Source organism: Chryseobacterium potabilaquae (genome assembly GCF_902728265.1).
Taxonomy (GTDB): Bacteria; Bacteroidota; Bacteroidia; order Flavobacteriales; family Weeksellaceae; genus Chryseobacterium; species Chryseobacterium potabilaquae.
Genome location: NZ_CACVBR010000023.1, coordinates 1 through 57,671, shown reverse-complemented (window position 1 = coordinate 57,671; position 57,671 = coordinate 1). Strand labels below are relative to the sequence as shown.

The following is a 57,671-nucleotide window of genomic DNA, read 5'->3' as shown; positions in this document are numbered from 1 at the left end:
ATAAGACGCCCTCCGGTAATATTATAAAAATTAATATTTTTAAGTTTTAATGAAGGAATAGCTGATATTAAATACTTTTCATATCTCTCATAATCAAAGGAAACAATTGTTTTTCCATTAAAGAGAACTGTATTGGGAAAGCTTTTTTTAGTAGCGGAATAAGACCGTTGATGATTCTCCACTGAATTGTTTGAATTTCCCCAACGTACAGTCCCATCAAACAATAAATTTCCTGCACTATAACTTTCATTCGTTACACTAAATTCTTGCTTGAAAATAATATTACGATCAAACATAAGCTGAAACGGTTCCTGTAATGTAAGAATGTCATCATTATTGACACAAAAATTTCTATCCCCAGAATTAGCATTTACCGTACGGTATTTTATTTCTAATATATCAGAATTAGGATATTCTATTTTATAAAGATTCCATGCTGTAATGGTAAATCTGTTTTCAGCCTCTGCCGGATTCAGGTTATAGGATATTTCCAGGTTTTCGTAATTCCCTCCGAAATAATATTGAATCCCTTTTTCATCCGTTATTTTTATGGTAGTTGTTTGGGTAAGGCATTTAGCTCCATTTTGTAAGGTAGGATGGAGTGGTTGCTTACTGGAGAGTCCTGAAATATCAATTTTCAGATTTTTATTATCAGAGATAATAATGGGTTTCATATCATTTCCGATAAAGAAATATCCACTATTTCCCATGAAATTGAAACTAAATTTATCAGGTTCCAATTCAAAACTATGGTTTCCACACTTGATTCCTTTACCTCCGTATCCTGCAGGAAGAGAGGGATAATTTGAGTTGTAGATGTCAATATTGTTTTTATTGCATGTTTTGACTCCTTCCAAATATCCGTACAATCGATCGGAAAACTTAGGGAAATCAGAAAAAAGGTCATCAGCAACACCTCTTACCTCCCTGCTTATCGTTCCTCCTATATCCAGTGACCAATCCAGCCCTACATAATTGGATTTTTTCGCAGGAACAAATCCTGTCCCATAATAATTCAGACTTATATCATACCCATTTCCATTATAAAGATCATCGTAACTAAATAAATTAATATTATAAGAGGTACTTCCTGAATTGAGGCTGACAGGAATATTCCCAAATTTTTCAATATTGTAGGTTTGAGGAGATTTAATGGTAGGTATTATTTGTGCATAATAAGATGATATGGATAAAGTAGTAATAGCTATTATTCCTCTGCATTTATTCTTGAATATGTTCATACTTATATTTATTTCTTAATCAATTTTGCGTTTGCTGTTTTATGGGTATTAGTTTTAATGGTAATTAAGTAAGCTCCCTGAATGAGAGGTTGTGTGTTGATCTTAGTCACTTTATTCTTTGTCTTTTGACTTTGCAATTGCCTTCCACCCATATCATATAAGATAATGTCTGCTTCTTTGAAATCAAAACCTATCTCTACGTAAGCATAGTCTGATACAGGATTCGGATAAATCTTAATATCCTGCTTTTCTATTAATTGATCAATTTGTTTATCTCCTAACTTGATAATTTTCCAGTTTTCCTTTCCTAATTCCTCACCACTTGTTCCTGCTAATACAATAGAACCATCTTTGTTAAGTGTAATATCAGAGAGTTTTTCCTCCTTTTTCTTTGAATCTCCCTTTACATATTTTCTCCATTGTTCATTACCATTTGGGTCAAGGTATAGCATCCAAAATGTACCATCATTAGCTTCAATTTTACCCTCTGCCTGAGTATAGCCTCCTAATAATATTCCTTTTGAAGATTTATCATCTGAAGCATGAAGTACACTCATCCCTCTTAGCACATCTCTGTTTTTAAAATTGTAAGATTTTTGCCAGATTTCATCGCCTCTTTCATCCAGTGAGATCAGCCACACATCTGTTCCTTCTTCAAGCCCTACACTTTTATTGCCTGACTTTTCAGATCGAGACTCACCACCAATGAGATAGCCTGATGAAGTTAAAGCCAATGTTCTAAGATGGTCATCATCTCTGCCTCCAAAATTCTTTTCCCAATCTACTTTATTTTCTTTATTCAATTTGACAATCCAATAATCTCCTTCGCCATAATTATCGGTTTTCTTTGATCCACTGGCTTTACTTCTAGAATATACCCCTAATAAAGCTCCACCATCACGTGTTGGAATCATCTTTTCAACTTCATCAATTCCGTTACCCCCTAAAATAAGTTGGGATAATTCTTTCCCGTTTTTATCCAATCTTACAATAAGAACATCTTTTGATCCATATCCTTTATCAGAGTTTTGGATATTCCCAGCCACAAAAAATCCTAAATCGGTAGTTTGAATAACAGTTCTCGCTTCTTCCTCAGCAGCTGAATCTACTGTTTTCTGCCAAAGTTCATCTCCAAATTCATTGATCCTAATGACCCAAATATCGGAACCTCCTTTAGAGTCTTCTTTTTTATCCAATCCTTTGGTGGAATAAGAAGTTCCGGCAAGAAGAAACCCTCCATCTTGAGTAGCAACAGTAGCCGATAAAAAATCATGTTTATTTCCTGAAAAGTATTTCTCCCAGATTTGTTCTCCTTGCTGATTGAGCTTGATCAAATGAAAATTGTAGCCCTTGTTTTGTTTGTTGCCTACATTTTGAAGCTCTGGGGCCTGGATAGAGCTTCCTGTAATTAAGTATTGTCTGTCAAGAGTTGTAGTGATCTGACTTAAAAAATCCTGGGTTGAGGATTGAATATCTCTTTGCCAGACGACTTCCTGTGAAAAACACACAGGAATAGCGCATAGGTACAGCGCACCGAAGTAAAGTTTTTTCATTGTTTTATTTTTTTAGTTGTATTTAGAAATTTAGTTTAATGAAAATTCCTATTTCATTTAGGACATATTTTAATTGGGTTCATGGATTTGATTAGAAATAATTTTGAATTCATTTATTGAGTTCTATCTACATTTTAAAGTTTTTACGCCCTATTTAAAATTTTATAATATGAAAGGTTAGGTCATATTTTCTTATGATTTCTGCAAAGATATTTTATTTAAGCGTCAAAACTTGACGTATATTATTTTATAAAAAATAGATTGAAAGAAAAAGATAGACATTCACATACTAATCTACTATTTCAATCAACCTACTCTACAATAATAAGAAATAAAAAGAATTGCTTTTGAGATTACAAAGATGAATCTATGATATCAGATTTACAAAAAATGTATACCTAGATTTATAAATTTAGGGTTTCATATTGCACTGAATTTATAAATTTCGAGAAAATCACTCACAACAAATCTCATTCATTACCAAATAGTTTAAAGCACATATTAACCTAATGATAAAAAATAATTTTTGTATTATGGAATACCTTGAAAAAGAAAAATAGATTAAAATCCGATCATCACTATTTCCTTATATTTCGTAAATTTCAATAGTTTTATGACTAAAGTTTAATGTTTTATAATACCTCAATAAATAATCATAAATTACCATTTCGAATACGCGTTGATTTGAAACGAAAAGCCGATTGATATTCATATGAAATACACTTTGAAAAAAACTTGACAAAGACATTCCTAAAGATCTATTTTTATGGTGAAGTAATATATTTTGTAAGACCAAATTATTTTCTTCTATGTGAGAAACAATTGCATATCTTTCCTCCGAAAACTCTTCTGAATGTATAAATTCTAAAAACTTTGTTTTGAAATCTCTATATTTTTTATCTAGTTGGCTATTCAGTTTTTTATCTGCATTAAATTCCTTTTTAAAAGCAGTATTAAAAATTCTGATCCATTCCAATTTCTCACTCATGGGAAGAGCAAGCCTATTTAGAATTTCATCAATATAAAATAAAGTAATGATGATCTTTTCTTCATCGTCATAATGCAAACAATCTAGCGTAAATTCACTATTTCCATAAAACAAAGCTTCCGAATCTTCCATTGTATTTTGCCCATATCTCTCCATTTCACGGATATATGTATCAACTAGAATATTAGAAATCTCTCCACTTTTTATATACTCTTGTAATGCATCATTAATTTTAACTAAAACTTCCTCATAATGAAGACAATTATTTAATTTAAATCTGACTCTTAAATGAGGCTTTGGGTCATTATACCGAATAAAAAACCATTTTGAAATATAATTATTTTCTTGAAAGTATTCCTTTAAAGGCTGTATACACTCCTCTAGAATACTGTCTGCAGTTTTTATTCCCGTATAAATTTTAAGATATAGCCACTCACTTCCAAGAGTAAATTTTCTCTCTAACATTTCTCTTTCCATTTTTTCTCATTATACATTGAAAAAATAAACTGATGCATAAAATCACTATTTTCATTGTACAAAAATTCTTCGATAACAATTATTTTTAGTTTTTTTATAGTATCGATAAAAATTTTCACCAAATCATAATTTTCAAGATTAAGGGTCAGTTTATTATCAGATTGCACCCATTGTATCCATTGCGGGACCTGTCTTTTATTTCTCCAAATTCTTAACTCTGACAATAGCTGCTCTTTATTATCTTTTTCATAATGCATAAGAATGGAGGATTGGATAAGATCTTTTTCTGTAATTTTCCATGAAGCTTTTGATAAAATGATATTCTTATACTCAATTCTAGGTAAGAACTGATATATATTCTTGAGATCCCCCCAATTAAAATAAAGACCGGAACGTATATTTTGGGAATTCAAATCACATAAAAAATGATAGACAGGTAAAGAGTTTCCAAAATAATTATGGGCATTAGTAAGATAAGGTCTAATTTCTTTGTTTAATCTTTTTGATCGCAGAATAATTTTATCATTTTTTAAAGAAATATAAAGATCATCTATTGTTATTTGATTTTCTTCAGGTAAAATGGATTGCGCAAGATAGGGAATTTCATACTGCCTTAAAGTAGGTCTTCTGATAACATTTCCCAATCTAGCTTCAGGTAGATGAATAACTTCCGCTAAAATATATTCGGGATTGAGCTCCTCCTCTTTTCTTGCTATCATTTGGGTTAAGTTTTGTACTTCGGATTTTTCTGAGCAAAACCTTCCCAATAAACAAGCAGCACTACTTCCACCCCCTCCATCCAAAAACAATTTTTCTTGCTGAACTTCCGAAATTATTTCAGCCATGAAAGAAATGGTATCTGGAATATCATTCCAATTTTCCTCAAATTCTTCAAAATCATCAGCATGTAATTCAATCGTATACTGATTTTGCAACAAAGCCTCTTGAAGTTTTTCATTAATTATTTGCTGAATGGGATCCAGCTCCATGCTTATGCTTGATTTTTTATGAGATAATGGCAAATCTAAATCCTCCAAATAAGGATGTAATCCTTTTGTCATAATATCTTGCCTATAGCCAATCCCAATTTCTGTATCTAAAACATAGGATAGAGACACTTCCTGAGTTTCAAATCTTTCATAAAAAGCTTTTTTAAACTTTTCTAAATGAGTATCCTTCCGAGAAAGTGTAATTTTATTTAAAAAACTAATTCCCTTCTTTAATTCTTTTTTCCAATAAGATGATATCTCAAATTTATCCTCACTATACAAATCGGTTTGAAAAAGATATTTTTGATCATATTCAACACTCGATACTTTAGAAATAAACAATGCTTCAATTAGCTTTTCTATCTCCTTATAAGCAGAAGCAAAATTTCCTATATTTTGATCCAGCTCCTTCAATTGATTTTGTATAGAAATTAAAATATTTTTTTCATAGTGTATTTCCACTTTTTCTAAAACAGAAATTATAGTATTCAAAAAGTCATCTCCTGAAACATTAGGCTCTAACTCACTTACCAAAACCTGATTATCAATAAGCTCTTCAATAAACTCTATTGCTTCTTCTTTTGTTATTTCTTCATTGATAATACTATTTGTAATTTGTTCGATATTTTTACCTTGTTTCGAAAAAGTTAAGATCCGTTGTAACTCCTCAGAAAGTGGTACAGATGAAATAATATATTCTCTTTTTCCATAAGCATATTCATATTCAACATAACGGATTTTATTTCTGATGATATAAATACTGTTATTAGGATAAAATAACAAACGATTTCTTACCTCTGGAATTTTCACAAAATGATCAGATAGGCTCACCAAAAAGTGCATATCTAATTTAGTATCTCTTATAAAACTTATATCCTCCGTTTTGTTTATTTCATTTCTAAAATCCCCTACACCCACTGCTGAAAACAAACCAAATGGAGTACAACGAGTAGACATTCGACTATAATATTTCAGTAATGTATTTGCTAATTTTTGATATTCTTTTGATGAAAACTCTTTATTTAAAAGCCAATTTTCCAATTCAGAATAAAAATAGGGTGAAGCCAAGTAAATAGCTTCTTTGAAAATCGGATTTTGAAAGATTTCTTTTATTTCCACCTCCGAAATTTCATCTTTTCCTAGCCTTTCTTTAAAGCTCTTGTATGAGAGTAAAGAAGTACGGGCTACATATTCATCAAAAAAGTGATAAGGAAAATAGGACATTATGTTTCGTAAAGTTATTATTTATTAAAATTAAAATCAGTGCATTCTTATAGTGTTTTCATTATTTCTTTTCTAACACTGAACTTTGCTTTTCAACCATAGGTAGCTCAATATAACTATCGTTATACCATTTTATTTCTAAAGGCTCTTTGGCATCTGTAATAGTCTCTTCACTTACATCTTTTCCAGTACCATAATTTATTTGGTAATATGGACTTTTATTTGCCCCAATTAACAATATCAATTTACTCCCTTTCTCAATTTTCTTGCTAATAAATGTTGTATTTTTGATCGGTATAACTACCTTTTGATTAGGTATTAATAATTCTCTTTTTGTATTATCATTGGCATAGCTGGCTCTGCCAATATAACTGGACAGTAAAAAATATTTTCCGGTGGGGAGAAGTTCATATAATTGCATCGAAATGTCAAAATCCTTTTTATTAATAGAAAGACTCAAACTTCCAGAGAAATCACCACTAAGCTCAAACTCTTTATCCAAAACCTCTGTGGTATATACAAGATATTTATTGGGATTTAAAATATCGTCTATAATATTGTATTCATATTCAAAATGCTTATCTACATCTTTTCTATCAGTAAGATCAATTACACTTGAAGAAAAATCAGATTGTTTTTTCTGATTTTTTGATAGAATTAAATCTTCATCCAGATAATATTTTACTTTCGTACCATCCAATTCGTTGAGTGATTTTACGCTTTTCCAAACATTTTCTCCTATTGTTTCATAATTAATATAATCTTTTAAGAAGTCAGGCTTTTTCTTACCTTTAAGAATATAATCAAACCATTCAATCCAAATCTTATTTAGATCTATGCTCGCAATCGGGTCTATTGTATATCCACTTAATTGACTTTTTATATTACCTTGTGCTCCAAAATGATCATACGGCCCAATAATTAGATAATGATTTGCATTTTTATCATATTTATTATGTTCTTTAAAATAATATAATGCTCCTAATTGATCATCGTCAAAATACCCAGTCGTTGTCAATATAGGTATACTAATTTTAGAAAAATCCTGTCTATATGGGATCATCTTTTGCCAATATCTATCATAACCTGGATGATTAAGCCATCTTTGAAAAATTAAATTAGATTGACCATTTATAGAGTCTAATTGCCTAAAAGAACTACCATTAATATACCAGTTTTTATAGAGGGAATTCCATTTTTTTGAGTCAACAAAGCCCGTATAGTCAGTCATTTTAGAATCCATTACATAATGCAACCAACGTAAAGCATAGGATGTAAATATATTATTTTGCATCGGATAATCAATACCAATACCAACGGCCGCTTGGGGAATAATCGTTTTCAATGCAGGATGTAATTTTTTTGTTGCAGCCCATTGACTAAATCCTAAATAGCTTCCCCCAATCATACCTACTTTTCCATTACTCCATGGTTGCTTTATAATCCAATCGATAATTTCGTTAATATCCTCTTCTTCATGCTCAAACGGTTCTAAATCATCATTACTTAAATACTTTCCTCTCGTGTTTAAAATGACTCCCACATATCCATCAAATGCTAAAGCTTTAGCCCTATTTATATTCTTAATATCTGAATATATAGTATTGATAAGGATAGTATTTTGAGATTTGGAAATTTTATTATTTAATACTACACTTAATGTAAGAGTACTATTATATTTAGTCATAATTTTCACACTATCGTAAATTGTAAAAGCCTCTCTTTCAAAATCTTTAATTAGTTGTGCTCCTAATGCAAATGTTTTCTTCCCTACATCATAAAGATTGTATTTTCTACATAACAATATAGCATCATTAATGTCAATGCTATCATTCTTTATATTCTTTTTAAGAATATCGTTAATTTCTTTTTCTAGATCAACTGGATTATATGAAAAATATTGAGAGAGCAGAATTTGTGACTTTGGGGGTAATTTAGTATACTTCCTCCTAAATTCATTTTCATATATTTTATTAAATTCTTTAACATTAGATATTCGCTTAATAGTATTAATATAAATTTCAAATTGGCTTCCCATCGCACTAGACAATATGGGATTACTAATCCTATTAACATTTCGAAGGGAATCCAATTGTACAAGAGATAAATTATAATTTTCATTAATTATATTTATTCTGAAAAGGTTATCATAATAAATTGCTTTATTTTTCTCTGTATATTGATCCTTAAGCCGATTAGCTAGATACTTAACAATATTTTCGGGAGAAGTATTTCTATAATTAATTTCCTTTAAACTTAATTTTTGACAAAAAACAAACTGTAAAAAAAAGGAAAAATATATAACAAAGAGCTTTCTCATTAAAAAATTAAATTTGATTATTAATTCCCACCATATGTTTGGTCTACAACAGTCTGACCCGTTTCAAGTCTCGCCCCAGAACCTCCTCCTTTAATGGAGAGAGGTCTTTTTAAAATTTTTATCATCTGTATCTTTTTCAATGATAATTTTTTTTCCGTGTTTTTTTCTTTTTTCATTTGATTAATTTTCCCAATTATTTATGGTACAAATATAATTTTATTCAATCCAGACACACAAGATATTGTTCTCGAAATTGATATATATCTAGAATCAATCAACCCAAAGCCAGTTGATTAGAAAATATATTCTCTAATTTTCATTTTGCAATCGTTTTATATAATAAGAGGGCAATGTCCCCGTTATCTTTTTAAATGCATTTGAAAACGATTCGGAATTATTATACCCAATATCATTGGCAATAGCCGCTATTGTATGTTTTCTTATTTTTTCATTTTTATTAAGTTCTTCAACAATATAATTAATCCTTAACTCATTTAAATATTGTGAAAAATTCTTTTCCTTCAGTTCATTTACACATTTAGAAAGGTACCCACGATTGGTTTCCAAATCTTTTGCTAAACTATCTATAGTAATATTTTTTTGTAAAAACCCTTTATCAAGCTCAAATTCTTGAAGCTTAGTTTTTATATCTTGTAATTTTGCATCTGATAATCCTTTTTTATCTTTCTCCTTTTCCTTCGGTCTTATCGTATTTTCGTAAGATTTTTTCAGTAATATATCAGCTTGTTTTTCATATTTTCTTATTGTTATTTTATTTTTTCTATGTAAAAACATCAATGAGAAAATGGTGACCGAACCTATTCCTAAAAACAGATATAGTAAGATATTTCTCTTATTTAAATTTTTTATTAAAGTCTCTTTTTCTTCCAACAAAATTGGGGCATCATATTTTCTATAAATCTCCTTCGATAAATATTGTTTACTGTTATTTATTATACTATCCGCATAGAAAAGTTTATTGATGAACTTCAATTGATTTTCTTTATCCCCTTGTTTCTTATAATAATCTATTAAAATTTCGTATCCTCCTCTTTTGATCGGCTCAAAATCATTGGCAACAAATGACAAAGAATCTGATTTTATAAAATAATATATCCCTTCTTTTTCTTTTTGGACTTCATAATTAACTTTCCCTAAATAAAAGTATAGAATAGACAAATTTGCATAGTCTTTATTCATTAAAAGATACGGTTCCACTTCACTAAGATTTTTTAATGCCGCCTTATAATTTTTAAGATAATAATCTGCAATCCCTTCTGATATTATAAAGTATGGGTAATGAGTGTAATCATTATACTTTTTACACTCTGAAATACCTATCTTATTATATGATTTGCATAACTTGTAATTCTTAGTTTTATTATATGCATTAGATACCGAAAAAATAGAACCTATATAGCTCTTAATATCTTTATCTTGTTTATTGAGTTCTTGTTTTTGGTAATTGTAATATTCTAAGAATAAAAGAAGTGCTTCTTCATTTTCCTCTGTAGCCGTTTTAAGAATACCTATTAATTTTTTTATGTAAAAGAATTGATCAATATTTTTGTTTCTAGATAATTCTTGGGCTTTGATATATTCGTCAAGAGCCTTGTTATATTTAAATTCATAATTGAATAAAATTCCTTTAATAATATGAGCTTTTGCAGGATAATCTTTATGAGTAACATTTTTTGTAATGTTCAATAATGTATCTGCATAAGGATGGCAATTTTCACCTTTCAAACCTTTTATATGAGCAATTTTATAATATCCATCATATAGAAAGCTTTTATTATTTAATTTTTTTGCCTTACATAAAATAGTATTTGCATATAATTCGGATTTATTATTATCTATTCTAAATACATTATTGTAAGCTACATCTAATTTTTCAAAGCTTTTATCCTTTAGAGAATCTGGTATATGAAACCCTCTTATACTTTGTGAAAAATAGAAGTTCTGACAGAATAATAAAAGGAACAAGAAGGAAAGTTTTTGCATTTTTTTCAAAGGCAAAAATACATTTTTTTTTAATTCATTTCTAGCAACAAACCCAAACCCACAACAAAACATTGAAAAACAAAACATTAAAACAAATAAAGACTATCTAAATTTATAAATTCAGTATAGCACAAATCCTAAATTTATAAATTTAGGGATACTATTCTTGTTGATTAAGAAAAACCCTTGCATCTTTGTCCCAGACAAAACACAAATGTTTACTTTTTGTATGTGTACTGCAAAATATAAATATAGAAGTGCTGATCAGCAAAATTCATGTCAAGGATTATATGACAAAAACAAATTATTAAATTTTAAATTTTTATCACAAATGAAAAAATTAAATATTTCGCAAATGGAAAATTTGCAAGGAAATGGACTTCCTCCGAAATGTCTAGCTTCAATGGGATTATCCGGTGTTGCTTGTAGTATGATTGCGGGCCCTTGGGGATATGCTATAGGAGCTGCTGGTGCATACTTTTGGAATCCTGACTGCTAAAAAATAGATTAATGAATAATATAATTGATAAGATATTAATTGAAATAAGTGCAAAATATACTCTTAAATTCAGTAATAATAGACCTCTTTATAAATTGGAAAATATATTTTTTTGTATTAATCTAAAATTTCATGACGATACTATATCATATATCACAATCCTCAATTTTTAATATTAGATGAGCCCACCTCATCCTTAGACGAGGCAAATAGAATATTTATCCATAGATTAATTCAAAACATCAAATCTGAAAAAATGATTTTAATAATTGGTCATTATTTGGAAGATCTGAAAGAAATTTCTGACAAAATTCTAATAATAAAAGATACACAAATTTCCGAATTGATGTAGGTCTTTAATTTCTTCTATACGTAGCAGATTTCTTATAATCATTAAAAATGACGCCCAAATAATTTTCTAATATTTCCTATTATATCATGAGTTATTTTCACACAAATACACCGTAAATTGATTTTATTTAGATAAGACACAAAATAAATCAATTATTATTGATTATTATTTTTTTCACAGGTATTTTTGCGAATTATACCAAATACCATATGAAAAAAAAGGCTACTACATTATTTTTCGTTGTAATAAACAGCATCGCATGGGGGCAATGGACACCTCTTAAAAGTTCATCTAAAATTAAAAATAAAAATCCAGCTGCAACATCTGTATCCTACTACAAATTAGATCTTGTAAAAATCAGAAAAGAGTTATCAAATGCTCAAGAAACAGGCCCTAACGCTAAGGCTATAGAAATATTTTTACCCACGCTAAGTGGTACACAGGAAAAATTTGCTGTGTACAGCTTTCCCGTAATGGCAAAAGAACTGACCGATCAATATCAATTAGGTTCTTATGTCGGGATAGGGATAGATGATCCATCCAAATATGTAAGATTCTCTATCGCCCCTGATGATTTCCAATCCATGTTACTCAAGAACGGAGAAACGGAATTTATAGATATTCAGGATAAAAGCAATAATATATATGTCGTACACCATAAATCAAAAAACACTCAAGGGTTCTCTTGTCGAACGGAAGAAAGCCCATTCTCAATAAAGGAAATTCAAGAATTAAAAGATCAAGGAAAATCATTTAATCATCAGCCAGCAGACTTTTCGAAAAGTTCTGATCAGAAATTTCGAACAATGAGGCTTGCAATATCTACAACTGGAGAATACACTCAACACTTTGGAGGAACATTAGCAGGCACATTGACAGGGATCAATGCTACCATGACAAGAGTAAATGGTATTTTTGAAAAGGATTTGGCTGTACATCTAAATGTTCAAAACTATCCTAATATCATTTATACAGATCCAGCAACAGATCCTTATTCAAATATGACCGAGAATTGGAATTTGGAAGTGCAAAATGTATTAACCACAAATGTAGGAAATACAGGATACGATATAGGTCATTTATTTGCAGGGCCACCCACTGGAAATGAAGCCGGAAATGCAGGATGCATTGGATGTGTATGCAATGATCCCACGACCACTACTCCTATAGGAAAAGGTTCGGGATTTACTTCAGCATTTCCCTCTGCAGAAGGATATGATTTTGATCTACTTGCCGCACACGAACTTGCTCATCAACTAGGAGCAAATCACACATTTTCTCATAAATTAGAAAATTATGGAACGAATGTCGAACCAGGATCCGGGAGTACCATTATGGGATATCCCGGCATGACAGCTTTAGAAAATGTACAAAATCAACGCGACGAATATTTCCACAATATCAATATAAAACAAATTCAGCTAAATCTCAATAATCAAACCTGCGATATAGAAACCCCAATAATAAATAATCCCCCTATTATTGAACCTTTACCAACCTATACAATCCCTAAAGGAACAGCATTCTTATTAACAGCTTCTGCTACAGATATAGAAAATGATTCCTTAACATATACATGGGAACAAATAGATAATGCTGATATAAACATATATAAAGGGAATTTAGGAACAACAACAAATGGCCCTGCATTTAGATCCGTAATACCTAACATAAGCCCTACAAGATACTTTCCTAAACTAGCATCAGTATTAGATGGCATTTTGGATAATTCAAATAATGAATGGGAATCCGTTTCAATGATTCCTCGAACTATGAAGTTCGCTGTAACGGTAAGAGATAATCATCCTACCCCTACTCAACAACAATCCGCATATGCCGAACAAACAGTCATAGTAAGTAACGATGATCCATTTAAAATAACTACTCAATATGTTTACTATAATTCTCCATCTCCAATCGAGTGGGACACGGCTAATACTAATACAGCACCTTATAATGCAACTCATGTTAAAATTGACTACACAGCAGACAATGGAACTACATGGACGATTTTATCACCCTCTACCATAAATGATGGAACCGAAAATGTAATTCTTCCTACTCTATTAAACGGACAAAATATTAAAATAAGAGTTTCTGCTATTGGAAATATATTTTATGCGGTTAAAGAAGTACTAGTCACCACATCCGTATCTTGCGATGGAGCCGCTCCTTCTGCATTGGCCACTAATATTACTTCAGCAACCTCAGCTCATATAACCTGGGCTCCAGTATCAGGAGCTACATCATATTCTATTAGATATAAAAAATTATCTGAAGTAAACTGGCAAGAAACCAACTCAAATACCAATGAAGCCCTATTAAATAATTTGACCCCAGAATCGGATTATGAGGTTCAGGTAGCATCTGTTTGCTCAGGAACTACCGGAACATACAGTAATTCAGTCAATCTCAGTCTTCCAGAACAACCTTATTGTACTGCAGTAGCAACTGCCGGGCTTAGCAATAAAGCACACATCTCCAATATTACCATAGCTAACATCAATAATAATTCATCTCAATCATTTTATAGAGATTATACTACAGATGTACCTCCCATTAATCTGACTAAAGGTACCCTTACTCCTCTTTCTGTCACTATAAATAATTCAGGAAATTTCACATATGCAGTAAGAGCCTATATAGACTTTAATAAAAATGGGAACTTTGAAGAATCGGAACGTGTTCTTTATCATCCTACAAGTATTATTTCTGCTCCTATTACATCAACAGTTTCTATTCCTTCTGATGCTGTAGAAAATAAACCACTAAGAATGAGAATAATCTTGCATAATGTTGGTTTTGGTGGACTTTCAGAAACAGAGACATGTGGTAATTTTCAATATGGAGAAGTTGAAGATTATAATGTGATGATTGCAGCAGGAAATCTAAACGTTGACAACTCAAAAAGTATTGCTAATGACATACAGCTATATCCTAACCCAGTTTCTGATATACTCCATATCACAAACGTACCTGATAAAGTATATTATAAAATTCATAGCATTACCGGGCAATTAATCGACGAAGGAATTATAATTAAGGGACAAATTAATGTTTCAAAATTACTTACAGGAACATATTATATCTCTATTAAGCAAAAAAATAAAGATTCTTACCACTCTAAGTTCATTAAAAAATAAATAGCTATAACTTTTATTTAATATACAACTCTCCAAATTCTGGACTACCCTTAAAAAGTAAAACCCTTTTTAGGGGTATTTTATTATTATATCTATTAACATATTACCAAGAGAGAAAAAATTTAAAAATAAGTTTTTCAGAATCGCATTAAAAAACAACAAATTCACACAAAATAATCAAAAAACATATAAAAAAAACATCCATAAGTGTTTTATATTCAATTAATTTAATACCACCAGTCGTTTTTTAACATTTATTAACATAAATTTGGCTTCATAATTGGAAATGACTCTATAGCTAAACATAATATATTAGCTACCTTTAAAATTTGAGTTATGAGAAGTATTGTATTAACAAGTGTATTGTCTATTTTTTTAATGACAGCTTGTAAAAAAAATGACCAGATAGCAGAAAAATCGCTGGAACAACAGAAAATAGATTTTCAAATGCGACAGATTGAAATCGAAAGACAAAAACTCGCTATTGAAAAAGAAAAGATGATGTATGAAACTCAGAAGAAAGCAGACAGTATATTGGAAAGTAAAAAGGCGAAAGCATCAACAGCCCATAATACTAATCCACAGGTAATTCGTGAAACAAAAACGATTTACAGAGACACAAACTCGAATTCCAACTCAGACAACAATACTGGAAATTATGCGGATAATCAAAGCAGCGCCTCCCAAGGAACCTCTCAAAAGAAAGGCATGAGTAAAGCGGCAAAAGGAACCATTATCGGAACGGTAGGTGGAGCAGCAGCCGGAGCCATTATAAGCAAGAAAAACAGAGGACTAGGAGCTGTTGTTGGAGGAATTGTAGGAGGAGCAACCGGCTATACAATCGGTAGATCACAGGATAGAAAAGATGGCAGGGTTCAACCACGTAATTAATATTTTCACGATAACGATAAAGATTGCTTATTTTTAAGCAATCTTTTTTTATGTTTTTAATTATACTTTCTTCCATACTTATTATCTCGACCTTGATAGGTCTAGGAAAGATAATGGAAAATAACATTGGATCTATATGTGACGGAATTTCCGGCAATATTTTAACTGGTATTTTAGGATTGAGTTTAATTTGGATGATTATTTCCTTTTTTGCATCCTTAAATATATATGTAGAAATAATTACTATTATGATTGGTACTTTCTATTTTTTTAAAAAGAAAGTATATAAAGAAACATATGCAATTTTCAAAAAAAATACCTTTTCTATTATTTCCATTTGCTTAATTGTTTTATTTTCGGGTTCCTATTATCCTTTTATTTTAGATCACTTCGGCTATTATGTCCCAACCATCAAGTGGCTAACTGAATATGGTATTATAAAAGGGATTTCTAATCTTGATCTTACTTTAGGGCAAATGTCTGTCTGGCATATTTTCCAATCCGGATTTTCAAATTTTTCAGATCCGTTTCTGAGAATGAATGTCATTTTATTAATCATTTATGTGATCTATATCTATGAAAAAGAGAGTTGGATTCAATTATGTTTCATCCCAGTCTTATTATTATTTTCCCAAAGTCCTACCCCAGATTTACCGGTAATATTATTTTCATTAATCATCTTACATGAAATTTTTATCGATAATAGAAGAACCTATCTATTATTTGCATTTTCAGTGTTTGTGTTTGCTATAAAGCCTACCATGATTTGGCTACCAATAGTATCCTTTGGATATTCACTGTTTATTATTCGATCAAATGGTAAAAGTTTTATTTTAGGTGTAGTTATTATTTGTTTATTCTTTTTCAAAAATATCTGGACATTTGGATATCCCATATTTCCTATTTCCATTGGCAATCTAGGAATTCCATGGAAACCCAATCCGGAGATATTAACAACTTCTTCCCAATTTGCTATTCTCAAAACCTTCGATATGCAATACACTTACCAAGAAATTCAAACATTTTCTGGGCAAGACTATATCAAAAATTGGTTATTTTTACCGGGTATAAAGTCTGTTATAAATATTACTTTTATTATAAGCTTATTCTTATTTATACTATATTCTTTTATCAAAAAGAAAAAAATCATTACACTTATTTGCGCTTCACTCTTAATAAAAAGTATATTAATCCTATTCTTTTCCGCTCAGTATAGGTTTTTCATAGATGTATTTTTCATCATCTTTTTTATAGTATTCAATGATTTACTTAACAAAAAAAGATCGCTTCTTATATGTTATTCTTTAAGCATTTTTTTCATTCTTTTCTTAACCTTTCCAAAGCTTACTCAACAACTATTGCCCAGTTTCATGCTCAGTAATTTTATGGGGAAGTTTGAAAAAAAACAAATTATAAAACCTTCAACGTATGAGTATAATAAATTTGATTCTTTTAAAATAGGAAATTTAACATTTAATATCTCTAATAACTATTCTTATAATTTTGATACTCCCTTGCCGTCCATCTCTCCTAGTTATGTTATAGAAGATGTGAAGGCTGGGATATTTCCCCAACTTATTGATGAAAAGAACATTAAAAAAGGAATTATCTGGAAACATTTAGATGCTGCAGAAAAAAAAGAAGCCCAAAAAGTTATTTATTTTATCGAAAAGACGTATCAATAGAACAAATTTTTGCACTTTAATATTTGAAGAAAAAAAGGTAATTTTGTATCATGTTCAATATTTTAGGAAATCTTCTCAATCTTACAACATTTGGGGAAAGTCATGGGTTAGCATATGGAGGTATAATTAATAACTTTCCAGCAGGTCTTACGGTAGATTTTGATAAAATTCAGTATGAATTAGATCGTAGAAAGCCTGGACAATCAGCCATTGTCACACAAAGAAAAGAAAGTGATACTGTAAAGTTTCTTTCGGGAATTTTTGATGGAAAGACAACTGGTACACCTATTGGCTTTATTATTGAAAACGAAAATCAAAAATCAAAAGATTACGATCATATTGCCAACTCCTATCGTCCAAGCCATGCAGATTTCACTTACGATAAAAAATTTGGGACAAGAGATTACCGAGGCGGGGGCAAATCTTCTGCGAGAGAAACCATAAACTGGGTAGTTGCCGGAGCATTAGCCAAACAACTTTTACCCGACATTGAAATAAATGCCTATGTATCTTCTGTTGGGGATATTTTCTGTGAAAAACCATATCAAGCGTTGGATTTTTCAAAAATTGAAAGTAATGAGATTCGCTGCCCTGATTCTGAAACCGCAGAAAAAATGATATCCCGAATCAAAGAGATCAAAAAGGAAGGCAATACCATTGGGGGAACCATAACTTGTGTGATTAAAAATGTTCCTGTAGGAGTTGGTGAACCTATTTTTTCAAAACTTCAAGCTGAATTGGCAAAAGCAATGCTTAATATCAACGCTTGTAAAGGTTTTGAATATGGAAGTGGATTCTGCGGTGCAAAAATGACAGGCAAAGAGCATAATGATCTTTTCAATTCGGACTTCAGCACACAATCCAATCTATCAGGAGGAATTCAAGGAGGAATATCCAATGGAATGGACATTTATTTCCGTGTAGCGTTCAAACCTGTTGCGACCATTTTACGACCTCAAGAGAGTATTGATAAAGATGGAAATCCGGTAATTGTGGAAGGGAAAGGACGCCATGATCCATGTGTAGTACCTAGAGCTGTCCCTATTGTAGAAAGTTTAGCAGCATTTGTAATTGCTGATTTATTTTTGATCAACAAAACAAGAAACATACATAATTGGTAATGATACATTTAGCAATGGAAAATTATTGGGATAAAGCAATATCATTTGAAGAGTACGTACATATAGCTAAGCAAAGATTAGAAAACCCTTCTAATCAACAAGAAGCAGAATATAAGCAATATTATGAACTAGGGCTTCAAAGAATGGACAGAACGTTGAAAAAATATATCCCTGATGAAGATCAATTAAAAGAATTAACATCTAAAAACTTTGAAGGGAAAATTTTGATTATTTCTGAAGCTTGGTGTGGTGATGCTAGTGCAACTGTTCCGGCATTGGTAAAGTTCTTTGAAGGTAAAAATCAAGTAAAGATTTTTCTTAGAGATGACGATAAAAGTTTGATCGCGCAATTTTTAACCAATGGTACAGAATCTATTCCTAAAGTTATTATTCTCAATGATGATTTTAGTATAAAAAATAGTTGGGGACCTCGTCCAAAGTATGGCAAAGAATTACTTATGAAATATAAAAACGATCCTGAAGCTTACTCCAAAGATAGTTTTTATAATGATCTACAAATTTACTATGCTAAAAACAGAGGCAAAGATGCTATCCAAGAAATAATAGAACTATTATAAATCTCTGTGGAAAATATTAATCGATAAAAATAACACATGAAAAAAAACATAGTTTATATTATTGCATTAATCGTATTAGGTGTGATTGCATTCGTCCCGGGAGTAAAAGGCTTTTTAAAAGATCAATTTTTTCCCATTGCAACAATTGAAAATGCAGTACATGTAAGTGAAGAAGATTATAATATTGAACTTCAAGGAATCAATGCACCCAATACAAATCTTAAAAACTTCAAAGAAAAAGCTGTTTTTCTAAACTTTTGGGGGACGTGGTGTCCTCCATGTAGAAAAGAATGGCCTACCATCCAAAAACTGTATGATACACGCAAAGGAAATGTTGATTTTGTATTAATTGCAATGAAAGATGAAGAACCTACTGTAAGAAAGTTTTTACAAGAAAACAAATATACAGTTCCCGTTTATATTGCCCAAAGTCCAATCTCCGAAAAATTATTACCTAAGGTATTCCCGACTACTTATCTTTTAGATAAAACAGGAAGAATCTTGATCAAGGAAGATTCCTATAGGGATTGGAATACAGAATCCGTTCATCAGTTTATAGACAATATCATCAAGTAACTTTTAACTAAAATTACAATTACTTGGTATAGAATTTGTGAAAATTATATAGTTGAAAAATTATTTAATACTAAACATAAGATGAAATCTTCAAAGTTAAGTTTAGCACAAAGAGCCATCAGTCATAAGGGTTTTATAAGAAAAATCCCTGATATTTTTAGGATGATAAAAATGTGGAGAAAAGGAAGCTATCCTGTAAAGTCTATAGATATTATCCTACCCTTACTTGGCGTTGTATATATAATCTCTCCTATCGATTTAATCCCAGAAGTGGCTGTCCCTGTGATTGGCGTCTTGGATGATATTGCTGTTTTGTCATTAGTTATTCCCAAACTCGTAAAAGAAGTTAACAAATTTCTACTTTGGGAAGCCGAGCAAAAGATCCATTCGGGTAATATAAAAATAATCGATGTCGACATTATAAAATAACTTTTTTATAAATCTTAAAGCCATTCTAAAAGGAATGACTTTTCTGTTAAAAACACTCCGATTTTAATGTAAGTATTCATTTCAACAGCTATCCCAAACAAAATTGATCATCCAGGTTTCACTTTTCATTTTCAAATTCTTAAATTTGCAATATCTAATAAAAAATAATGGAAAGTAAAAAAGAGTTCTTTTTAGAGTGCTATAAGCTGGGGATCATTAAATTTGGAAGATTTACATTAAAAAGCGGTATTGAAAGTCCTTTTTATGTGGATTTAAGACCTTTAGCTTCTGATCCTAAAATTTTAAAAAATCTTGCTAATTATTTATTGGAAATGCTACCATTAGACAACTTTGATTTGATCTGTGGTGTTCCTTATGCAGCCCTTCCAATGGCAACAGCAATGTCTCTGGAAAGCTATATTCCACTGATCATTAAAAGAAAAGAAGCTAAAAGCTATGGAACAAAAAAATTGATTGAGGGAATCTATCAAAAAGGACAAAATTGTTTATTAGTAGAAGATGTTATTACATCAGGAAAATCGTTAGTAGAAACTATATCTGAAGTAGAGCAAGAAGATATTAAAGTGTCTGATATTGTAGTTGTTTTAGATAGAGAACAAGGAGGAAAACAACTTTTAGAAAGCAAGGGATATAGAGTACATACTCTTTTTAATATTTCGGAAGTTTGCGATATTTTACAAGAGAATGGTGAATTAACAGAAAATGAAGTAAAAAGAATTCATGATTTTCTTCAAGGAAACCATATCGAATTTGAGGAGAAAGCAAGAGCAAGCTATGAACAAAAATTAAAAAATGTTCAACATTCCGTTTCCAAAAAATTATTAGAAATTGCTTTAGCTAAAAAATCCAATCTTATTGCCTCTGCAGACGTCACAACCACTCAAGAATTATTAGCCTTAGCAGAAAAAGTAGGTCCACATATTGTAGCCTTAAAAACTCATATTGATATTATTACCGATTTTGAATATGAAAAAACAATTATCCCATTAAAAGAATTATCAGCTAAGCATCAATTTTTACTGATGGAAGATCGAAAATTTGCTGATATAGGAAATACCCAAGAGTTACAATTCAAAAGTGGAGTATTTAAAATTACAGATTGGGCTGACTTTGTTACCTCCCAAGTTATAGGAGGATTTGAATCATTAGATTGCTTTAATAATGTGGGAGTAGTTGCTATTGTTGGTATGTCATCAAAAGGAACATTAACCACAAGCAGTTATCGTGAAGAAGCTTTAAAAATAACCCTATCACATCCTAACGTGATCGGTGGAGTATCTCAAAGTCCAATTCCTGAGGAAATTTTATTGTTTACTCCAGGGGTTAATTTAGCAGACTCGGGGGATGGAAAAGGACAACAGTACAATACTCCGGAATACGTTTTCAAAACTTTACATTCCGATTTCATTATTGTAGGAAGAGGAATTTATAAATCTAATAATCCTGAAGAAGCGGCTATTTCTTATAAAAATGAAGGATGGAATGCTTATATAAAATCATTAAAAATAATAGCAACTCATAATTGAAATCACCCACATTTTAGTAAAAAAAAAGTTATATTTGTGACTTTATCACAATTTTGAAGAAAATTATCTGTCTTTGTCTCATTTTAATTCTTGGTGTTGAAAAAGTTTCCGCACAAAAGGATACTATATATATAGAAGCTCAGCTTTCTACAGATAGAAAAATAATAGATATTAATCAAAAAATTGTTTATTTCAATACTTCTGAAAAAGATTTACAGACTATAAAACTCTTAAACTGGGTGTCTGCCTACAAGAAAAAACATACGTCTCTTGTATACAGAAAATTAGAAGATAGAAATACGGATTTACACTTTGCGAAATCTGATCAATTGGGTAAAGTTTTATATGCCAAGATTACAGGAACAGATCATCAAGAAATTCCTGTAAACAGTACTCTGGATGAAAATTTATTTCTTCCTTTAGATAAGCCTCTTCATCCTGGCCAAAGCATTACACTTCAATTACAATATCAGGTCCAACTGCCGGATAAAAAATTTACGGGCTATGGAACATCTGATAAAAATACAGCCTTAAAATATTTCTTTATTATTCCGGATCGCTTTGATCCGGACAATACTTCAAAAAGAAATTATCATGATATTGAAGAATCGGTTAGTTTCAATACGTTTTGGAATGTAAAATTCACTCTTCCAAAAGATTATTTTATTGAAAGTAATCTGAAACAGATTCAAACAAATTCATTTAAAGGGTATCTTGATTCTGATCCTGAATTTCTTATATCGCAAGACAAAATACAGTCCATAAAAACAAATGTGGATGGTGAAGATATAGAAATAAAGCTAGGTTACAATATAAGCCCTCAAGAAAAACAAAATTTAGAATTCTATTTACCATTACATTTAAAATTTATAAAAGAAAAAATAGGTATCCTGCCTAAAAATCTATTTATATCAGAAAAATTCAGAAACAAAGAAAAATTTTTCGCAAGTAATGATATTGCTTTCTGGAGATTCAGATTCAAACTATTCACAGATGCCGAAAAAGCAGATCTTGATTATTTTGGAATTATTACAAAAAAAGTCCTTGATGAAAGGATTATTACTGATAAACAAAACAATCATTGGTTCAAAAATGGAATAAAATCTTATTTTGAGATACAATACTTAAAGAAGTTCTATAATAACACCAAGCTTCTAGGTACACTACCGGAAGCAAAAATTTTCGGCATAAAACCATTAAAGCTTTTCCATGCCTCAGAGCTCAATATTTTAGACCGTTACGGCTTAGCCTATCAATATATAATGGCTCAAAACCTCGATCAAAAAATTGACGAAAAATATACGGTTCTCAGTAATTTTAATGATATGGCAATCAGTAGTTTTGAAATGGGAAGCTTATTTAACTATTCTGCTGATAAAATAGGCTACAAAAAATTCGATGCTCTATTAAGTAATTTTATAACTAGTCATACGGATCAAGAGGTAAACCCAAGGGATTTTATTAAAAAAATTACGGAAGAAGACCAGTCAAGTAATTATTTAAACAGCTTTTTAGATCAGAAAAATAGGGTTAATTTTAAATTAAAAAGATTTAGGAAAAAAGGAGACTCTTTACATATCAATATTCAAAAAAATGTAATTGCTGCAATTCCTGTAAAGCTAGAGACTCAAAATGGAAAAGATAAAGAGAAAGAATATTGGATAGATACGGATGAAAATGAAAAAACGAAAACATTTACCATCCCTGCCGAGGATATTTATAAAATCACACTTAATAACAATTATATTTTCCCCGAAAACAACTATAGAGATAACTATCTTTATGCTAAAGGGTTATTTTCTAATTCAAAAAAAATAAAATTAAAACTGATTAAAGATATACCCAATCCGGAATTCAACGAAATTTATTTGAGCCCTAGGGTACGCTTTACGAATACTTATGATAAGTTTTTATTTGGAGTAAATATTAAAAATCAATCATTTTTTGACCAAAAGTTTCTCTATTCTATTACTCCAATGTATAGCTCCGGAACAGGAAAAATGGCAGGCTCAGGTGCCGTTTCTTATTCTTTTTTACCTGCAGAAAGTATCATTAGAAGTTTAACGTTTGGCGTATCAGGATCTTACTTTCATTACGATTTCGATCTTGCTTATAGAAAAGCATCTATTTTCTCTACATTAAGTTTTAGAAAAAAACCTAGAAGTACAGTGAGTAGAGGAGTTAGTTTTTCTTATAATTACTTAGAAAAGGATCTTAGCCCTATAATGGTGGCTAATAATGACTATGACAGGTATAATCTGTGGGGATTAGGATATGGATATACAGATAATCAGATGATCCATGAAAAAAGTCTTAGTGTCAGTACTCAAATGATGAAAGATTTCAATAAAGTTACCGCAGAAGGTTTTTACCGATGGGAATTTGCACCTAAACAAAAATTAAGCTTACGCTTGTTTGCCGGATTATTTATTAGAAACGATACAAGAAACAATATATTCAATTACGGGATTTCGAGAGTCTCTAATTATTCTTTCTCCTACAACCTTTTAGGTGAAAGTGCCACTGGAGGAATTCTTTCCCAACAGTTTATATTAGCGGATGGTGGATTTAAATCTTTCATTCCTGGGAGTGTAAACCGATGGATAACTTCCATGAATGTTGACTCGAGTGTATGGAAAATATTTCATGTTTACGCCGATGCCGGAATTTATAAAAACAATAATAAACCGACTCAATTTATTTGGGACAGTGGAATAAAAGTACGTTTGATTCCTGATTTTTTAGAAATTTATTTTCCTGTACAATCTTCCCTAGGATTTGAACCCGGATTTAAAGATTATGGTAAACGTATCAGATATACTCTCATTCTTAATCTTGGATCAGTAATCAATGCTGCAAGACGTGGATGGTATTAAAAAGATCAGATCACAGCTATAATTTCATGTAAATACTACTCTATTAATAATTTACCACAAGATCAAATAACCACTTAATTTAGTAACAATAATTTATATAATTTTTTGTTAATAATACTAAATCCCTCTCTATTAACATTTTTTAGCTATTTTTACGAATTATTTTGAAAGGTTTGCGGCGGTATATTCTTACATTTTGTGTATTATTAATAGGCATATTCTTAGGAAATGCTCAAATCTTTACGTGGAAAAACCCCAATATTCCTAAAGATAGTATAAGAAAAGATAGTATTCTCGCTGCAAAATTAGAAGAAGATATCTTCGCTAAAGACACCTTAGATTTTGTTAAAAAAAACAATAAAATTATTGTTGATGAAGCCGTCCTCGCAAAAAATGATAAAAAGCGATTTCTTGGAGAGCTCAATTCTAAAGGTTCAATTATCAGAGGAATAACATTTGGAAATAATCAGGGACAATCTGTTCAAAGCTCCATGGACTTACAAATTTCAGGAAGACTTTCAAAAGATGTCACCATTTTAGCAAGTATTTCTGATCATAATTTACCCATTCAAGCAGATGGATATACACAAACTTTAGAAGAGTTTGATAAAATCTACATGCAACTCAATATCAAAGATAAGTCTATTCTTAGAGCCGGCCATTTGGATTTGGTGGAAGCAAATAATTACTTTGCCAAATACCAAAGAAGAAGTATGGGACTTGAATTTCAGACTGAGTTTGGAAAAGAAAATAAAACCTTTGTGGATGTGTCGATGGGGGTTGCTCGAAGTGAATTCCATAGAGTCCGTTTCCAGGGGATTGAGGGTAACCAAGGTCCTTATCGATTAACAGGAAAAAATGGAGAACAATTTATTACATTGATTTCCGGATCTGAACAGGTTTTTATTGATGGAATTTTAATGAAACGTGGAGAAAATCAAGATTATGTAATTAATTACAATACAGGGGAGGTTACTTTTACCAGCTTTCGTCCTATTTTCCAGCAAAATTTCATTACTATTTCTTATAATTATGCCAATAGAAATTATTCCAGATATTTGTTCACAGGAAAACTTGAACATCAAACAGAAAAATTAAAATTAGGGCTAAACTGGTTTATGGAAAACGATAATAAAAATGCTCCATTATCATTAAACCTATCCCAAGAAGATGAACAAATTCTAGCCAATGCAGGGAATAATCCTGATCTCATGTACGCTCCTTCAGGAGTTATTACAGACTTTGATGTCAATAAAATTCTCTATCGTCTCGTTCCAAATCCTAATGGAAATTATTACGAATTTTCTACCGATGCCAGTGAGACTCTTTATCAAGTTTCATTTACTTTTTTTGGGGCAAACCTTGGAGATTATAAAATTGCTCCAACAACAAATAACGGGCGTGTTTTTGAATACGTGGGACCTGGATTAGGAGACTATAAAGCGGTAAGAAAACTTCCTTCCCCACAAAAGTCTCAAGTTTATTCAGTAAATTCAGAATATTTATTGAAAGATGGAAAAATTGGTGCAGACTTCTCTCTAAGTAATTATGATGTAAATTTATTTTCATCTAAAGACTCCAACCAAAATATAGGATATGCATGGCGTATTTTTGGAAATAAAACATTTGTAAAAAATAATTGGAAAGGAACTCCCAATTTTGAATATCAATATATTGACAAACAATTTCACATTCTCGACCGTATCAACGATGTTGAATTCTCCAGAGATTTTAACCTTACTCAGGAATTTAGCGGGAAAACCCAAAATAGGTTTATTTTTAGTTTTTTGAATAAATGGAGTAACTCTTCTACATTGAACTATCGTGTTAACTATTTAAATGAGCAAGATTCTTACAAAGGAATTAAAAACGATATTGATTTTGGTTGGATTAAAGGGAAGTTTTTCACCAAAGGAAACCTATCTTATTTGAATACGAATGCAATTCTTCAAGATACTAAATTTATTCGTGGAGGAATTTCTACTGAATTTGTGGGTAAGAAAGGCAGTTGGGCAATTGGAGGAAGTATGGAACACAATGAAAAAAAGTTTAATGATACTCAGCTCATGGATGTCACAAGTTTTAGTTGGAAAGAAATATTTGTTCAGAAAAAAATTGGTGATAGTACTAGAACCAAATTATTGACAAAAGTTTATATGAGAGATAATGATTCAGTCCGCGATAATAGGCTTCAAAGTATGAATAATATTTTAGGATTTATGGCGGAGAGTCAACTCATTAAAAACGAAAAAACAACATTAAATGTATTACTTCATTATAGAAAGTTTTTCTATCAAAATCAAGATGTTGATATGAACAGAAATAATGACTTTGTAGTAGGTAATATTCTTTATAATCAACAACTTTTCCGAAATGGGATGAGACTTCAAGCATTCTATGAACTAGGAAATGGACAAGAAGCACAAAGAGAATTTCAATATATCAAAGTGACTGATGGACAAGGTATATATAAATGGACGGATTATAATGGTGACGGAATTCAGCAACCAGATGAGTTTGAAATTGCAGAATATTCTGATTTAGCACAATATATAAGAATTTACACCAATTCTGTACGATATCTTCCATCCAATAAAAATAAGCTTCAATTAGCATTATTTGTAAACCCTTCTATTATATTTAACTCTGAAAATGCTTTCTTAAAACGTTGGAACTTTAATATTTCTCTCAACTCTCAGAATTCATTTTATAAAAAAGACAAAGTTCTTATATTAAACCCTTTTGAGAAAAACAGCGATCAAATTCTTAAAAACCAAAATATATTAGCCTCTGTACAATTTAGCCCTACTGATAAATCCGGTTGGAATGGTAATTACCGGTTCATATCCAATGATAATCTTATCAATGCTAATTTTAGCAATGAGGAAAGGGAACAAATTTCGCACTTTCTGAATATCGGCTATTGGTTCAATAAAGAGTTCAGAGTCGATTGGGAAAATTCGGTTCATAATCTCCAAAACTCATCACAGTTATTTATTACGAGAGATTATCATTTAACTAATTTTGAAACAAAGCCTAAAGCTACCTATAAATTTACGGATGCTATTCAAGCCGAACTTTCTTCAGCTTATAGACAGAAACAAAGAATGGATGGAGAAGAATTTTTGAAAGCTTTTGATATTACAGGAACTATTCAATGGGAACGTAAAAAGACCTCTATCAGAGGAAACTTTTCATTTATTAATAATAATTTTACCGGAAATAATTTTAGCATAGTAGGAAATCAGATGTTAGATGGATTAAAACCTGGGAAAAACCAGGTTTGGAGCGTTTTTATACAACAAGCAATTAACTCTTTCTTGCAATTAAATCTCAATTATGAAGGGAGAAATTCAGGAGATAGAACCATCCATATTGGCAGTATGCAAGTAAAAGCAAGCTTCTAAAACCTTATAAAACATCCTCTCTTTTGAGCTCATTACACAATTATATGATCAAAAAATATGAAAATTTCAAATTGATTTTTCACATATAACTCCAATAGATGGTATCATCTTAATAGATATTTAGAATTTCGTAAATTTGCATTATGATAAAAATTGGCAACATAGAGCTGCCGGAATTTCCGCTTTTGTTAGCTCCCATGGAAGACGTAAGTGATCCTCCGTTCAGACGTTTATGTAAAATGCATGGTGCAGATTTAATGTATTCAGAATTTATTTCTTCTGAGGGTCTCATTCGAGATGCGATTAAAAGTAGGAAAAAATTAGACATTTTCGATTATGAAAGACCTGTGGGGATTCAAATCTTTGGTGGAGATGAAGAGGCTATGGCTATGTCTGCAAGAATTGTAGAAACAGTAAATCCGGATTTAGTGGATATCAATTTTGGATGCCCTGTAAAAAAAGTGGTTTGTAAAGGAGCTGGAGCTGGCGTATTGAAAGATATTGATCTTATGGTACGTCTTACAAAAGCTGTGGTAAGCTCCACTCATCTTCCTGTAACTGTAAAAACAAGATTAGGCTGGGATAGCACCTCTATCAATATCGATGAAGTTGCGGAGCGTCTTCAAGAAACGGGTATCAAAGCATTGACCATACATGCAAGAACACGTGGTCAAATGTATAAAGGAGAAGCTGATTGGGAACATATTTCAAGAATTAAACAAAATCCTAATATAGAAATTCCCATTTTTGGGAATGGCGACATTGATTCTCCAGAGAAAGCATTGGAATATAAACAAAAATATGCTTGCGACGGGATTATGATTGGTCGCGCGGCTATTGGCTATCCATGGATATTCAATGAGATTAAACATTTTTTCAATACAGGAGAACATCTTTCAGAACCAACTATCTCTGACAGATTATTAGCTGTTCGTCAACATGCAGAATGGAGTGCAGAATGGAAAGGGGAAAGATTAGGCCTTATAGAAATGAGACAACATTATAGCAACTATTTCCGTGGAGTTCCCCATTTCAAGGAATTTAGGAGAAAGTTTCTCGAAATATTCACTTTGGCTGAAATGGACCAATTAATAAAAGAAACTCAAGAGTTCTACGCAGAATATCATGAAGAAATATAAGATAGGGGCTTACTCTAATCTAATTAAACTAAAAATCCGGCATTAAGCCGGATTTCTTTATTAAAAACTAGTCAAATTTGTTCAATTCAGTATCTTTTTAGAAATTAATAAAATTTTGTTGTATAAATTAATATGTATCTGAAGCAGTATGATTTTTAATGAGTGCCAATGCTGAAGAAGTTCCTATTCTCCGCACTCCCATATTAATCATTTTTTCTGCATCTTCGGGGGTTCTCACTCCTCCTGCAGCTTTTACAGGAAGCCTTCCGGCATTATCAAGCATAATTTTTATCCCTTCAAATGTAGCTCCATTAGGTTTTCCTCCAATAGTTTCATAAAAACCTGTTGAAGATTTTACAAAAATATGTGATAGATCATTGTCTGAAAATTTCTTTTCGGCCCAAGTTGATATACTCTTAGTAATATCAGCAATCTGTTCATTAGTAAGAGCAGCAATTTCTATGATCCATTTTACCACTTTATGGTGTTGCAAACATAAGCTTGTACATCTCACAAATTCTTCTTCTACCAGAGATAGGTCTCCCTTAAGATAAGCTTTAAAATTAATAACAAAATCTAGCTCATCTGCTCCATCATTAATTGCTTTGGAGGCTTCTGTAAGCTTTTCTTGTAGAGAATAAGTTCCCTCATGAAAACCAATTACAGTTCCTACTACAACATTTGAATTCTTATCTTTTAGATATTTTTTAATATCAGATACATAGTCCGGACGAATCATAACAGCAAATATTCCGTTATCAATTGCTTCCTGAGCAAGACTTATATTTTTTTGTAATGTTTCTTCGTTCGAGACTCCTGATTGTTCAGGAGTCTTCAAATATGTTGAATCCAAATATTGAGCAATATTCATATCATTATACTTTCAATTGTCTGTAAATACCTTGTTCCAAAGATATGAAAGTTTCAGTTCTTATCACTCCTTTAAGCTTTTGAAGTTTATTAAGAATCTGCATCAAATGATCATTATCCTTACAAAGTACTTTCAGAAAGATGGTATAATTCCCTGTTGTGTAATGAGCCTCTACAACTTCATTAATGTCTTTTAGAGACTTCACAACTTCAGGATAATGCCCAGGTTGATCTAAGAAAACACCAATATATGATACCACTTTGTATCCAATCTTCTTTGGATTCAAAAATGATATTGAGTTTTCTATTACCCCTGCTTGTTCCAGTTTTTTAATTCTCTGGTGTACCGCTGTTGTAGAAATTCCAACATTTTTCGAAATATGTGCTAAAGATGTTTTAGCGTTGTCCATCAACATATAAATGATTTCTTTGTCGATGGAATCTAAATGGTAGTTTGTGTTGCTTGAATTTTTCATCTTCTACATTTTTTTTTTATTATTCATGTTTTTTTATATTATTATATAAAATGTTTTTTTATGTTTTTTTTTATAATTTAAATTTTGTCAAAACAGGAAAATGATCACTATAGCCCCCTAAATATCGTGTTCCTGCATAGGTACGAAAGGGTCTACCTTCAAATTTTCTATATCTGCTACTTAATTCTTTAGAATTGAATATTTCAGCATTTTGAAAAATCAATCCTGTCTTATCAAAAAATGATTTTGATAATAGTATTTGATCAAATAGCAATCCCGTTTTTAAATGAAAAGTAGAGTAATTTCTTGTGTGAAATAATTCTAAAAAAGGATTTTCTAGTATTTTTTCACCCTTATCGTCATAAAGAATTTTAACTAAATTTTCATCATCTGGGTTTTCGTTAAAATCACCACACAAAATGATCTTCTCCGCTTCAATATTTATTATCCGCTTACGGATTTCATTAAGTATAAAAGTTCTCTTAGGCTTATTAACATCTCTTTCTCGTTGAGAAGGAAGATGGGTAATAAAAATATGAATAACCTCTTCTTTTTCTTTATACCTAATTTTCGAATAAAGTACATCCCTAGTTGTGTCGTAATTTTCAGTGTTTTTTTTTATTTTCTCAAAGAAGAATGTGATTGTTTCCGAATCTACAATTTCAACTTTTGTTTTATCATATAACATCGCTACATCTACCTTTCTTTCATCCATAGAATCATAATGTAAAATTCCATATTCTGAGTTAAAAGGATCCATCTTCACCAAATCTTCTAGAACTTCCCTTCCGGAAATTTCGGATAAACCTATAATAAAAGGTAATATCCCATTTTGTTTTTTTATTAAACTGAAAACGTGTGATAACCTAATAAGTTTACTACTATATTTTCTCTCGTCCCAATTTTTCAACCCTGATCTTGTGGGATCCATTCTATGAATGGGTACTTGATCCGGTAAAAACAAATTTTCTACATTATAAAAACATAATATCTCTATCACCACGCATTATTTTGATTTTTCATCAGATTGAAGTGTAAATTTATTATTTTTCACAAGGCTTCAAAGCTAATTTTATATTCAAAACACAATAATAATAAAATTATTTTCAATAAAATATTAAAAAAAGAGTGACAAATGCGCTTCGTTTTCTCTCGTTTTTATTAAAAAAATAAATTCAATAGTAACAATTAATTATGCTTAAAATATTATAAACAAATTACGCAGCAAATATTGTACCATTTTTATAAAACTTGTTTATTTTTTTTACTTTTTTAAGACATAAAGCAGAAAAAGCTCAATTATAATATCAATATCTATTTTATAAAAATCACTTGTAAAACATAACTGTCTAGTTTACAAAACTTATCTAAGTTTATTTGTGACTTTATATTTCCCCAAAAAAAATTTACAAATCTGTTATATTTTTTTTGAAGAGCATCGGCAAACATCCCTGTAATAAGCATTTTTCCTTATTCAAAATGTAAAATAACAATGATGCATTGCTGATTTTAAGCATTTCTAAAAAAAATAATAAAAGATTTTATAGAAATTATTTCAATCACTCTATTTATCGCTTTTATTGTTGTTAATTTATTTAAAATAATTAACTTCGCAAAATTGAAGATAAATGATTAGACATTATTGATCTTTATTGATTATTTATTGCTCTCTATTGATAGTTTTATCGCCAAAATCGAAATTTAGGTTAAAATTGATTAAAAAGTGTTAAAATAAATCAGGTCGTTTTTCTTGAGTTATTCTCACTGCTTCATCATGCCTCCATTCTTCAATTTTATTGAAATTACCACTTAACAACACTTTTGGGACTTCCAATCCTTTATAAACCTCTGGTCTTGTATATATGGGAGGAGACAACAGATCATCTTGAAAACTGTCTGTCAACGCACTTTGTTCATCATTAAGAACTCCTGGAAGTAATCTAATTACAGAATCTGCCAAAACACAAGCTGCCAATTCTCCTCCTGTAAGAACATAATCTCCAATAGAAATTTCCTTCGTAATGTGTAAATCTCTTACCCTCTGATCAATTCCTTTATAATGACCACATAAAAAGATTAAATTTTTCTTTATAGAAAGTGTATTGGCTATTTTTTGATTTAAAGTAACCCCATCAGGTGTCAAATATATTACCTCATCATAATTTCTTTGAGACTTAAGTTCCGAAATACACTTGTCTAAAGGTTCTACCATCATAACCATCCCTGCCCCACCTCCATAGGGTTCATCATCTATCTGCCTATGTTTATTTGTAGCCCAATCTCTCAAGTGATGAAAATAAACCTCAACCAATCCTTTATCTACTGCTCTTTTCAATATCGATGTCCTGAATGGACTTTCCATCAGCTCCGGCAGTACACTTATTATATCAATTCTCATTGTAATGTTTCATTTTTCTTATTAGGCAAAATAATGAGTCGTAAAGATGAATCCTTATTAAAATAGCTCCACATCCAATTAAAGAAAACAGCAAGTTTATTTCTTACACTTAAAATCAACATAAGATGTAAGAACATCCAGAAATACCATGCAAAAAATCCTTGAAATTTTATAAATGGTAAATCGACCACTGCTCTATGCTTACCGATGGTCGCTAATGACCCTTTATCATCATATTCATACTCTTGCCATTCATTAATACTTTTCTTTAATAGATTTCTTCCTAAATTTTTTGCCTGATTAATTGCCACATTGGCAACCTGAGGATGCCCATTTGGATACTTTGGAGTCTCCATATATGCAATATCTCCGATCGCAAAAATAGCATCATACCCTTCTATCTTATTATATCGATCCACTTTATATCTATTTCTCACTAATTTTTCTTCAGGGAATCCATTCACTACATTTCCGATTACACCCGCTGCCCAAATTACATTGTTAGAAGGTATTTCTTTTCCACTTTTCGTATACACATTATTTCCATCATAATCTGTTACATATTCATCGCTTAGAAATACAACTCCTAATTCTTTAAGATATTTTTCAGATTTATCTTGGGCTTCGGAGCTCATCACCGCTAATGGTTTTTCCGTAGAGCTTACCAAGATAATTTTTAACTGATTAAAATTCATATAGGGATAATCCCTTGGAAGAATTTCTTTTTTCATTTCTGCAAAAGCACCCGCCAGCTCCACTCCCGTAGGTCCACTTCCCACTATAACAATATTCCAATTTCCATCATCACTCCGGCTCTTTTCTATAATTAATTTTTCAAAAGTCATTAAAACATGGTTTCTTATGCTAATGGCCTCTTGGGTATTCTTCATTCCAAAAGCTTTGCTTTCAAGATCTTGATTTCCAAAAAAATTAGTTTTACAGCCCGTTGCTATGATCAACTTATCATAAGTAAATTCAGCTTCATCAGCAATTACCTTATTATTAGTAGTATCAATTTCTTTAACTTCAGTTAGACGAAACTGTATATTTCTTGATCGTTGAAAAATTTTCCTAAATGGAAAGGAAATATTGGAAGGTTCAATTCTTCCACACGCAACCTGATAAAAGAGGGGTTGAAACATATGATGGTTAACCCTATCAAGAATAATTATTTTTTTATTTTTATTATTCAATGTCTTTGCAAGCTGTAATCCCGCAAAACCTCCTCCTATAATGATGATTTTTTCGCGTGTTTCCATAGTACACAAATTTACTGATTTTATTTAGCATTTAGCTGTTAAAAAAACTAGTTTTGTAAAACTTTATGCCACAAAAAAAGTACCATAAACAAACCTCTAGAAAGATCCATCAGGCGAGAAGAAAAAATTATTTTTTCTATAGAAATATCTTTTTAGCCCTATTAATGCTGACTTTAATAGGAACGGGATTGTATCTAAAAAAAAATATAAGCTATTATTATGCATTATATTTTAATAGAGTCGTCCACAAAAAACTTCAAAATACCGAAGTCGAAAGTCTAAGAATTCAAAAAATTATTTCAGAGAATCTCGACAAAACCTATGGCTTCGATATTTCACATTATCAAAATATAGAAGATATACAGTGGGATAGCCTCAGTGTAGGAAATAAAATAATTCCGCTAGAATTTGTGGTCATCCGAGCCACTATGGGAAATCAAAATTCAGATAAACATTTTAATCAATTTTGGAAAGAAGCAAAAAAACATGACATGATTCGTGGGGCATATCATTTTTATCGCGCCGATGAAGACCCTATTATTCAAGCCAACAATTTTTTAGAAAATGTAAAATTAGAAAGTGGAGACCTCCCTCCCATTTTAGATATTGAAAAAGTACCTAAACGAAAAACAAACCAAAAGCTCATTGAAGATTTAAAAGTATGGTGTAAAATTATTGAGGAAGCATACGGACAAAAACCGATTATTTACACTTATTATAATTACTATAAAGATTTCCTAGAGGAGGAGTTTCAAAATTATCCATTATGGCTGGCCAACTATAACGATGTTCCAAGCCCCACTCCGAATGGCAGTTGGGATTTTTGGCAATTTACAGAAAACGGAATTGTTCACGGAATTAATACCAAAGTAGATTTAGATATTTACAACGGAAGTATATGGTCACTGAAAAGGCTAACATTAGATTAATTATAAAAAATAATTGCTAATCATTCTCCTTAAATGGTTTTCGTTGAATCCATTCTGTTTCAGGATTTACTGATGGGAAAATAATCTTTATCAATCTATTCAACATCCTGTTTCTATGCTTTATCAATCCAAAAATTTTGACAGGTTCTGCTCCTACGGTAGATTTTATTTCTAAAGCTGTTCGTCCAAAAATGATCCTCCTATAATGGTTTTTAATTCCAAACTCCACCATATCAAAAAGCATATTCAGATACACTTGTTTTTCTTTTTGAAGCAATTTATCATATCCTAAAAAATAAGTATCAATATCTTTATCGTTGAGTATTAAAGTATAAAAGCCTATCAATCTTTTATTCAGAAAATATCCAAACACCCTAAAACTCTCATTTAACTCTTTTTTCATTTCCTCAAAATGATGTTTTGAAAGGAAAAATGTATTAAAAGGAGCATTCTCTGCCACATTTTGATAAAGAATATCCATTACTTCCTGATGCTTCTTAATATCATTAATGCTCATCTCGTGTTTCTCTATACCAACAAGCTTGTTCTTAGCCGATTTTGCTCTTGCTCGGTATTTTTTGGAAAAATCACTTAAATAACCTTCAAAATTATTCCAATTACCTCTAATGTCCAATATCATATTAGGCTGAACTGCAAATTTATAATACGACGAATACATTTCAGTATTAAAATAGGGAAGAAAACTTTCTTGATAATCTTTAAAAATTATCAATGATGTCTTTCCTACCTCTTTTTGCATTTTTTGTACAATTTCCATCAAAAGATAAAACAATTCTTCCACAGAAATTTTTGATGTATCAAAATAGAATCCATTTTGCCCGGTCAACATATTATTTCCTAAGATCATCACATTCTTACTATATCTTCTTGCTAAGAAGTTTCTAATACTGCACCAAACTTCATTTTTCTGAAAAGTAGAATGATATTGAAAATCCAAGTATTGAAATATAACACCTCCTATTAATTCATTGTCCTGGAAAACTGCCACATGATAGCATTTCATATTACTTGGCGCTGACGTGTATAATGCACATAAATACCCTTGAGATAGCATTACATTGTAGCTCCCAATAATATCATCCCAATTAGAAGGTAATTCTGAAGGATTTTTATGTATTTCAAACGTATAAGGCATAAAAAAGGCTACAAATGCAGCCTTATTTTTTAGTTCGTTATTTTATTTTTGAGTCACCCAATGAAACCCGTCCATTGCATACCATCCACAAATAATACCTCCCATAATGGTTATCGTAATGGTCCAATATGCCGTGTTAATCATGGTATATTTCCAAGACTTTCTTTCAAACATCGCATTAATAGCAATCAAAGGGAAGACAAATAAAACGCCAGCGATAAAAGAATGTAAGGCACCATGACCGAACGAACGGTAAGCCATTCCATAATCTTTCATAAATGCTTGGTATGAATCATTTGCATTCATTACGTCTCCTCCAATCATCCCCAAAGCACCAAATTGGTGTATGGTTACGAACTGTAAAAAATAGGATATCAATACGGATAAAATTAAAGAAAAAATGAATACTCCCACATTCGTTCCTTTCATTTTATCTTCTGTCAAACCCGCTTCTTCCATCCAAACTTGCCCAAAAACCTTTGGATTATACCAAATAAAGCCCATAATTAGGGGGACTAAAGCGGCTACAAAAATAGCCAGAAAATTAATTTGCATCATGGTTTGTATTTTTTAATTAGTTATATCAAATCTACATTAAAAAACATTACAAATGATATTTTATATACTTAAACATCTATATTTTGTATTTTCGCATCACGAAATTTAAATTGAAATGAACTACGTTGCAGCTGAAGACCTTACAAAATCCTATGGAATAAAAGTTCTATTTGAAAATATTTCCTTCAATATTAATGAAGGTGATAAAATTGCAATCGTTGCCAAAAATGGAAGCGGAAAATCTACCTTATTAAAAATTTTAATGGGTAAAGAAATTGCAGATCATGGAAACATAATTATTAATAAAGATATTCAAGTTGTCCTTTTTGATCAAGAGATTGATTATGATCCCAATCTTACGATTGAGGAATTTATGATGACTCTGGATTCAGCACCTATCTTAGCCCTCAAGAACTATCATCAATCTCTTCATTCCACAGATCATGATTTTATTGAAAAAGCATTAGCTGAAATGGAAACCCATAAAGCATGGGATCTAGAGAACGAAATGAAACAAATTCTCTCTCAGCTTAAAATCACAGATCTTGAAGCAACGATGAAAACCCTTTCAGGAGGACAAATAAAAAGAGTTGCTTTAGCCAAATTACTGACAGAGACCAGAGCTGAACATCGTCATACCCTATTAATTATGGACGAGCCAACCAACCACCTTGATGTAGAAATGGTAGAATGGCTTGAAAGTTATTTAAACAAAGCTAAAGTTACGCTATTACTTGTAACCCACGACAGGTATTTTCTTGACAGTGTATGCGATACTATTTGGGAAATGGAAGACAGAAACCTCTATGTCCATAATGGATCGTATGCTACTTATCTTGAAAACAAAATGATTCGAGAAGAAAATCTTAACGCGACTATCGATAAAGCCAATAACCTTTATCGAAAAGAACTTGAGTGGATGCGAAGACAGCCTAAAGCAAGAACAACGAAATCAAAAAGTCGAATTGATTCCTTTTATGAAACGGAAAAAGTAGCAAAAACGGACACTCGAAAACAAGGACTGGAATTAGATTTTGAAATGAAACGCTTAGGTAAAAAAATTCTAGAACTTAAGAATATTGATAAAAGTTTTGGCAGTAAAGTTCTACTTAAAGATTTTAGCTATCAATTTCAGCGAGGTGAAAAGGTAGGAATTGTTGGGAAAAATGGAGCCGGAAAATCAACCCTACTCAATATAATCCAGGGCTTAGAAAAAGTAGACCATGGTGAAATAGAAAAAGGAGAAACTATTTCATTTGGATATTTCTCTCAAAAAGGTTTAACTTATAAAGAAGACGAAAGAGTTATTGATTTTATTAAAGAAATTGCAGAGTTTTATCCATTAGCTAATGGGAAAAGCCTTTCCGCATCACAATTTTTAAGACTTTTTTTATTTGATGATCAAACACAATATTCTCCTATTTCTAAACTTTCGGGAGGTGAAAAAAGAAGGCTACATCTCATGTACATTTTATATCAAAATCCCAATTTCCTGATTTTTGATGAACCTACCAATGATCTTGACCTTCCCACTTTAACCGTTCTTGAAAACTTCCTACAACAGTTTCAAGGTTCACTTATCATTGTATCTCACGACAGATATTTTATGGATAGAATTGTGGATCATATTTTAGCGTTTGAAGGAAATGGAAAAATAAAAGACTTTATTGGTAATTTCTCAGAATACAGAGAAGCCAAAAGCCGTGAACAAGCTTCTGAAAAAAATATTATAGTAAAGTCCGAGCCACCTAAAGAAAATACAATTCCGAATAACTCTCCTTCAAAAAAAAGAAAGCTTTCTTTTAAAGAACAAAAAGAATTGGAATCAATCGAAAAAGAAATACCTGAGTTTGAAGAAAAAAGAGAAAAGATCCTTCATCAACTTAATAATGAGACAGATTATGAAAAAATATCAATCCTCTCTGCTGATCTCGAAGCAATTTCAGAAAAACTTGAAAGTCATGAAATGAGATGGCTTGAGCTTCAAGAATTTTTAGAAGATAGTTAAAAAACAAGAATTTTGAGTTATAAGTTATGATCAGATTATAAACCCTGTTACAACTTATAACTCATTATTTCTCATTATATTAAATTGATCACTTTTTCTTCTTTAGCACTTCTTTCTGCTGCATCAATAATAATCATATTCTGAATAATTTCTGTTGCTGGTGAAGGTAGAGCATAACCAAAGACCATAGATTCATAAATCTGTTGGTAATAATTCATATAATTGCCAGGTTCACTCGTCGTCAATATTCTTTCAGTCTTAGCATTATCATTAATAAAGTTCAAAATTCCATCTGACTCTTTTAAGGGTAACGTCCAATCTTTTCCATATAAAGGCAACGATCCTGAGATTAATTCATTTTCTTGATTATCCGCCCTTTCTTGTAAAAAGCTACCTCTTTCGCCATGAAGAATATATGCATAATGAGTTTCTTTACTAAAAACAGTAGACTTGAGCCTAACTCTTAAACGATTTTTATAATACAGAATAATTTCAAAATAATCGTTGGCAAAATCATCTCCTTTCATCGAAAAGATATCTGCAAATAGTTTTTCAGGAAAGCCAAAACATTGTACTGCTTGGTCTATTAAATGAGCTCCTAAATCATGGAGAGCACCCGAACCCAATTGTTGAGGATCTTCTTTATGGGATTTAGTACTTGGTTCTGTACGATATCTATCAAAACGAATCTCAACCTCTTTAATATCACCTAAACATTTTTCCTTAAGAATTTTCTGTACCTGAAGATAATCCCGATCAAATCGTCTGTTTTGATATACACTCAAAAGCAATCCTTTTTTTTCTGCAAGTTTCACCAACTCCTCAGCTTCTAGAACGGTTACAGTGAAAGGTTTCTCCACAACTACATTTTTTCCTGCCTCCAGAGCCAGTTTCACATGTTCAAAGTGAGTTTGAATCGGAGTATTTACAACAACAAGCTCAATGTCTTCATTTTTCAACATATCTTCCACCGAACGGTAAATAATTGCGTCTGGATAATTTTCTTTAGAATCCTCCTTACTTCTCTCTACAATGCCTGTTATAAAAAATCCAGGATGTTCTTTTAAAAAAGGAGCATGAAAAACTTTTCCACTCATTCCAAAAGCGCAAAGCCCCACTTTTATTAATTTCATAATTTATTTTTAAACATATATATTTATAAAAACTGGTTTAATATACGACATTTCAACCATCTAACATTCATACAACTTTTAAAAACATGATAAATATCAGTTTTTTATTGAGGTAATTTTTATAGAAGCAGCTTACATTTGCATCTTATTTTAAATTAATCTAAATAAACACAGATGAATAAAAATCTATTGTCTTTAGGAATGTTATTAACTGCAGTGGCTGTAAATGCCCAAATAAGGAATACAGCAGTAGATACTATTAAAATTCAAAGTATAGAAGATATAAACCTTCATAAAACAGGAAACCCTAATAAAGCAAAACCATTATCTACCAAGTCAAATCTTACGATAATGGAAAACCCTCAGCCCATCTCTATTGTTACTCATGAGATTATTGAACAACAACAAGCCAAGCAGCTTAGTGATGTGTTACAAAACATAAATGGGATGTATGTAACTTCTTCAAGAGGAAATTCTCAGGATAGTTTTGGTGGACGTGGATTTCTTTTAGGAAATGATAATATATTTAAAAACGGATCTAGAGTCAACAGCGGAGTTTTTCCAGAAGTAAGCGGCCTTGAAAGAGTTGAAGTTTTAAAAGGTGCTAATTCCATGCTATATGGAAATACTGCTGCCGGAGGTATCATCAATATGATCACAAAAAAGCCTAGGTTCAATTATGGAGGAACTATAGGGTTAAACGCTGGAAGCTGGAATTCATACAAACCCACTGTTGATTTGTACGGACCTTTATCAAAAAATATAGCATTCAGAGTAAATGGGGCTTATGAATATGCAGAAAGCTTTAGAGATGTGGTAAAGTCAGAAAAATATTATTTTAATCCATCATTCTTATTTAATTTGAGCCCTAAATCTCAATTAATTGTGGAAGCAGATTATCTTAAAAATGATTTCACACCAGATTTCGGATTAGGCTCTATTACAAAACAGGATAAATTCACCTATGAACTCAATACTTTATTGCCCCGAAATGCCTTCTTAGGAACTGATTGGCAATATCAAAATGTAGAACAACTATCCACCAATTTGACATTTAACCATCAATTTAATTCCAAATGGAGTTTAAATGCTACCGCATCTTATCAAAATTATACTAAAGATTACTTTTCTACAGAAAGAATTCAATGGGCATATGATTCTGCCAATCAATTATTCTGGAAAAGACCATTAAACAGAACCTATAATGAACAAAATTATACTGCTGCACAGGTAAATATCAATGGTGAATTCGCCACTGGCAAAATCAATCATAAGATATTAGTCGGAGCGGATGCAGATTATGGATTATCAGATTCTTACACTTATTATAACCCATTAAACGATAAAACTTATGGAAACAGTTATATATTTGGGACTAATGGAGATGCAACTGATGCAGGAATCCTTTATTTAGAAAATCCAGCAACTTGGGCTAGTGGTAAAATGCCTGAATCTTCAAGATTAGAACGTACAAGAATCCCAACACAAAGATTGGGGATATATGCTCAAGATTACATAAGCTTAACAAGTCAATTTAAGTTGATAGCCGGCCTAAGATGGTCTTATGTAGAAAACAAAAGTACACGAAAGGAAAACTTTAAAGACCATACTACTCCTGATGTTCCTAATTCGAGTTCCTCTGATAGGGCTTTCTCACCAAAGGCAGGTATTATCTACACACCTAACGCTAATCTCTCCGTATTTGCTACTTACACCAATTCATTTTCTAACAATGTTGGTTTGAATAGAAATAATGAAGGACTAAAGCCAACATATATTGACCAATATGAAGTTGGTGCAAAGAAAAATCTATGGAATAACGCCTTAGCCATCAACCTTACTCTTTATCAAATCTTGTATAGAAATTTTTATCAAGTTGCCTTGACTGATAGTGGTCAACAACTAGATCAAAATGGTCTTATAAAAGATTTTGCAGGGAAAATGAGAAGTCGAGGTATCGAACTAGATATTACCGGAAATCCTACCGAAAACATTTCTATTATTGGAGGATTCTCTTATAATAATTCTGTTTATCTTGACACTCCTAATGATTTCGGATATGTGGAAAATCAACGATTAGTAAGAACCCCAGCCACTACTGCTAACATGTCTGTATTTTACAAATTTACAAAATTTGCCAAAGGATTAAAAATTGGTGCGGGCGCATATTATATAGGAGATAGATTAGCAGGTTGGAATGATACTAAAACAGGAGGCACAACCAGCTTACAAAATAGAAACGGTATAAGTAGAGTTTTTGAATTGAAAGATTACACAACCGTAACTTTATCGGCAGGATATGAATGGAAGAAATTTATGATTCAAGGAAAAGTAGGCAATCTATTTAATGTCGTGAATTATAATGTTCATGAGAATTATTCCGTCAATCCCATTACTCCTAGAAATTATTATTTTACGTTTACTTATAAGCTATAAAATTAATCATATAAAATTTCATCAATTAAAGTGGAAGTTGCAATTTTGCAATTTCCACTTTAACTTTAAAAACAAGACATGGATAAAATTAAGGACACAAGGAGTTTCATGCGAATTACTCATCGCTATCTCGGGTATTTTCTTGCGGGAATTATGGCGGTATACGCCGTAAGTGGTGTTATATTAGTATATCGAGATACTGATTTTTTAAAAAAGGAGAAAAAGTATGAAAAAGTGCTTGAAAAAAATCTTTCAGAAAAAGAACTAGGTAAAGAATTAAAAATCAAAAATTTTGAAATAGAAAAAACGGAAAATAATTTTCAATATTTCAAACAAGGTAGCTATAATTTAATTACCGGAGAAGCCAAATATTCAAAAAAGGAACTCCCCTATATTCTGGATAAAATGACAAAACTTCATAAATCACAATCTAAGGACAAATTGTCACCTTTAAATACATTCTTTGGTATTGCTCTTTTCTTTTTTGTAATTTCGAGCTTTTGGATGTTTAATCCTAAAACAAAAGCATTTAAAAGAGGGATGATTTTCACCGCTGCGGGTCTTGTTATATCTATAATTTTGTTATTAATATAATTATATTTAACCCACCCATTAAAATCAAAACAGTTGCCAATTTAAGTTAATTTAACATTATTTACGTTTAATTATAAAAATAAAACGTAAAAAAACACTAGTATGGCATGTTTATTGATTTTTTTAGGTAATTAGATAATAAACAATACTTATTAAAATTATAAATTTATGAAAAAACTAATTTTAACAGGAATATTTGCAGTAGCAGGATTAGCTACTACTGCTAATGCTCAGATACAGCAAGGCAATTGGCTTGTTGGTAGTAGCTTAGTGTCGAGTAATTTTGGACTTAATACAGGAGGTGGATACAATATCTCTGTACAACCAAAAGGAGCTTATTTTATTAAAGATAATGTAGCAGTTGGGGGGTATGTTACCTTAGGCTTTAACAAGATTTCCAACGGAAGTCCAACAAGATTTGATTATGCAGTAGGAGGACTAGGTCGTTACTATTTGTCTCCTGGAGAAAAAGGTGTTGATAATTTACTAAACCACGGGAGATGGTTTTTAGAAGGAAATGTAGGGATTGGAGGTAATACTGTTGAACACGGAAACTCCACTACAGGTTTAGATTTTGGAGTAGGTCCAGGGTATTCTTATTTCATTACCCCAAACATCGGGCTTGAAGGACTTGTTAAATATAATGGAGTTACAGGATTTGGTAACGAAGGATTAACCTCAACAATCACATTCAATGTAGGCTTCAGTATTTATCTTCCTACATCTAAAGCAAAACAAGTAATAAGAGATGCCAAATAAGAAATCATCTCAAATATAAAATAAAAGCGCACTGAAATCAGTGCGCTTTTTTACAAATTAAAACTAAACTATAAAAATCAAATACATTAAATATTAGGCTGTGGGGTATAGCGTAGATAAGGCTTTATTTCAGTTACTCCTTTAGGAAAGATTCTTCTCGCTTCTTCTGTAGAAACTGTAGGAGGAACAATTACATCCTCTCCATCATGCCAATTAACAGGTGTAGCCACCTTATATTGGTCAACCAACTGCAAAGAATCCAACACTCTCAATATTTCATTAAAATTTCTTCCTGTAGAAGCCGGATAAGTGATGATAAGCCTTACTTTTTTATCCGGATCAATAATTAATAAAGATCGAACGGTAGCAGTTGCAGAAGCATTGGGATGAATAAAATCATACAACTCTGATATTTTTCTATCTTTATCAGCTATGATAGGAAACTTCACTTCAGTATTTTGTGTCTCATCAATATCTTTGATCCAGCCCTTGTGATCCTCTACTCCATCCACACTCAGGGCTATTATCTTCGTATCTCTTTTATCAAATTCTGCCTGAAGTATTGAGGTATACCCTAGCTCTGTAGTACAAACAGGTGTATAATCTGCAGGATGAGAAAAAAGAATACCCCATGAACTTCCGAGATAATCATAAAAATTTACATTTCCTACAGATGTTTCTGCATTAAAATTTGGTGCTGTGTCTCCTAGTTTAATTGACATAATAATATTTTGTTTTTATTAGTCTACAAATTTAATAGACTTTTTGAATATAACAAAATTTTTCCCGAAAAATACATATATTTAAAGTCAAAATTCTACATATGCAAAAAAATGGTCTAAGCTATCTTAATGTGGTATACCGGATTTTAGAAAACTGGTATTTGAAATTTGCAGAAATAACTCCCAAACTTATTTTGGGTATTCTTATTTTTTTATTTTTCTTATTTACAAGTAAATATTTAAGCCAAATTGCGGTAAAAATATTTCAAAAACTATTTCCCAACAGTAACAAAGAAAGCTCCCTTGTTACCTTAATCGCTGTTTTCAGATTTTTAATTATGCTGATGGGCACTTTCGTTGCTCTTGAAATAATGGGATTAAGTGGAATTTTATGGAAATTTATTGGAAGTCTAGGAGTCGCTGGTGTTATTGCCGGTGTTGCGTTAAAAGACCTTGTTTCAAGTATTTTTTCAGGAATGCTCATTGGAATTGATAAAGCATTCAAAGTTGGAGATTATATCATACTTGGGGCTAATTCCGGAACAGTACAAGAAATCGGATTTTTAACCACAAAAATTATTACTGATGATGGTAAAAAAGTATATATTCCCAATCAGGTAATTTTTAATGCGCCCTTTTCTAATATCACCGCATCTCCACAAAGAAGAATTATTTTTAATTTTGAAATTCCTGCAGATGAGGATATCTCGAAAGCCCAAACAGGAATAATGGAAGCTATAAAAAGTGTAAAAAATATTGATAGAGCAGACACGGTTGAAGTTAATTTTATAGATCTGAAACAAGGAGTGTTTAATCTGCAAGCAAAGTTCTGGATGAAAATGGGATCTAGTATATCTCAGGTAAAAAGTGAAGCCTATTTAAAAATAAAACATCGCCTAGATTCTGATGGAATTCAACTTGTAACACCTACAAGTATTAATATTACTACTAATGAAAATACTTTAATGGAAAGTCAAGATAAATAGAATCCATCTCACTACGAAACAAAAAAAATCCGTCTTCACCAGTGGTGAGACGGATTTTTTGTTTATCTCTTAATAATTAATTTTTCCGTGACTTTCTGTCCATTATCCAGATCTAATGATATTAGATAATTTCCATTTATCAATTCATTAACATTCAGTTTCGTTTCCCCTTTAAAGGTTCCGTTTCTAAGGAGTCTTCCAGAAGCATCAAATAAAGTATATTTTGCCTTTTGAGACGAATTCTTTAATAGAATATTTACCTCATCTTTAGATGGATTTGGATAGATTGCAAAGTTTTTAATTTCTGCCTCCGAAGTTCCAAGGAATTGCTGGATAGAAAAATTTGAGCTATTAACTGAAAAATAAATATTTCCAAGCGCCTTTACCATAATTCTTGCAGAAGCAATATCTTCATTCGGAAAGTTAATAACAGCTGAACCATTATTAGGAACACTTCCTGCCAATACTGTCGTAAAACTATTCCCTCCATCTTTTGAAAGTAAAATAGTAACATTTTGAGTATTGACTAAACCTCCATTGGTACCTGCTACATTCCATGTAACTGTGGTAGGTACAGCCGCACTATATTGTATATTTGAAGTATGTGATGTCACAACAAAAGGACCATCATTGGTTACTGTCACAGCCATAGCATCTCTTGCTGATTGATTTCCAGTAGCTCGATTATCATTTACTAAAAGTGAAAAATTCAATGTCCTGGCCACACTTGGAGTCATTTCCCAAGTTGGAATCAAATCATTCGCTAAAATAGAACTCATCCTTGGAAAATATCTTGTCGCTGAAGCAGTAGGTGACCATGAACGATAAATAGGACCTACAGTAGCTGTAGAAACAGGTGGCTGCGTACTAGATTGATTGTCATATTGCTCCCATAAATAAGAAAGAGCATCATTATCAGGATCAGTTCCAAACGCTGTAAGAACAAAAGCTGTTCCTCTAGGTATGATATAGTCGGCACCAGCATCAGCTGTAGGCACCCCATTATTATTTGAGACTTTGGAAGCACAATCTGAGGATCTTTGTAAAACATTATACATTTCTATTACACTTGTAGCATGAAAATAGGGATCACTATTACTCTGAAGATTGTTTGCACTACCACAAATTCCTGCATATGCCATCACAGTACTTCCACTCCCGGGCTCATAAGCTGTAGAATTATTAGCATTACCAGAGCATGAACCACTACTCGCTCTAAATGTATGATTTGCTCCAAATTGATGTCCCATTTCATGAGCTACATAATCGATATCAAAAGGATCTCCAATCGGAGCTCCTGAACCTGTAACTCCTCTGGCTTTAGAAGCTGTACAAACAACCCCTAAACCAGCCAATCCTCCACTATTGGTACCAAATACATGCCCTATGTCAAAATTAGCAGAACCAATTATTGAATTTATGTTAGTGTGACTTTGAGAAATCATGGTTACAGGGTTTCCGTTGGTATACGGATCTGTTGATGGATTTGTATAAATCAATAGATTGGTATTAGCAACCATAATCATGGTTGTCGAAATCGTTTTCTCATAAATTCCGTTAACTCTGGCCATTGTTGTAACCATTGCAGACATTGCATCTGACACAGTTCCTCCATGAAACATTGTATACTCTCCTGTTGCTGCTAACGCAAGTCGGTAAGTTCTAAATTGTCCGTCAGACACTAAAGGAGCCTTCATAGCAGAACCATTATCCAAAAGCTTCAGTAGATCAACACCCTCTACACCACATTCGAATAGTCTGTCATTTTTAGGAAGATCTTCTCTTTTATAGAAAATAAAAGAAGAATTATCCTTTGTGTAACTATCCAAATAACTGATCTTCCATTCATCAAAATACATAACACTGATTCCGGTATTTGGTGTTACACTGAAACGAATACTATTGCTTGGATTATTTTTTTGCCAGCCTACATAAGAACGCATCTCAGGAAATTTGGCCTGTAGTTCAGGTTCCATAATAGGAGCTTCCTGTACTATATAATTTTTAATATTACCCTCCGCATCAGGGAACTTTATTATCAAATTTTCGTTACCTGAAAAACGTTGGGGTGCATTTTTCAAATCATTCTTGATTTGATCAAGTTCAAGTTCATACAAAGAAAAAGCTTTGGGTTGAACATATCTTGTTTTAAGATTTTCTTTAGAAATTCTTGCTTCATTAATTTTTGTCCAGTAATTCTGCTGTCCAAAACCATGTGCCGCTATTAAAAGGCACGAAAAAATAAATGTTTGGGTCTTCATGATAGTTTCTTTTTTATATATTAATATTTTATGACAATCTTTCTAAAACTTATATTAGCAAATAGTTTAGGATATCAATAAACAGGGCTATTACTATCAAAAACATCTTTTTTTTCATTAATAGAAGAAATGATTACAGATCAACTTTCTCCCTTGTTATAATTAATGATCGAAAAAATATAATAATGATAACAATCTTCTTATTTAGTGTTTTACTTTTTAGTAACTAAATGAGAACCAATCCCCACCTAACGTTTATAGTCAATGAAACCAAATAGAAAAATACTACTATAATTCAATTGTAAAACCTACTATTATAAATATAAAAATTTCAGAATTTTTATTTACTATTTTCTAACAAAAAAACCGTTTAAAAAAACGGTTTTAATATATTATTAAAAAGTTTTAGATTAAGCCAATACTTCCTTTACTTTATTTGCAGCCTCTTCAAGAGTAATAGCGGAATGAACATTCAATCCAGATTCATCGATAATCTTTTTAGCTTCAACGGCATTTGTCCCTTGTAGTCTAACAATGATTGGAACTGGAATATTTCCCATTGCTTTATAAGCATCCACAACACCTTGAGCAACTCTATCACATCTTACGATACCTCCAAATATATTAATAAGGATTGCTTTTACATTGGGATCTCTTAAAATAATTCCAAAAGCAGTTTGCACTCTCTGCGCATCTGCAGTACCTCCCACATCAAGGAAGTTCGCAGGGTTACCTCCTGATAATTTAATGATATCCATTGTCGCCATTGCAAGTCCCGCTCCATTAACCATACAAGCAACATTACCATCTAATTTCACGAAATTAAGACCAGCATCACCTGCTTCAACATCCATTGGATCTTCTTCTCTCTTATCTCTAAGTTCAGCTAAATCTTTATGACGGAATAATGAATTATCATCTAGCGTTACTTTAGCATCTACTGCAATAATTTTATTATCTGAAGTTTTTAATACTGGATTGATTTCAAAAAGAGAAGCATCAATACCTGTATATGCGTTATATAACGAAGTAATAAATTTCACAAATTCCTTAAATGCACTTCCTTCAAGTCCTAGGTTGAAAGCAATTTTTCTAGCTTGGAAACCTTGTAAACCCAAAGCAGGATCAATAGTTTCTTTATGAATAAGGTGAGGAGTCACTTCAGCAACATGCTCAATATCCATACCTCCTTCCGTAGAATACACTACTGTATTTTTACCTAACGCTCTATCTAAAAGAATAGATACATAAAACTCTTTTGTTTCCGACTCTCCAGGATAATATACATCCTCTGCAACCAAAACAGAATTCACTTTTTTACCTTCAGCTGAAGTTTGAGGAGTTACCAACTGCATCCCAATGATATTCTGAGCGTTTTCTTTTAGTTTATCCATATTTGGAGAAAACTTTACACCGCCTCCTTTACCACGTCCACCTGCATGGATTTGTGCTTTTACAACCCAACCTTGTGCTCCTGTTTCAGCAGTAAGTTTTTCAGCTGCAGCTACAGCTTCGTCTACATTATTCGCTACGAAACCACGTTGGATTGATACCCCGTACTTTGATAAAATCTCTTTTGATTGATACTCGTGAAGATTCATATTATTTTTATTATTTTATTTTAAAATTTAAAGGTTGACAAATTTACTAAAAAGACATGGAAGTTCAAGATTCTAAACTTAAAAATTAAAGTTTACTCCTCTTGATTTTTACCATATGGTATAAATTGGCTTTATTCTTCGATTAATTTTTCAGATTGAGAGCCAATAAAGGGAATTTTAGGCGCCAGAAAATATCCTGTTAAGCTCGCAAAAAGTATTGGCACAAAATAAGTAAAACCTGTTAATGCCCCCAAAATAATGGTTGTGCTCATTGGGGTTCTTGTCACACAAGAATTAATTGCTGCCATACAACTTACAATAGCTAAAGTAGTATCCACCGTAGGAAATACTTCGTGAATAATTAATCCTAAAGTTGTTCCTACAAAAAACAAAGGAATAATAAAACCACCTCTCCATCCTGAAGTTACTGTGATGGCAATCGCCAATATTTTGAATATTAAAATCCATACAAGAAAACTTATCGTAAAGTTTCCATCAATAAGGGTATTAATTTCATGATGTCCAAAATATCTTGTAATGGGAAAATAATAGGCTATAATACCTAAAATAATTCCTCCGATAAAAGTTTTAATATAAATAGGAAACTTTGTGTATTCAAATATTTTTTTAAAAAATTTTACTACAAAAATAAATATCCAACCCAATAAAGCTCCTATCGTTCCAAACATTGCAGCATATACAAAATCATATACACCGGTATAGTGGTACGCCTTCAATCCCCATGTTGCTCCTATTCCCAAATGAATGATAAGGGCAAAAACGAAATAGCTAAAACAGCTGGCCACCAATGCAGGAATAATAGCTTTATAATATTCCACAGCGTGTTTATGATGAAGAATTTCCAAGGAAAATAAGCTTCCTCCAAGAGGAGCTCCAAATAAGGCTGTAAATCCGGATGCCATTCCGGCAATACTTAATGATCGTAATTCTTCTCCTTTTAGTCTGAAAATTTTACCCAACCAAGTTCCCGTAGATCCTGTAACCTGCACCAAAGGAGCTTCAGGCCCCAAACTTCCTCCTGACGCTACACAAAAAAGTGATGACAAAATCATGGATGGATTATTTTTAGGATCTAATTTTCCCTTATTGAATCTTATATTATTCACAATCAAATGAATTTCCCCCGGATCACCAATCCAATGAATGACCAATCCTGCCAACAAACCACAAATTGCCATAGTGGGAATCACCATCCATCCGTGAAATTTAGCTAAAAATTCCGTAAAATGTTCAAGAACAACCCAGTAAAACCCAGCAATAACTCCTCCAACCAAACCTGTAATTGCCCACATGAAAAAAATACGACTGAAAACAAAAGGATTAAATCTGATGGGTTGGTCCAAAAGATCAAATGTTTTGATTAATTGTCGTCGTCTGTTAATTTTCATTTTTGATTTATTTTGAAGAGTAAAAAAATCATCATTTCTTTCAATATTTTAATCAGTTAAGATTTATTCCAGTCTTACCACAACGGGTTGTGAAAAATTTTCAACAATAGGAGTGTTTTTATAAAGCAAAGGTTTTTCCAAGCCCCCAATTGCATAAAGGAATAATGCACTGATAATATTAAATTCCAAACCTGATTCTCCTCTGTATTTCACCCTTTTGAATTTACCATCAACATCCACAGTAAAACTCAAATTACATCGATATATCCCATCGCTATAATTCCTAAACAAATGAACCGGAAAATCGGTAGTCAATCGTTTTTGTAAATCTTGAAGTTGTTTTCTATTTTCAACTTGAGTGAGAGACGAAACCTCACTTATTGTTTCTACTTTTCCAATCATCGTCTCTTTATCATATATATTTTGATATAGATTTTTCAGATCTTTTAATTTTTCACCATAAAAACTCTTGTATTTTTCATCATACACTGCTGAGTTTTCTTTGTAATCATAACGACTAATACTATCAGAAAAACGCTTTTGGATATTTTTCACTTCTGTTAAAATATTTTCATTCAGCAAATTTTTCTTTTCCTGACCAGCCATTTTTTGTAGGCTTAGAAAAGTGATGATCAAAGTAGTGCAAAACAATATAAATCGACAATTCATTTTCACATTTTAAATAAACTATTATAATTTTGTCTTTCCAAAATAAATAATTAACATGAACCAGCTTATAATCATGAACAATCCTCCAAGGGGAGTAATTGGTCCTAAAAACTTCAGATTTGCCCCTAAATAATCCTGAAGGCTCAAGAAATAAATACTTACAGAAAACATAAAAGTTCCTATAATCATTAAAATTGAAGTCCATTTTTCTGAAGTGGTATCAAATTTTAAGATGTATCCGATTATCAGCAAAAAGAAAGCTGCATACATTTGGTATCTCACTCCCGTTTCAAAACTTTCTAGTTTTTCCAAAGACAAAATTTTCTTTAAAGCATGTGCTCCAAATGCTCCCAGAATTATAGATAACATTCCATAAATCGCTCCAAAAACTAAAGTAATTGTTTTCATTTTTATTAAGTTACAATTTTTAGATAATAAACTTTATTATTATAATGACAAATTTCTCATTAGGAATTAGATAATTTTTACTTAATCTGCCTCTCTCATTCTGTTAAACTCATGAATTACTTCATGATGACTTACTGTTTTATCTTTAAAATAGTTCACAAAATACTGTTTCTCTTCTTCTGTAGCACCCAGTTGGTTCAAAATATTTAACAAATGCATTTTCATATGACCTTTCTGAATACCTGTGGTCACTAAAGAACGCAATGCTGCAAAGTTTTGTGCTAAACCTGAAACCGCTAGAATACTCATCAATTCCTGTGCAGAAGGTTTTCCAAGAAGTGCTAATGAAAATTTTACTAATGGGTGAAGATTAGTCAATCCTCCCACTACACCTACCGAAATTGGAAGATCAATCCAAAACCGAAAAACACCATGATCTATTGTACAATGTGTTAAAGATCTATATTGTCCATCCCTTGCCGCATAGGCATGCGCACAAGCTTCTGTTGCTCTAAAATCATTCCCGGTCGCAATTACCACTGCATCCACTCCATTCATCACTCCTTTGTTATGAGTTGTGGCTCGAAAAGGTTCTATTTCTGCTATCGTTACGGCTTGTTTAAATTTCTGAGCAAATTCTTCAGGAGAAATACCACTATCATCTTTTAAATCTTCCATTTTACAGGAAACTTCAGCTCTTACAATACAATCAGGGGTAAAATTAGAAAGAATGTTCATCACAATTTGTAAGGAATTTTTCTCTTCTTGTGTAAATTCTTCACTGATTGTCATCTCTTGTTTCAATGTTTTTCCAAACTGTTCTAAACAAGAATTAATGAAATTCGCTCCCATAGAATCCACCGTATCAAAACTAGCCTTTAATTGATAATAATTAGGCATTTCGGAAGTTTTATCCACAAGTTTTATATCCAAAATTCCACCTCCTCGTTTTCTCATGTTGGAAGTGATATCATCTGTTGCTTCAAATAATTTTTTCTTTAAACTAAAATTAAAAAAGTGAAGAAGTTTATGAGGTTCAACATTTAATATAAAATGGGTGTGACCCAATTTTTCATTATTTATAATAGTTGTTTTAAAACCTCCTTTATCAATCCAAAATTTTGCAGCCTTTGACGCTGCCGCTACAACTGAACTTTCTTCTACAGCCATCGGAAGTGCAAATAATTTTCCATCAATCAAAAAATTTGGAGCAATTCCATAGGGCATATAAAAATTGGAAACTGTATTTTCAGAAAACTCCTCATGAAGTTGCTGAAGTTCAACATTTTCATTCCAATATTGTTTTAATATATTTTGATATTCTTCATTTCCTTGAAGGTATTCGTTGATGAGCCAATCGATTTTTCCTTGTTTTGAAAGCTTTGAAAAACCTTCAATTGGTTTATGATTCATAGTATAACTTTAATGGAGCGTAAATATAGTGATTTTGTGACTTTCTTTTGTTGATAACTTCAATCAAAAAAGGTTGACATTTATCAATTTTAGAATTATTTTTGAACAGAAAAATTAGATTTTCAATTCATATACCATGAATTTTGATCGCCTAAAAGAAAAGCTTGAAATCCTCGCTGATGCAGCAAAATATGATGTTTCTTGCTCATCAAGTGGAGGCACGAGAAAAAATAAAAAAGGCGCTTTAGGAGATAGTTCCATAAGTGGAATTTGTCATACATATACAGAAGACGGAAGATGTGTTTCGCTTCTCAAAATTCTACTGACCAATCATTGTATCTACGATTGTGCTTACTGTGTTTCTCGGAGTTCAAACGATATAAAAAGAGCAGCTTTTACGGTGGAAGAAGTTGTAGATTTAACGATTAACTTTTACCGCAGAAATTACATTGAAGGCTTGTTTTTAAGTTCAGGAATTTTCAAAAATGCGGATACTACGATGGAACGTTTGGTTCGTGTGGCTAAAAAATTACGTTTGGAAGAAAATTTTAATGGATATATCCATTTAAAATCAATTCCGGGTGCCAGTGATGAATTGATGCAAGAAGCCGCTTTGTACGCTGACCGATTATCCATCAATCTTGAAATTCCGACAGAAAGTGGATTGAAATTATTGGCTCCTGAAAAAAATCGACAGGATATGCTCGGCCCCATGAAATATATTCAAAATGGGATTTCTCAGTATAAAGACGAAAAGAAAATTTTCAGAAAAGTTCCAAAATTTGCCCCAGCCGGACAATCTACACAAATGATTGTAGGGGCAACCAATGAAAATGATTTACAAATTATAAAAGTGGCCGATCATTTTTATAAAAACTTCAACCTGAAAAGAGTATACTATTCGGGTTATGTTCCAGTGTTAGAGGATAAAAGATTACCTTCTTTAACCACAGAAGTACCCATGCTTCGTGAAAATCGACTATATCAGTCAGATTGGCTGATGAGATTTTATGGTTTTAAGGCAGAAGAAATTGTAGATCCGAGTATTCCTTTTTTAGATTTGGAAGTGGATCCTAAATTAAGCTGGGCCTTACGACATCTCGACCAATTCCCTGTTAATCTTCAAACAGCAGACTATCAAATGATTTTAAGAGTTCCTGGAATTGGGGTAAAAACAGCACAAAAGATTATAAATGCGAGACGTTTTCAGGTGTTACATATTGATCATTTGAAAAAATTGGGAGCAGCAGTCAATCGGGCTAAATACTTTATTGATTTTAATGCCGGTAATTCTTATCTTTCTTATTTAACAGACAAAAACTTTAGAAAGATATTGATTGGAGGAAGCTCTTCAAAATTTCACACTCAATTTTCGCAACAGTTGAGTTTATTTTAAGGTGGAATAACAGTATAAATTATTCATAAAAAATTTATTAATCTATGAACACCCTACTCTATGACGGAAGTTTTGATGGACTCTTAACAGCAATATTTGAAGTTTTTGAATATCGTTTTAAAGATGTAGAAATTGTCAACGGAGAAAGGTTTCATCAGGAAAATATTTTTGCAGAAATTCATGAGATTATTACCCAAAACAATAAAGCAGAAAGAGTTCTCGCTAGCTTAGAACAAAATATAGGAAAATCCGGAATTCATCATTTGTTAAAAGTTTTTTTATCGGAGAATCCCCAAATGGAAAACCTGATTCTAGCTGCCGTAAAACAATCCATCAAATATCCAAAAGACAATATTTTACAGAATTTTGCAGACAATGATATTTTAAAAATTTCTAAAATCTGTAAATCTGTTGATAGAGAACGCCATAGAATGACCGCCTTTGTTCGTTTTGAAAAAATGCAGGATGGAGTTTTCTTTGCTAAAATTGAACCTGATTTTAATGTCATTCCTTTAATTCGAAAACATTTTAAAGATCGTTATCAAGATCAGAAATGGATGATTTATGATATTAGAAGAAACTACGGGGTTTTGTATGATCTAAAGACCTGTGAATTCTTTTATCCTGAAGAAAAATTAGATCTCAATACATATCAACAACAATTTCATGATGAGGAAAAAAGATATCAGAAACTTTGGCAAAGGTACTTCACCCATACTAATATTATTGAACGAAAGAATTTAAAACTCCATATTCAGCATGTCCCAAGAAGATATTGGAAATATTTAACAGAGAAATGGTAATTATTATCCCAGAAAAAAGAAGTCTATGGTAAGACAAATTATTATTAGTAGTTGTGAATAATTTATATTTAAAACTATTATTAACATACCATTATAATGTGAACTTGTTTTTGTAGATTTGTGTTCGAAATTTTTTACTAGATGAAAGAGAGTGCTGTAAAAAAAATTGCAGTTCTTACTTCGGGGGGAGATGCTCCAGGTATGAACGCGGCATTAAGAGCGGTTGTAAGAACCGCAAATTATTATAATATCGAATGCTATGGAGTAAGAGAAGGCTATAATGGTCTTATCCATGATGATTTCCTAAAGATGGATCCCCGCTCTGTAAAAAATATAATTAATCAAGGCGGTACTATTCTCAAATCTGCCAGATCCATGGAATTTAAAACCAAAGAAGGTCGTCAAAAAGCCTATAACAATTGTATTAAACATGGTGTAGATGCAATAGTTTGTATTGGAGGAGATGGAACCTTTACCGGAGCAAAAATATTTAACGAAGAATTTGGTATTAAAGTAATTGGAGTCCCTGGAACCATCGACAATGATATTTTTGGAACCGATAATACCATTGGATACGATACCGCTTTAAATACAGCGATGGAAGCTATTGATAAAATTCGTGATACAGCGACTTCTCATAACCGAGTTTTCTTCATAGAAGTAATGGGACGTGATGCCGGTTTTATTGCTCTAAATAGTGGACTCGCAACCGGAGCTTTAGATATTTTAATTCCCGAAAGAAAAGACAGTATCGATGAGCTTTTTGCCAATTTCAGAAATGCTGAAAGAACAGGAAAATCATCCAGTATTGTAGTGGTTGCTGAAGGGGAAAAACTCGCAAACATTTATGAACTCGCAGAAAAAACGCAACAAGAATTCCCAGATTATGATATTCGTGTCGCCATTTTAGGACACATCCAAAGAGGAGGCTCTCCAAGTTGTGCAGATAGAGTATTGGCAAGCAGACTAGGATATGGTGCCGTAATAGGGCTTATGGAAGGGCAAACAAATGTAATGGCAGGATTGCGTTCTAATGATTTAGTTTATACTCCTATTGAAGAAGCCATTAAGAAACACAACGAAATCAACAAAGAAATTTTATTGATTTCAGAAATTTTAGCAATATAAATAGTATTCAATATAATTTAAAACAAACTATTATGTCAACAATTAAAGTAGGTATCAACGGGTTTGGTAGAATTGGACGTCTTGTTTTCAGAGCAATGACTGAAAGAGATAACATCGAAGTAGTAGGAATTAATGACCTTATCAATGCAGAATACATGGCTTACATGTTAAAATATGATTCTGTACATGGTATTTTTCAAGGTGAAGTTTCTGTGGAAGGAAATGACCTTGTAGTTAATGGAAAAAGAATTAGAGTAACTGCAGAGAAAGATCCGAACAACCTAAAATGGAACGAAATCGGTGCTGATTACATTGTAGAGTCTACAGGTTTATTCCTAGATAAAGAAAATGCGGCTAAACATATCAATGCTGGTGCAAAAAAGGTAATTCTTTCCGCTCCTTCTAAAGATGATACACCAATGTTCGTAATGGGTGTAAACCATACAGAGCTTACTGACGATATTAAAATTTTATCTAATGCTTCTTGTACAACAAACTGTTTAGCTCCATTAGCTAAAGTTGTTCATGACAATTTCGGAATCGTGGAAGGTTTGATGACAACCGTTCATGCTACAACTGCTACCCAAAAAACAGTAGATGGTCCTTCAATGAAAGACTGGAGAGGAGGTAGAGCTGCTCTAAATAATATTATTCCTTCTTCTACAGGTGCTGCTAAAGCAGTAGGAAAAGTAATTCCTTCATTAAACGGAAAATTAACAGGTATGTCTTTCAGAGTTCCTACTGTTGATGTTTCTGTAGTAGACCTTACCGTAAGACTAGAAAAAGTAACTTCTTATGATGAGATCTGCGCTGCTATCAAAGCTGCTTCTGAAGGTGAATTGAAAGGAATTTTAGGATATACTGAAGACGCAGTGGTTTCTCAAGACTTTATTGGAGATAAGAGAACGTCTATATTCGACAAAGATGCTGGTATCATGCTTTCTCCTAACTTTGTTAAGCTTGTTTCTTGGTATGACAATGAAATGGGTTACTCTAATAAGTTAGTGGATATGTTGATCCATGCTGCTTCTTTATAAGTAAATACCAATAGCCTAATTATATATGGAAGCCGTCTCACAACTGAGGCGGTTTTTCTTGTTAAAAAGTGAATAATTTTTATACATTTTGATTTGTTTTTTGTATATTTATTTAGTAATCAATTAGATATATGGCTTTTAGGCATTATAATCAAAATCAGCTGGTTTTATTTCCGCATACTTTTGACGACCTGATTCCTATGGATCATCCTGTGCGGATTGT

General features: G+C 31.7%; 43 protein-coding genes (1 of these 43 running past the window's edge). 22 read left to right on the top strand and 21 right to left on the bottom strand.

Annotated elements, in window-relative coordinates; translation table 11 throughout:
• From CHRY9293_RS12305 to CHRY9293_RS12280, 6 genes are all read right to left on the bottom strand, one after another.
• Positions 1-1,241, bottom strand: partial view of an RHS repeat domain-containing protein gene (locus CHRY9293_RS12305; RefSeq protein ID WP_162033247.1) — the 5' end (the start) only. 1,804 nt of this gene lie to the left of the window's left edge; the window shows 1,241 of its 3,045 coding nt (coding positions 1-1,241); the start codon lies at positions 1,239-1,241; the stop codon falls past the left edge of the window.
• Between the two features lie 8 nt (positions 1,242-1,249).
• Complete coding sequence (locus CHRY9293_RS12300; protein ID WP_162033246.1) at positions 1,250-2,794, bottom strand: T9SS type A sorting domain-containing protein; 1,545 nt, start codon at positions 2,792-2,794, stop codon at positions 1,250-1,252.
• Positions 2,795-3,380: 586 nt separating this feature from the next.
• A complete protein-coding gene (locus tag CHRY9293_RS12295) occupies positions 3,381-4,259 on the bottom strand; it encodes a thiopeptide-type bacteriocin biosynthesis protein (RefSeq protein ID WP_162033245.1) in 879 nt (292 codons plus the stop codon).
• The gene (locus CHRY9293_RS12290) at positions 4,241-6,472 is read right to left on the bottom strand and encodes a lantibiotic dehydratase family protein (protein WP_162033244.1); all 2,232 of its coding nucleotides are present in this window, start codon (positions 6,470-6,472) and stop codon (positions 4,241-4,243) included. Before CHRY9293_RS12290 ends, CHRY9293_RS12295 begins: the two co-directional genes overlap by 19 nt.
• A 61-nt stretch (positions 6,473-6,533) precedes the next feature.
• The gene (locus tag CHRY9293_RS12285) at positions 6,534-8,792 is read right to left on the bottom strand and encodes a CocE/NonD family hydrolase (protein WP_162033243.1); all 2,259 of its coding nucleotides are present in this window, start codon (positions 8,790-8,792) and stop codon (positions 6,534-6,536) included.
• A gap of 309 nt (positions 8,793-9,101) precedes the next feature.
• A complete protein-coding gene (locus tag CHRY9293_RS12280; RefSeq protein ID WP_162033242.1) occupies positions 9,102-10,796 on the bottom strand; it encodes a helix-turn-helix domain-containing protein in 1,695 nt (564 codons plus the stop codon).
• A 331-nt stretch (positions 10,797-11,127) separates the two neighbouring features.
• Between CHRY9293_RS12280 and CHRY9293_RS12275 the strand changes: the two genes are divergently transcribed.
• From CHRY9293_RS12275 to dusB, 12 genes are all read left to right on the top strand, one after another.
• On the top strand, positions 11,128-11,295 hold the full coding sequence (locus tag CHRY9293_RS12275) for a hypothetical protein (protein ID WP_162033241.1): 168 nt from the start codon (positions 11,128-11,130) through the stop codon (positions 11,293-11,295).
• Positions 11,296-11,856: 561 nt separating this feature from the next.
• Positions 11,857-14,790 carry a reprolysin-like metallopeptidase gene (locus tag CHRY9293_RS12270; protein ID WP_162033240.1) on the top strand — a complete coding sequence of 978 codons (2,934 nt, stop codon included), beginning with the start codon at positions 11,857-11,859 and terminating at the stop codon, positions 14,788-14,790.
• Positions 14,791-15,126: 336 nt separating this feature from the next.
• Complete coding sequence (locus tag CHRY9293_RS12265; RefSeq protein WP_162033239.1) at positions 15,127-15,681, top strand: YMGG-like glycine zipper-containing protein; 555 nt, start codon at positions 15,127-15,129, stop codon at positions 15,679-15,681.
• A 50-nt stretch (positions 15,682-15,731) separates the two neighbouring features.
• A complete protein-coding gene (locus CHRY9293_RS12260) occupies positions 15,732-17,366 on the top strand; it encodes an LIC_10190 family membrane protein (RefSeq protein WP_394351037.1) in 1,635 nt (544 codons plus the stop codon).
• Positions 17,367-17,416: 50 nt separating this feature from the next.
• Positions 17,417-18,487, top strand: a complete 1,071-nt coding sequence (aroC, locus tag CHRY9293_RS12255; protein ID WP_162033238.1) for a chorismate synthase — start codon at positions 17,417-17,419, stop codon at positions 18,485-18,487.
• A 14-nt stretch (positions 18,488-18,501) separates the two neighbouring features.
• Entirely contained in the window at positions 18,502-19,065 is a 564-nt protein-coding gene (locus tag CHRY9293_RS12250) for a thioredoxin family protein (protein WP_162033254.1), read from the top strand.
• Between the two features lie 36 nt (positions 19,066-19,101).
• Positions 19,102-19,641 (top strand): TlpA family protein disulfide reductase, encoded by a 540-nt coding sequence (locus CHRY9293_RS12245; protein ID WP_162033237.1) that lies wholly within the window; start codon positions 19,102-19,104, stop codon positions 19,639-19,641.
• Between the two features lie 81 nt (positions 19,642-19,722).
• Positions 19,723-20,070 carry a YkvA family protein gene (locus tag CHRY9293_RS12240; protein ID WP_162033236.1) on the top strand — a complete coding sequence of 116 codons (348 nt, stop codon included), beginning with the start codon at positions 19,723-19,725 and terminating at the stop codon, positions 20,068-20,070.
• Positions 20,071-20,237: 167 nt separating this feature from the next.
• Positions 20,238-21,617, top strand: coding sequence for an orotidine-5'-phosphate decarboxylase (gene pyrF, locus CHRY9293_RS12235; RefSeq protein ID WP_162033235.1), 1,380 nt, complete (start codon positions 20,238-20,240; stop codon positions 21,615-21,617).
• A gap of 53 nt (positions 21,618-21,670) precedes the next feature.
• The gene (locus tag CHRY9293_RS12230; protein WP_228455529.1) at positions 21,671-24,493 is read left to right on the top strand and encodes a gluzincin family metallopeptidase; all 2,823 of its coding nucleotides are present in this window, start codon (positions 21,671-21,673) and stop codon (positions 24,491-24,493) included.
• Between the two features lie 173 nt (positions 24,494-24,666).
• Positions 24,667-27,900, top strand: a complete 3,234-nt coding sequence (locus CHRY9293_RS12225; RefSeq protein WP_228455531.1) for a hypothetical protein — start codon at positions 24,667-24,669, stop codon at positions 27,898-27,900.
• A gap of 143 nt (positions 27,901-28,043) precedes the next feature.
• A complete protein-coding gene (gene dusB / locus CHRY9293_RS12220; RefSeq protein WP_122548383.1) occupies positions 28,044-29,039 on the top strand; it encodes a tRNA dihydrouridine synthase DusB in 996 nt (331 codons plus the stop codon).
• Between the two features lie 127 nt (positions 29,040-29,166).
• On the opposite strand, the gene deoC is transcribed toward dusB, so the two are convergent.
• The 5 genes from deoC to CHRY9293_RS12195 form a co-directional block, all read right to left on the bottom strand.
• Positions 29,167-29,910, bottom strand: a complete 744-nt coding sequence (deoC, locus tag CHRY9293_RS12215; RefSeq protein WP_162033234.1) for a deoxyribose-phosphate aldolase — start codon at positions 29,908-29,910, stop codon at positions 29,167-29,169.
• 4 nt (positions 29,911-29,914) lie between these two features.
• Positions 29,915-30,385 carry an Lrp/AsnC ligand binding domain-containing protein gene (locus CHRY9293_RS12210; RefSeq protein ID WP_122548385.1) on the bottom strand — a complete coding sequence of 157 codons (471 nt, stop codon included), beginning with the start codon at positions 30,383-30,385 and terminating at the stop codon, positions 29,915-29,917.
• A gap of 70 nt (positions 30,386-30,455) precedes the next feature.
• A complete protein-coding gene (locus CHRY9293_RS12205; RefSeq protein WP_228455528.1) occupies positions 30,456-31,385 on the bottom strand; it encodes an endonuclease/exonuclease/phosphatase family protein in 930 nt (309 codons plus the stop codon).
• Between the two features lie 726 nt (positions 31,386-32,111).
• Positions 32,112-32,783, bottom strand: a complete 672-nt coding sequence (gene trmD / locus CHRY9293_RS12200) for a tRNA (guanosine(37)-N1)-methyltransferase TrmD (RefSeq protein WP_122548386.1) — start codon at positions 32,781-32,783, stop codon at positions 32,112-32,114.
• Positions 32,780-34,042, bottom strand: a complete 1,263-nt coding sequence (locus tag CHRY9293_RS12195; protein WP_162033233.1) for an NAD(P)/FAD-dependent oxidoreductase — start codon at positions 34,040-34,042, stop codon at positions 32,780-32,782. The genes trmD and CHRY9293_RS12195 overlap by 4 nt, the downstream gene beginning before the upstream one ends.
• A gap of 65 nt (positions 34,043-34,107) precedes the next feature.
• Here CHRY9293_RS12195 and CHRY9293_RS12190 point away from each other — a divergent pair, with 65 nt between their 5' ends.
• Complete coding sequence (locus tag CHRY9293_RS12190; RefSeq protein WP_162033232.1) at positions 34,108-34,971, top strand: glycoside hydrolase family 25 protein; 864 nt, start codon at positions 34,108-34,110, stop codon at positions 34,969-34,971.
• Positions 34,972-34,987: 16 nt separating this feature from the next.
• Here the strand turns inward: CHRY9293_RS12190 and CHRY9293_RS12185 are convergent, their stop codons facing one another.
• Together CHRY9293_RS12185 and CHRY9293_RS12180 are read right to left on the bottom strand one after the other, a co-directional pair.
• On the bottom strand, positions 34,988-36,127 hold the full coding sequence (locus CHRY9293_RS12185) for an 8-amino-7-oxononanoate synthase (RefSeq protein ID WP_162033231.1): 1,140 nt from the start codon (positions 36,125-36,127) through the stop codon (positions 34,988-34,990).
• A 42-nt stretch (positions 36,128-36,169) separates the two neighbouring features.
• Complete coding sequence (locus tag CHRY9293_RS12180; protein ID WP_317173916.1) at positions 36,170-36,685, bottom strand: DUF1761 domain-containing protein; 516 nt, start codon at positions 36,683-36,685, stop codon at positions 36,170-36,172.
• 115 nt (positions 36,686-36,800) lie between these two features.
• Between CHRY9293_RS12180 and CHRY9293_RS12175 the strand changes: the two genes are divergently transcribed.
• The gene (locus CHRY9293_RS12175; protein WP_162033230.1) at positions 36,801-38,693 is read left to right on the top strand and encodes an ABC-F family ATP-binding cassette domain-containing protein; all 1,893 of its coding nucleotides are present in this window, start codon (positions 36,801-36,803) and stop codon (positions 38,691-38,693) included.
• Between the two features lie 74 nt (positions 38,694-38,767).
• On the opposite strand, the gene CHRY9293_RS12170 is transcribed toward CHRY9293_RS12175, so the two are convergent.
• Positions 38,768-39,826: a Gfo/Idh/MocA family oxidoreductase gene (locus tag CHRY9293_RS12170; protein ID WP_162033229.1), complete on the bottom strand. Its 1,059-nt coding sequence runs from the start codon at positions 39,824-39,826 to the stop codon at positions 38,768-38,770.
• Between the two features lie 174 nt (positions 39,827-40,000).
• Between CHRY9293_RS12170 and CHRY9293_RS12165 the strand changes: the two genes are divergently transcribed.
• The 3 genes from CHRY9293_RS12165 to CHRY9293_RS12155 all read left to right on the top strand — a co-directional run bounded on the left by CHRY9293_RS12165 (position 40,001) and on the right by CHRY9293_RS12155 (position 43,615).
• Positions 40,001-42,262, top strand: coding sequence for a TonB-dependent siderophore receptor (locus CHRY9293_RS12165; protein ID WP_162033228.1), 2,262 nt, complete (start codon positions 40,001-40,003; stop codon positions 42,260-42,262).
• Between the two features lie 78 nt (positions 42,263-42,340).
• Entirely contained in the window at positions 42,341-42,856 is a 516-nt protein-coding gene (locus CHRY9293_RS12160) for a hypothetical protein (protein WP_162033227.1), read from the top strand.
• Between the two features lie 168 nt (positions 42,857-43,024).
• On the top strand, positions 43,025-43,615 hold the full coding sequence (locus CHRY9293_RS12155) for a porin family protein (protein ID WP_122548395.1): 591 nt from the start codon (positions 43,025-43,027) through the stop codon (positions 43,613-43,615).
• 86 nt (positions 43,616-43,701) lie between these two features.
• Here the strand turns inward: CHRY9293_RS12155 and CHRY9293_RS12150 are convergent, their stop codons facing one another.
• Positions 43,702-44,337 carry a peroxiredoxin gene (locus CHRY9293_RS12150; RefSeq protein WP_122637352.1) on the bottom strand — a complete coding sequence of 212 codons (636 nt, stop codon included), beginning with the start codon at positions 44,335-44,337 and terminating at the stop codon, positions 43,702-43,704.
• Positions 44,338-44,438: 101 nt separating this feature from the next.
• Here CHRY9293_RS12150 and CHRY9293_RS12145 point away from each other — a divergent pair, with 101 nt between their 5' ends.
• Positions 44,439-45,323 carry a mechanosensitive ion channel family protein gene (locus tag CHRY9293_RS12145; RefSeq protein ID WP_162033226.1) on the top strand — a complete coding sequence of 295 codons (885 nt, stop codon included), beginning with the start codon at positions 44,439-44,441 and terminating at the stop codon, positions 45,321-45,323.
• 62 nt (positions 45,324-45,385) lie between these two features.
• Here the strand turns inward: CHRY9293_RS12145 and CHRY9293_RS12140 are convergent, their stop codons facing one another.
• The 6 genes from CHRY9293_RS12140 to CHRY9293_RS12115 all read right to left on the bottom strand — a co-directional run bounded on the left by CHRY9293_RS12140 (position 45,386) and on the right by CHRY9293_RS12115 (position 53,084).
• Entirely contained in the window at positions 45,386-47,584 is a 2,199-nt protein-coding gene (locus CHRY9293_RS12140; RefSeq protein ID WP_162033225.1) for a reprolysin-like metallopeptidase, read from the bottom strand.
• A 410-nt stretch (positions 47,585-47,994) separates the two neighbouring features.
• Positions 47,995-49,185 carry an ADP-forming succinate--CoA ligase subunit beta gene (sucC, locus tag CHRY9293_RS12135; protein WP_162033224.1) on the bottom strand — a complete coding sequence of 397 codons (1,191 nt, stop codon included), beginning with the start codon at positions 49,183-49,185 and terminating at the stop codon, positions 47,995-47,997.
• 131 nt (positions 49,186-49,316) lie between these two features.
• The gene (locus CHRY9293_RS12130) at positions 49,317-50,594 is read right to left on the bottom strand and encodes a chloride channel protein (protein WP_162033223.1); all 1,278 of its coding nucleotides are present in this window, start codon (positions 50,592-50,594) and stop codon (positions 49,317-49,319) included.
• Positions 50,595-50,657: 63 nt separating this feature from the next.
• Positions 50,658-51,200, bottom strand: a complete 543-nt coding sequence (locus CHRY9293_RS12125; protein WP_162033222.1) for a hypothetical protein — start codon at positions 51,198-51,200, stop codon at positions 50,658-50,660.
• A gap of 84 nt (positions 51,201-51,284) precedes the next feature.
• Positions 51,285-51,671, bottom strand: a complete 387-nt coding sequence (locus tag CHRY9293_RS12120; RefSeq protein WP_162033221.1) for a DUF423 domain-containing protein — start codon at positions 51,669-51,671, stop codon at positions 51,285-51,287.
• An 81-nt stretch (positions 51,672-51,752) separates the two neighbouring features.
• A complete protein-coding gene (locus tag CHRY9293_RS12115; RefSeq protein WP_162033220.1) occupies positions 51,753-53,084 on the bottom strand; it encodes a hydroxymethylglutaryl-CoA reductase, degradative in 1,332 nt (443 codons plus the stop codon).
• Between the two features lie 136 nt (positions 53,085-53,220).
• Here CHRY9293_RS12115 and CHRY9293_RS12110 point away from each other — a divergent pair, with 136 nt between their 5' ends.
• The 4 genes from CHRY9293_RS12110 (at position 53,221) to gap (ending at position 57,448) form a co-directional block, all read left to right on the top strand.
• Complete coding sequence (locus CHRY9293_RS12110; protein WP_162033219.1) at positions 53,221-54,480, top strand: putative DNA modification/repair radical SAM protein; 1,260 nt, start codon at positions 53,221-53,223, stop codon at positions 54,478-54,480.
• A gap of 44 nt (positions 54,481-54,524) precedes the next feature.
• Positions 54,525-55,283: a TIGR03915 family putative DNA repair protein gene (locus CHRY9293_RS12105; RefSeq protein WP_162033218.1), complete on the top strand. Its 759-nt coding sequence runs from the start codon at positions 54,525-54,527 to the stop codon at positions 55,281-55,283.
• Between the two features lie 141 nt (positions 55,284-55,424).
• Positions 55,425-56,411 carry a 6-phosphofructokinase gene (gene pfkA, locus CHRY9293_RS12100; RefSeq protein ID WP_162033217.1) on the top strand — a complete coding sequence of 329 codons (987 nt, stop codon included), beginning with the start codon at positions 55,425-55,427 and terminating at the stop codon, positions 56,409-56,411.
• A gap of 32 nt (positions 56,412-56,443) precedes the next feature.
• Positions 56,444-57,448 (top strand): type I glyceraldehyde-3-phosphate dehydrogenase, encoded by a 1,005-nt coding sequence (gene gap, locus CHRY9293_RS12095; RefSeq protein WP_162033216.1) that lies wholly within the window; start codon positions 56,444-56,446, stop codon positions 57,446-57,448.
• The last annotated feature ends 223 nt before the right edge of the window (positions 57,449-57,671 follow it).

Excerpts from the sequence above, each read along its gene's own strand:
- CHRY9293_RS12300 (WP_162033246.1), bottom strand. The coding sequence starts at position 2,794 with ATGAAAAAACTTTACTTCGGTGCGCTGTACCTATGCGCTATTCCTGTG.
- CHRY9293_RS12295 (WP_162033245.1), bottom strand. The coding sequence starts at position 4,259 with ATGGAAAGAGAAATGTTAGAGAGAAAATTTACTCTTGGAAGTGAGTGG.
- CHRY9293_RS12290 (WP_162033244.1), bottom strand. The coding sequence starts at position 6,472 with ATGTCCTATTTTCCTTATCACTTTTTTGATGAATATGTAGCCCGTACT.
- CHRY9293_RS12285 (WP_162033243.1), bottom strand. The coding sequence starts at position 8,792 with ATGAGAAAGCTCTTTGTTATATATTTTTCCTTTTTTTTACAGTTTGTT.
- CHRY9293_RS12280 (WP_162033242.1), bottom strand. The coding sequence starts at position 10,796 with ATGCAAAAACTTTCCTTCTTGTTCCTTTTATTATTCTGTCAGAACTTC.
- CHRY9293_RS12275 (WP_162033241.1), top strand. The coding sequence starts at position 11,128 with ATGAAAAAATTAAATATTTCGCAAATGGAAAATTTGCAAGGAAATGGA.
- CHRY9293_RS12270 (WP_162033240.1), top strand. The coding sequence starts at position 11,857 with ATGAAAAAAAAGGCTACTACATTATTTTTCGTTGTAATAAACAGCATC.
- CHRY9293_RS12265 (WP_162033239.1), top strand. The coding sequence starts at position 15,127 with ATGAGAAGTATTGTATTAACAAGTGTATTGTCTATTTTTTTAATGACA.
- CHRY9293_RS12260 (WP_394351037.1), top strand. The coding sequence starts at position 15,732 with ATGTTTTTAATTATACTTTCTTCCATACTTATTATCTCGACCTTGATA.
- aroC (WP_162033238.1), top strand. The coding sequence starts at position 17,417 with ATGTTCAATATTTTAGGAAATCTTCTCAATCTTACAACATTTGGGGAA.
- CHRY9293_RS12250 (WP_162033254.1), top strand. The coding sequence starts at position 18,502 with ATGGAAAATTATTGGGATAAAGCAATATCATTTGAAGAGTACGTACAT.
- CHRY9293_RS12245 (WP_162033237.1), top strand. The coding sequence starts at position 19,102 with ATGAAAAAAAACATAGTTTATATTATTGCATTAATCGTATTAGGTGTG.
- CHRY9293_RS12240 (WP_162033236.1), top strand. The coding sequence starts at position 19,723 with ATGAAATCTTCAAAGTTAAGTTTAGCACAAAGAGCCATCAGTCATAAG.
- pyrF (WP_162033235.1), top strand. The coding sequence starts at position 20,238 with ATGGAAAGTAAAAAAGAGTTCTTTTTAGAGTGCTATAAGCTGGGGATC.
- dusB (WP_122548383.1), top strand. The coding sequence starts at position 28,044 with ATGATAAAAATTGGCAACATAGAGCTGCCGGAATTTCCGCTTTTGTTA.
- deoC (WP_162033234.1), bottom strand. The coding sequence starts at position 29,910 with ATGAATATTGCTCAATATTTGGATTCAACATATTTGAAGACTCCTGAA.
- CHRY9293_RS12210 (WP_122548385.1), bottom strand. The coding sequence starts at position 30,385 with ATGAAAAATTCAAGCAACACAAACTACCATTTAGATTCCATCGACAAA.
- trmD (WP_122548386.1), bottom strand. The coding sequence starts at position 32,783 with ATGAGAATTGATATAATAAGTGTACTGCCGGAGCTGATGGAAAGTCCA.
- CHRY9293_RS12195 (WP_162033233.1), bottom strand. The coding sequence starts at position 34,042 with ATGGAAACACGCGAAAAAATCATCATTATAGGAGGAGGTTTTGCGGGA.
- CHRY9293_RS12190 (WP_162033232.1), top strand. The coding sequence starts at position 34,108 with ATGCCACAAAAAAAGTACCATAAACAAACCTCTAGAAAGATCCATCAG.
- CHRY9293_RS12185 (WP_162033231.1), bottom strand. The coding sequence starts at position 36,127 with ATGCCTTATACGTTTGAAATACATAAAAATCCTTCAGAATTACCTTCT.
- CHRY9293_RS12180 (WP_317173916.1), bottom strand. The coding sequence starts at position 36,685 with ATGATGCAAATTAATTTTCTGGCTATTTTTGTAGCCGCTTTAGTCCCC.
- CHRY9293_RS12175 (WP_162033230.1), top strand. The coding sequence starts at position 36,801 with ATGAACTACGTTGCAGCTGAAGACCTTACAAAATCCTATGGAATAAAA.
- CHRY9293_RS12170 (WP_162033229.1), bottom strand. The coding sequence starts at position 39,826 with ATGAAATTAATAAAAGTGGGGCTTTGCGCTTTTGGAATGAGTGGAAAA.
- CHRY9293_RS12165 (WP_162033228.1), top strand. The coding sequence starts at position 40,001 with ATGAATAAAAATCTATTGTCTTTAGGAATGTTATTAACTGCAGTGGCT.
- CHRY9293_RS12160 (WP_162033227.1), top strand. The coding sequence starts at position 42,341 with ATGGATAAAATTAAGGACACAAGGAGTTTCATGCGAATTACTCATCGC.
- CHRY9293_RS12155 (WP_122548395.1), top strand. The coding sequence starts at position 43,025 with ATGAAAAAACTAATTTTAACAGGAATATTTGCAGTAGCAGGATTAGCT.
- CHRY9293_RS12150 (WP_122637352.1), bottom strand. The coding sequence starts at position 44,337 with ATGTCAATTAAACTAGGAGACACAGCACCAAATTTTAATGCAGAAACA.
- CHRY9293_RS12145 (WP_162033226.1), top strand. The coding sequence starts at position 44,439 with ATGCAAAAAAATGGTCTAAGCTATCTTAATGTGGTATACCGGATTTTA.
- CHRY9293_RS12140 (WP_162033225.1), bottom strand. The coding sequence starts at position 47,584 with ATGAAGACCCAAACATTTATTTTTTCGTGCCTTTTAATAGCGGCACAT.
- sucC (WP_162033224.1), bottom strand. The coding sequence starts at position 49,185 with ATGAATCTTCACGAGTATCAATCAAAAGAGATTTTATCAAAGTACGGG.
- CHRY9293_RS12130 (WP_162033223.1), bottom strand. The coding sequence starts at position 50,594 with ATGAAAATTAACAGACGACGACAATTAATCAAAACATTTGATCTTTTG.
- CHRY9293_RS12125 (WP_162033222.1), bottom strand. The coding sequence starts at position 51,200 with ATGGCTGGTCAGGAAAAGAAAAATTTGCTGAATGAAAATATTTTAACA.
- CHRY9293_RS12120 (WP_162033221.1), bottom strand. The coding sequence starts at position 51,671 with ATGAAAACAATTACTTTAGTTTTTGGAGCGATTTATGGAATGTTATCT.
- CHRY9293_RS12115 (WP_162033220.1), bottom strand. The coding sequence starts at position 53,084 with ATGAATCATAAACCAATTGAAGGTTTTTCAAAGCTTTCAAAACAAGGA.
- CHRY9293_RS12110 (WP_162033219.1), top strand. The coding sequence starts at position 53,221 with ATGAATTTTGATCGCCTAAAAGAAAAGCTTGAAATCCTCGCTGATGCA.
- CHRY9293_RS12105 (WP_162033218.1), top strand. The coding sequence starts at position 54,525 with ATGAACACCCTACTCTATGACGGAAGTTTTGATGGACTCTTAACAGCA.
- pfkA (WP_162033217.1), top strand. The coding sequence starts at position 55,425 with ATGAAAGAGAGTGCTGTAAAAAAAATTGCAGTTCTTACTTCGGGGGGA.
- gap (WP_162033216.1), top strand. The coding sequence starts at position 56,444 with ATGTCAACAATTAAAGTAGGTATCAACGGGTTTGGTAGAATTGGACGT.